51 protein-coding genes (2 of these 51 only partly in view) are annotated in these 57021 nt (G+C 66.0%); 27 read left to right on the top strand and 24 right to left on the bottom strand.

Annotated elements, in window-relative coordinates:
• A protein-coding gene (locus EV560_RS07055; protein ID WP_131855028.1) for a hypothetical protein crosses the window boundary here: on the top strand, positions 1-1236 show its 3' portion. Its footprint begins 747 nt before the window's first position; the window shows 1236 of its 1983 coding nt (coding positions 748-1983); its start codon lies off the left edge, out of view; the stop codon is at positions 1234-1236.
• Positions 1237-1272: 36 nt separating this feature from the next.
• Here the strand turns inward: EV560_RS07055 and EV560_RS07050 are convergent, their stop codons facing one another.
• Entirely contained in the window at positions 1273-1560 is a 288-nt protein-coding gene (locus EV560_RS07050) for an effector-associated domain EAD1-containing protein (protein WP_131855027.1), read from the bottom strand.
• Positions 1561-1785: 225 nt separating this feature from the next.
• Here EV560_RS07050 and EV560_RS07045 point away from each other — a divergent pair, with 225 nt between their 5' ends.
• Entirely contained in the window at positions 1786-2160 is a 375-nt protein-coding gene (locus tag EV560_RS07045; RefSeq protein ID WP_131855026.1) for a hypothetical protein, read from the top strand.
• 54 nt (positions 2161-2214) lie between these two features.
• On the opposite strand, the gene EV560_RS07040 is transcribed toward EV560_RS07045, so the two are convergent.
• The gene (locus tag EV560_RS07040; RefSeq protein ID WP_131855025.1) at positions 2215-2463 is read right to left on the bottom strand and encodes a hypothetical protein; all 249 of its coding nucleotides are present in this window, start codon (positions 2461-2463) and stop codon (positions 2215-2217) included.
• 440 nt (positions 2464-2903) lie between these two features.
• Entirely contained in the window at positions 2904-4229 is a 1326-nt protein-coding gene (locus tag EV560_RS07035; RefSeq protein ID WP_131855024.1) for an MFS transporter, read from the bottom strand.
• A gap of 128 nt (positions 4230-4357) precedes the next feature.
• On the opposite strand from EV560_RS07035, the gene cyoA reads away from it, so the two are divergent.
• The 5 genes from cyoA to EV560_RS07010 are packed head-to-tail and all read left to right on the top strand — an operon-like array spanning position 4358 to position 9323.
• Positions 4358-5497, top strand: a complete 1140-nt coding sequence (cyoA, locus tag EV560_RS07030; protein ID WP_465246993.1) for a ubiquinol oxidase subunit II — start codon at positions 4358-4360, stop codon at positions 5495-5497.
• 20 nt (positions 5498-5517) lie between these two features.
• Positions 5518-7518, top strand: coding sequence for a cytochrome o ubiquinol oxidase subunit I (gene cyoB / locus EV560_RS07025; RefSeq protein ID WP_131855022.1), 2001 nt, complete (start codon positions 5518-5520; stop codon positions 7516-7518).
• Positions 7519-7527: 9 nt separating this feature from the next.
• Entirely contained in the window at positions 7528-8163 is a 636-nt protein-coding gene (cyoC, locus tag EV560_RS07020) for a cytochrome o ubiquinol oxidase subunit III (RefSeq protein ID WP_465246992.1), read from the top strand.
• Positions 8160-8564, top strand: coding sequence for a cytochrome o ubiquinol oxidase subunit IV (cyoD, locus tag EV560_RS07015; RefSeq protein WP_131855020.1), 405 nt, complete (start codon positions 8160-8162; stop codon positions 8562-8564). The genes cyoC and cyoD overlap by 4 nt, the downstream gene beginning before the upstream one ends.
• Positions 8565-8573: 9 nt before the next feature.
• Entirely contained in the window at positions 8574-9323 is a 750-nt protein-coding gene (locus tag EV560_RS07010; protein WP_465246980.1) for an SURF1 family protein, read from the top strand.
• 22 nt (positions 9324-9345) lie between these two features.
• Here the strand turns inward: EV560_RS07010 and EV560_RS07005 are convergent, their stop codons facing one another.
• The 8 genes from EV560_RS07005 to EV560_RS06970 form a co-directional block, all read right to left on the bottom strand.
• A complete protein-coding gene (locus EV560_RS07005; RefSeq protein WP_131855019.1) occupies positions 9346-9558 on the bottom strand; it encodes a hypothetical protein in 213 nt (70 codons plus the stop codon).
• Positions 9559-9714: 156 nt separating this feature from the next.
• Entirely contained in the window at positions 9715-10899 is a 1185-nt protein-coding gene (locus EV560_RS07000; protein ID WP_248311928.1) for an SGNH/GDSL hydrolase family protein, read from the bottom strand.
• The gene (locus EV560_RS06995; protein WP_131855018.1) at positions 10896-11972 is read right to left on the bottom strand and encodes a glycoside hydrolase; all 1077 of its coding nucleotides are present in this window, start codon (positions 11970-11972) and stop codon (positions 10896-10898) included. Before EV560_RS06995 ends, EV560_RS07000 begins: the two co-directional genes overlap by 4 nt.
• 71 nt (positions 11973-12043) lie before the next feature.
• Positions 12044-13219 carry a polysaccharide pyruvyl transferase family protein gene (locus EV560_RS06990; RefSeq protein WP_131855017.1) on the bottom strand — a complete coding sequence of 392 codons (1176 nt, stop codon included), beginning with the start codon at positions 13217-13219 and terminating at the stop codon, positions 12044-12046.
• Positions 13220-13257: 38 nt separating this feature from the next.
• A complete protein-coding gene (locus tag EV560_RS06985; RefSeq protein ID WP_131855016.1) occupies positions 13258-14433 on the bottom strand; it encodes a polysaccharide pyruvyl transferase family protein in 1176 nt (391 codons plus the stop codon).
• Positions 14434-14456: 23 nt separating this feature from the next.
• Positions 14457-17150: a glycosyltransferase gene (locus tag EV560_RS06980; protein WP_131855015.1), complete on the bottom strand. Its 2694-nt coding sequence runs from the start codon at positions 17148-17150 to the stop codon at positions 14457-14459.
• Positions 17143-18648, bottom strand: a complete 1506-nt coding sequence (locus tag EV560_RS06975; RefSeq protein WP_131855014.1) for a DUF6212 domain-containing protein — start codon at positions 18646-18648, stop codon at positions 17143-17145. The genes EV560_RS06980 and EV560_RS06975 overlap by 8 nt, the downstream gene beginning before the upstream one ends.
• A 306-nt stretch (positions 18649-18954) precedes the next feature.
• On the bottom strand, positions 18955-19866 hold the full coding sequence (locus tag EV560_RS06970) for a LysR substrate-binding domain-containing protein (RefSeq protein WP_131855013.1): 912 nt from the start codon (positions 19864-19866) through the stop codon (positions 18955-18957).
• Positions 19867-19960: 94 nt separating this feature from the next.
• On the opposite strand from EV560_RS06970, the gene argH reads away from it, so the two are divergent.
• From argH to EV560_RS06950, 4 genes are read left to right on the top strand one after another with little or no spacing between them, the layout of a single operon-like run.
• Positions 19961-21379: an argininosuccinate lyase gene (argH, locus tag EV560_RS06965; RefSeq protein WP_131855012.1), complete on the top strand. Its 1419-nt coding sequence runs from the start codon at positions 19961-19963 to the stop codon at positions 21377-21379.
• Positions 21376-22269 (top strand): amino acid ABC transporter permease, encoded by an 894-nt coding sequence (locus EV560_RS06960; RefSeq protein ID WP_131855011.1) that lies wholly within the window; start codon positions 21376-21378, stop codon positions 22267-22269. The genes argH and EV560_RS06960 overlap by 4 nt, the downstream gene beginning before the upstream one ends.
• Complete coding sequence (locus EV560_RS06955; RefSeq protein ID WP_131855010.1) at positions 22266-23045, top strand: amino acid ABC transporter ATP-binding protein; 780 nt, start codon at positions 22266-22268, stop codon at positions 23043-23045. The genes EV560_RS06960 and EV560_RS06955 overlap by 4 nt, the downstream gene beginning before the upstream one ends.
• A 27-nt stretch (positions 23046-23072) precedes the next feature.
• Positions 23073-23903 carry an ABC transporter substrate-binding protein gene (locus EV560_RS06950; protein ID WP_131855009.1) on the top strand — a complete coding sequence of 277 codons (831 nt, stop codon included), beginning with the start codon at positions 23073-23075 and terminating at the stop codon, positions 23901-23903.
• Positions 23904-23972: 69 nt separating this feature from the next.
• On the opposite strand, the gene EV560_RS06945 is transcribed toward EV560_RS06950, so the two are convergent.
• Positions 23973-24821: a class I SAM-dependent methyltransferase gene (locus tag EV560_RS06945; protein WP_131855008.1), complete on the bottom strand. Its 849-nt coding sequence runs from the start codon at positions 24819-24821 to the stop codon at positions 23973-23975.
• Between the two features lie 150 nt (positions 24822-24971).
• Between EV560_RS06945 and EV560_RS06940 the strand changes: the two genes are divergently transcribed.
• Entirely contained in the window at positions 24972-26987 is a 2016-nt protein-coding gene (locus EV560_RS06940) for a tetratricopeptide repeat protein (protein WP_131855007.1), read from the top strand.
• A gap of 9 nt (positions 26988-26996) precedes the next feature.
• Here the strand turns inward: EV560_RS06940 and EV560_RS35715 are convergent, their stop codons facing one another.
• Positions 26997-27152: a hypothetical protein gene (locus EV560_RS35715; protein WP_165923357.1), complete on the bottom strand. Its 156-nt coding sequence runs from the start codon at positions 27150-27152 to the stop codon at positions 26997-26999.
• Between the two features lie 108 nt (positions 27153-27260).
• Here EV560_RS35715 and EV560_RS06935 point away from each other — a divergent pair, with 108 nt between their 5' ends.
• The 3 genes from EV560_RS06935 to EV560_RS06925 all read left to right on the top strand — a co-directional run bounded on the left by EV560_RS06935 (position 27261) and on the right by EV560_RS06925 (position 29768).
• Complete coding sequence (locus tag EV560_RS06935; RefSeq protein WP_131855006.1) at positions 27261-28172, top strand: SDR family oxidoreductase; 912 nt, start codon at positions 27261-27263, stop codon at positions 28170-28172.
• Positions 28173-28405: 233 nt separating this feature from the next.
• Complete coding sequence (locus tag EV560_RS06930; RefSeq protein WP_131855005.1) at positions 28406-28807, top strand: DUF983 domain-containing protein; 402 nt, start codon at positions 28406-28408, stop codon at positions 28805-28807.
• Between the two features lie 7 nt (positions 28808-28814).
• Entirely contained in the window at positions 28815-29768 is a 954-nt protein-coding gene (locus EV560_RS06925; protein ID WP_131855004.1) for an SLAC1 family transporter, read from the top strand.
• On the opposite strand, the gene EV560_RS06920 is transcribed toward EV560_RS06925, so the two are convergent.
• Both EV560_RS06920 and EV560_RS06915 read right to left on the bottom strand, forming a co-directional pair.
• On the bottom strand, positions 29753-31132 hold the full coding sequence (locus EV560_RS06920) for an aminotransferase-like domain-containing protein (protein WP_131855003.1): 1380 nt from the start codon (positions 31130-31132) through the stop codon (positions 29753-29755). The genes EV560_RS06925 and EV560_RS06920 overlap by 16 nt on opposite strands.
• A 108-nt stretch (positions 31133-31240) precedes the next feature.
• Positions 31241-32428, bottom strand: coding sequence for an acetyl-CoA C-acyltransferase (locus EV560_RS06915; protein ID WP_131855002.1), 1188 nt, complete (start codon positions 32426-32428; stop codon positions 31241-31243).
• Positions 32429-32514: 86 nt separating this feature from the next.
• Between EV560_RS06915 and EV560_RS06910 the strand changes: the two genes are divergently transcribed.
• The 6 genes from EV560_RS06910 (at position 32515) to EV560_RS06885 (ending at position 40152) form a co-directional block, all read left to right on the top strand.
• Positions 32515-33111: a TetR/AcrR family transcriptional regulator gene (locus EV560_RS06910; RefSeq protein WP_131855001.1), complete on the top strand. Its 597-nt coding sequence runs from the start codon at positions 32515-32517 to the stop codon at positions 33109-33111.
• 219 nt (positions 33112-33330) lie between these two features.
• Positions 33331-33828: a winged helix-turn-helix transcriptional regulator gene (locus EV560_RS06905; RefSeq protein WP_131855000.1), complete on the top strand. Its 498-nt coding sequence runs from the start codon at positions 33331-33333 to the stop codon at positions 33826-33828.
• Positions 33825-35213, top strand: a complete 1389-nt coding sequence (locus tag EV560_RS06900) for an MATE family efflux transporter (RefSeq protein WP_131854999.1) — start codon at positions 33825-33827, stop codon at positions 35211-35213. The genes EV560_RS06905 and EV560_RS06900 overlap by 4 nt, the downstream gene beginning before the upstream one ends.
• Positions 35214-35476: 263 nt before the next feature.
• The gene (acnA, locus tag EV560_RS06895; RefSeq protein WP_131854998.1) at positions 35477-38143 is read left to right on the top strand and encodes an aconitate hydratase AcnA; all 2667 of its coding nucleotides are present in this window, start codon (positions 35477-35479) and stop codon (positions 38141-38143) included.
• 35 nt (positions 38144-38178) lie between these two features.
• Positions 38179-39144 (top strand): Bug family tripartite tricarboxylate transporter substrate binding protein, encoded by a 966-nt coding sequence (locus tag EV560_RS06890; RefSeq protein WP_131854997.1) that lies wholly within the window; start codon positions 38179-38181, stop codon positions 39142-39144.
• A gap of 105 nt (positions 39145-39249) precedes the next feature.
• Positions 39250-40152 carry a GntR family transcriptional regulator gene (locus tag EV560_RS06885; RefSeq protein WP_131854996.1) on the top strand — a complete coding sequence of 301 codons (903 nt, stop codon included), beginning with the start codon at positions 39250-39252 and terminating at the stop codon, positions 40150-40152.
• 48 nt (positions 40153-40200) lie between these two features.
• Here EV560_RS06885 and EV560_RS06880 read toward each other — a convergent pair whose 3' ends face one another.
• A complete protein-coding gene (locus EV560_RS06880) occupies positions 40201-40797 on the bottom strand; it encodes a hypothetical protein (protein WP_131854995.1) in 597 nt (198 codons plus the stop codon).
• A gap of 41 nt (positions 40798-40838) precedes the next feature.
• On the opposite strand from EV560_RS06880, the gene EV560_RS06875 reads away from it, so the two are divergent.
• Positions 40839-41276 carry a hypothetical protein gene (locus EV560_RS06875; protein ID WP_131854994.1) on the top strand — a complete coding sequence of 146 codons (438 nt, stop codon included), beginning with the start codon at positions 40839-40841 and terminating at the stop codon, positions 41274-41276.
• On the opposite strand, the gene EV560_RS06870 is transcribed toward EV560_RS06875, so the two are convergent.
• Positions 41269-41973: a transposase gene (locus EV560_RS06870; RefSeq protein ID WP_131854993.1), complete on the bottom strand. Its 705-nt coding sequence runs from the start codon at positions 41971-41973 to the stop codon at positions 41269-41271. The two genes, EV560_RS06875 and EV560_RS06870, sit on opposite strands and share 8 nt — an antisense overlap.
• Before the next feature lie 606 nt (positions 41974-42579).
• Between EV560_RS06870 and EV560_RS06865 the strand changes: the two genes are divergently transcribed.
• The 5 genes from EV560_RS06865 to EV560_RS06845 all read left to right on the top strand — a co-directional run bounded on the left by EV560_RS06865 (position 42580) and on the right by EV560_RS06845 (position 50527).
• Entirely contained in the window at positions 42580-43413 is an 834-nt protein-coding gene (locus EV560_RS06865) for a hypothetical protein (RefSeq protein ID WP_131854992.1), read from the top strand.
• Positions 43414-43547: 134 nt separating this feature from the next.
• Entirely contained in the window at positions 43548-45560 is a 2013-nt protein-coding gene (locus EV560_RS06860) for a hypothetical protein (protein WP_131854991.1), read from the top strand.
• 24 nt (positions 45561-45584) lie between these two features.
• Positions 45585-47633, top strand: a complete 2049-nt coding sequence (locus EV560_RS06855) for a type I secretion system permease/ATPase (protein WP_131854990.1) — start codon at positions 45585-45587, stop codon at positions 47631-47633.
• 10 nt (positions 47634-47643) lie between these two features.
• Positions 47644-48981 carry an HlyD family type I secretion periplasmic adaptor subunit gene (locus EV560_RS06850; protein WP_131854989.1) on the top strand — a complete coding sequence of 446 codons (1338 nt, stop codon included), beginning with the start codon at positions 47644-47646 and terminating at the stop codon, positions 48979-48981.
• Between the two features lie 151 nt (positions 48982-49132).
• Entirely contained in the window at positions 49133-50527 is a 1395-nt protein-coding gene (locus EV560_RS06845; protein ID WP_131854988.1) for an NAD(P)/FAD-dependent oxidoreductase, read from the top strand.
• A gap of 139 nt (positions 50528-50666) precedes the next feature.
• Here the strand turns inward: EV560_RS06845 and EV560_RS06840 are convergent, their stop codons facing one another.
• The 7 genes from EV560_RS06840 to glpD all read right to left on the bottom strand — a co-directional run.
• Entirely contained in the window at positions 50667-52409 is a 1743-nt protein-coding gene (locus tag EV560_RS06840; RefSeq protein ID WP_131854987.1) for an ABC transporter substrate-binding protein, read from the bottom strand.
• A 105-nt stretch (positions 52410-52514) separates the two neighbouring features.
• Positions 52515-52796, bottom strand: coding sequence for a DUF2160 domain-containing protein (locus EV560_RS06835; RefSeq protein ID WP_131854986.1), 282 nt, complete (start codon positions 52794-52796; stop codon positions 52515-52517).
• Between the two features lie 2 nt (positions 52797-52798).
• Positions 52799-53623 (bottom strand): carbohydrate ABC transporter permease, encoded by an 825-nt coding sequence (locus EV560_RS06830; RefSeq protein WP_131855489.1) that lies wholly within the window; start codon positions 53621-53623, stop codon positions 52799-52801.
• Positions 53624-53684: 61 nt separating this feature from the next.
• Complete coding sequence (locus EV560_RS06825) at positions 53685-54587, bottom strand: carbohydrate ABC transporter permease (RefSeq protein ID WP_131854985.1); 903 nt, start codon at positions 54585-54587, stop codon at positions 53685-53687.
• A 47-nt stretch (positions 54588-54634) separates the two neighbouring features.
• The gene (locus tag EV560_RS06820; RefSeq protein WP_131854984.1) at positions 54635-55750 is read right to left on the bottom strand and encodes an ABC transporter ATP-binding protein; all 1116 of its coding nucleotides are present in this window, start codon (positions 55748-55750) and stop codon (positions 54635-54637) included.
• Positions 55751-55760: 10 nt separating this feature from the next.
• Positions 55761-56861: an ABC transporter ATP-binding protein gene (locus EV560_RS06815; RefSeq protein WP_131854983.1), complete on the bottom strand. Its 1101-nt coding sequence runs from the start codon at positions 56859-56861 to the stop codon at positions 55761-55763.
• A gap of 11 nt (positions 56862-56872) precedes the next feature.
• On the bottom strand, positions 56873-57021 hold the 3' portion of the coding sequence (gene glpD / locus EV560_RS06810) for a glycerol-3-phosphate dehydrogenase (protein WP_248311926.1). It continues 1405 nt past the right edge of the window; only the last 149 of its 1554 coding nucleotides appear in the window; the start codon falls outside the window, past its right edge; its stop codon occupies positions 56873-56875.

Below are 57021 nucleotides of genomic sequence, written 5' to 3'. Positions count from 1 at the left end.
TTCTTCGAGAGCGCGATCCGTTTCGTGCCGGGATCCTTCGAGTGGACTTACAGAGTTTCATTGAATGAGCGCGGCTTTGCGTTCTCGGCAAACCGCCCCTGGGTGGATGCGCTCGCTTTCCTCGCTCTCAGTTACCAGCGCGCAGGAAAAGCAGAGAAAGCCATCCCTCTTTGGAACTCCATTCTGACTATTGGGGGCGAGAATTCGCAAGGCTCGTTCAACGCCGATCCATTTGCGATTGCAGCTGTAGAGGGGGACGCCGAGCAGGTTGAGGTCCTGGCCCTGGCGACGCTCCAATACGCTCATGCGCTGCAAAGCGTGGGGCAAAACGAAGAGGCACTGGCAGCCTACAAGAAATTGCAGGCGGTCCTTTCAAAAAGGGGAACGACCCGGGCGCATCAAGCGATCCTGAATGGCGCGCTGAACGGCTTCGCGGACCTCGCCGATTCCATGATTGCCAAGACATTCGGCAAATCGGTCGACGACGAAATTCAGACGCTGCTTCTCTTCGACGGCATGGCAGTCCCGGCTGAATTGGCCGAAGTCCTTACGGGGCTCAGTGCGTCCGAGAGTGAGCGACTGTTTCATGCCCTTGCCGAGCACGGATTCATGCAGGCCTGGGCAGGTAATGACCCGCTTTTGCGCTTCGACCCTTTTTTCTTGCCGGCACTCAGGCAAACCGATCTGGATCGCGAGGCCGAAATCCTTCGCCGACTAAGCGGATGGTTGGGGCAGAGACAATCGGAAGTGCCTCCCGAAGATCAACTCTGGCCCGCGATCCAATATCTGCTCGACAGCGGCCCAGCCTTCTTCACGATCGAGGAAGCTCAAAAGTCCGGTCTGGAGTTGAGTGGAATTTTGCCCGCTGATCGGTCGGCATGGTGGGTCGAGGCCGTCAGGAACTCCAGCCCGCAAGCTCCATCCGTCCTCACCCTGGTCCTGCTGAATGGGGGATTTAGGTCAGCGCGTGCGCCGGGCCCGGACGTCGTGATAGGCTTTCTCCGGATCGCCATCGAGGCGCGTCGAAACGCAATTCCTCTCGCGCAACAACTGACTGAATTGGGCGTCGTTCCGAGAGCCTGGGACCTTGCTCCGGACTGGCTGCGCCGTCACATGACGCTTCTTGCGACGCCGGGGATCTTCGATCATTCGACCGCGGTGCCCATTGCCTACCTGACCACGGTAGGAAAGGCCTGGATGGCCGTCGCGCAGGAACGGCCCGCAAGTGGCGATTGATCGACTCGGAGAAGCGCGGAAATGCTCCAGCTGACGCTACTCTTCAACTGAGCCGCCGGGCGCTAGAATCAGGCTCGCGGCCTTCTTGATAAGCGGATTGCGCGGACGGCTTTCGGATGCGGCGCGAACCAGGTCCTCGATGATTCCGTATTGTTCCGCATATTTGATGAGGTCGTAGACGACCCTATCAACCGGGCCGTTCGCGACGACCACCGGGAGCATCACGTTCAAGTTGAACCAAGTGAGTCGTTGGAGCTCGTCGTAGGTGAATGCCGAAACAAGAGCCTCGTGGAGCAACTTCGACTGATCGCCGCTCAGGGCCATGGCACGCCTCGCTGGAGGAGATTCGGCCGAACCGGGATTAACGGACATGTCCCGCAAGGCAGGGCACTGTAGCCGAGAAGGCGAGGACGCCAACTGTGCCATCGAAGACTATCGCGTCATGCTTACAATGCTATCATCGGCGCTGCTGGAACTGCACACGCAGCACGTGAGTTTCCTGCCTCGTCCGGCCTGCGATCGGGGGCCGCTGATCCGAAGGGCTGGTTCATGAAAACCCAAGTCGCGATCGCTGTGATGGGATTGATTTGCGTGGGATGCACGACGCAGCCCGCGAGCTACGCCAGTTCTCTCAGTCACTCCGATCGCAAATGGCAAAGCGCTGCTTGTCGAGAGGCTCGGCAGAAGGCCGGCGGCTACGAGGCGGAGGAAACCGAGCGGCTGAAGTCATCCGCCATGATCGGGTTGCTGAGCCCGTCCAGCGCCCTGGCAACCGTCAACGTGACCAATCAGCAGAATGTGCGCCGCAAGCAATTCAATCGGGATCTGCACCTGAAATGCTCGAGCGCGCCTCTGCCCGATGAACTGACGAATATTCCCGAGCTGCAGCCCCCGCCCATGCTCAACACCGAGCGGGGGAGCTGACGGGAGGGGAAGCGGACGGGTTCGGATTCGCGCAGCCCAATATCTACCCGCCGGTCACGGCTTCGGGCCATCCGTGGCAACGGCTGGCGCCGTCGCGATGAACTGCTCGCTGGCGAGCGCGCTCAGGTTCTCGGTGTGCCCGGATGCGCGCAGGCCCAGAATGATCATGGCCAGCCATTCCCGATGAGCCCGCTCGCGCATGGCGCCGAACAATCCGGGTTGCACGGCTCCCCATGCTTCTCGAAACGCCGCTGTGATCCGATCCAGCTCCTCCGGGTCGGCAACCAAACCTCGCTTCGCCATGGCAGTCCTCCACCATCGCGCCACGCCAGCACGCACACGCTGAAGCTGCAATCGGCCGGATGAAGCGTGATGAGCAATTCGCTAACACGGCTACCCAAATTCGGCTTGTTGCGGGACTGTGCCGGGCGCACCGCTCTCGAAAACTGGCGGCGGGCCTGTTGTTTGGAACCAAGCCGTGCCACGCACGTTTTCCGCGCAGCTCTTGCGATTACACCACGATGTCCTTGGCCCCGTCAGTTCCGGCTGACGGGGCTTTTTACGGTCATGTCACCCGGCTTCTTTGGGGCGGCGCGGGATCACGGTCGAGTGACAGCTCCCGCAAATGCCAGAGCGCTTCTGCGATTCTCAGAATCGCGGAAGCGCTTTATCTGTTTGGCTTGACGCATTTTCCGTAGGCGAACCGGTGCCCACTTCGCTTGAAAATGCTCTATGCCCTCGGCTCAGCCGTAGCGTGCCTGTAGCCGCCGATCGATCGCCAGCGCCGCGAGCGTGCAGAGCGCGCCCGAGAGCAGGTAGACGCCGACCCAGGCGAGGCCGAATTTGCTCGAGACGGTCAGCGCCACCAATGGCGCGAAGCCGGCTCCCAGCAGCCAGGCGAGGTCGGATGTCAGCGCCGCGCCGGTATAGCGATATTGCGTGCCGAAGCTCGAGGCCACGGCGCCGGCAGTTTGCCCGTAGGAGAGGCCGAGCAGGCCGAAGCCGATGATGACGTAGATCGTCTGTCCGGCCAGGCTGTCGCCGAAGAGCAGCGGGGCGATGATGCTCGACAGGCTGAACAGGCCGATCATCGCGCCCGAGAGCAGCAATGTGTTGCGACGGCCGATCTGGTCGGCGATCAGGCCGGAGGTGACGATCGCGCCGGCGCCGACCACGCCGCCTGCGGCCTGCACCATCAGGAATTCCGAGACCGAGCGCTCGGTGAAGAGATTGATCCAGCTCACCGGGAAAATCGTGACGAGGTGGAAGAGCGCAAAGCTCGCCAGCGGCACGAAGGCGCCGAGGATGAGCGTGCTGCCATGGGCACGGATCAGCTCGAAGACCGGGCTGGGCATGAGCTCGCGTGTGTCCATCAGCTCGGCGAATTCATGGGTCGCAACCATGCGCAGCCGCGCGAACAGCGCCACGACATTGATCGTCAGCGCCACGAAGAAGGGATAGCGCCAGCCCCAGCTGAGGAAATCCTCCTTCGACAGCGCGCCCTCGAAATAGGCGAAGAGGCCGGCGGCGAGGATGAAGCCGAGCGGCGCCCCGAGCTGCGGCAGCATCGCGAACCAGCCGCGCCGGTTCTCCGGCGCATTGAGCGCGAGCAGGGATGACAGGCCGTCCCAGGCGCCGCCGAGCGCGCCGCCCTGCAAGAGGCGGAAGATGATCAGGATGATCGCCGACCAGATGCCGATCGTCTCATAGCCCGGCAGGAAGGCGATCGCAGCCGTCGAGCCGCCGAGCATGAAGAGCGCGACCGTCAGCTTGGTCGCCCGGCCGTAATGGCGGTCGATCGCCATGAACAGCACGGTGCCGATCGGGCGCGTGACGAAGGCGAGCGCGAAGATGGCGAAGGCGTAGAGCGTCGCGGTCAGCCGGTCGGTGAAGGGAAAGACCAGCTCGGGAAAGACCAGGACGCAGCCGAGGCCGAAGACGAAGAAGTCGAAATATTCCGAGGTGCGCCCGATGATGACGCCGATGGCGATCTCGCCGGGCGAGACATGGTCGCGCCCCTGCTCGTCCGTCAGGTGACCCGATGAATGGCTCGCTGCGTCAGCGCTCATGACCGGGAATTCCTCGTTGGCGGGGTCCCCCGGACAGCACCGGTCTTGCCCGCACCTGATACAAATGGATACGGTGGATAGAAGCCACCCGTCAAACCGCCGCAATGGGACAGATTGTCTTATGTGCGGTGCGAAAGGATGGCGATAGAGAAGGGCGTTCCCGGAGCAGGGAGGTCTCGAGTCTCTTGCGAATTGGTCGATTTCTAGCGGCTCTTCCGCTATTTGCCCTGCTCGGCGGTTGCCAGATGGTGCTATTGTCGCCATCCGGCGATGTTGCATTGCAGCAGAGAAATATCCTGTTTGCCTCCACGGCGCTCATGCTGATCATCATCATCCCGGTGATGGCGCTGACCGTGTTCTTCGCCTGGCGCTACCGCGCCTCGGCCAGGGCGACCTATGATCCCGACTGGCACCATTCCCTGCCGCTCGAGGTGGTGATCTGGTCGGTGCCGCTGCTGATCATCATCGTCATCGGCGCGATCACCTGGATGGGCACTCATTTGCTCGATCCCTACCGGCCATTGGGCCGGATCAGCGCGGCGAAGCCCGCCCTGGTCGTGAAGACGGGCGATGTCGCGCCCCTGCCGAAGCCGCTGGTCATCCAGGTCGTGGCGCTCGATTGGAAATGGCTCTTCATGTATCCCGAGCAGGGCATCGCCTCGCTCAACGAGGTCGTGGCGCCGGTCGACCGGCCCATCGAGTTCCGCATCACCGCCTCCTCGGTGATGAACTCGCTCTTCATCCCCGCGCTCGCTGGCCAGATCTATGCGATGCCAGGCATGCAGACCAAGCTCAACGCCGTGATCAACCATGCCGGCGACTATGAGGGTTTTTCCGCGAATTATAGCGGCGCCGGCTTCTCCGACATGCGCTTCCGCTTCCACGGCGTCGATAGCCAGCGCTTCGAGGACTGGACCCGGGCTGCGCGCGAGAAGGGCGGGCCGCTCCAGCGTGAAGATTATCTCACGCTGGAGAAGCCGAGCGAGCGCGAGCCCATCAGGCAGTTCCGCGATGTGGCGCCGGATCTCTTCGAGGCCGTGCTCAATCGATGCGTCGACCGCGCCAGGATGTGCACGCGCGACATGATGGCGATGGACGCCAAGGGGGGCGGTGGCAAGGAGGGCATCGCGACCGTCATGACGCTGGGCGACGACGGGAACCAGCGCCGGGGCGGCCAGCCGCTGCCGCCGCGCCCCTTCGTGACGGCGATCTGCACGCCGACCGATGTCTACGGCACGGCGGGCGCGACCGCCCGCCTCGCCGACTGAGCTAGCGAGACGAGGACCCCATGACCTCCTATCCCGACTGGTGGAAACTGGTCTTCGGCCGCTTCACGCTCGAGGCGCTGCCGCTGCACGAGCCGATCCTGGTCGTCACCTTCATCGTCGTGGCGCTCGGCGGCATCGCGCTGCTCGCGCTCGTCACCTGGCTGAAGGCCTGGGGCTATCTCTGGCATGAGTGGTTCACGAGCGTCGACCACAAGAAGATCGGGATCATGTACATGATCCTCGGCGTGGTCATGCTGCTGCGCGGTTTCGCCGACGCGCTGATGATGCGTGGCCAGCAGGCGATCGCCTTCGCCGGCAGCGACGGCTATCTGCCGCCGCACCATTACGACCAGATCTTCACCGCCCATGGCGTGATCATGATCTTTTTCGTGGCGATGCCCTTCGTCACCGGGCTGATGAATTTCGTCGTGCCCTTGCAGATCGGCGCGCGCGACGTCTCCTTCCCCTTCCTCAACAATTTCAGCTTCTGGATGACGGTCGGCGGCGCCGTCCTGGTGATGACCTCGCTCTTCGTCGGCGAATTCGCCAGGACGGGCTGGCTCGCCTATCCGCCGCTCTCCGGGGCCGCCTACTCGCCCGGGGTCGGCGTCGACTATTACCTATGGGGGCTGCAGGTCGCGGGCATCGGCACGACCCTGTCCGGCGTCAACCTCGTCGCGACCATCGTCAAGATGCGGGCGCCCGGCATGGACCTGATGAAGATGCCGGTCTTCACCTGGACTGCGCTCTGCACCAACATCCTCATCGTCGCGACCTTCCCGATCCTGGCGGCGACGCTCGCGCTGCTGGCGCTCGACCGTTATGTCGGCATGAACTTCTTCACGAACGATCTCGGCGGCAACCCGATGATGTACGTGAACCTGATCTGGATCTGGGGCCATCCGGAGGTCTACATCCTGATCCTGCCGGCCTTCGGCATCTATTCGGAGGTGGCCTCGACCTTCTGCGGCAAGCGCCTCTTCGGCTACGGCTCGATGGTCTATGCGACGGTGGTCATCACCATCCTGTCCTATCTTGTCTGGCTGCACCATTTCTTCACGATGGGCTCGGGCGCCAGCGTGAATTCCTTCTTCGGCATCACGACGATGATCATCTCGATCCCGACGGGCGCGAAGATCTTCAACTGGCTGTTCACGATGTATCGCGGCCGCATCCGCTTCGAGCTGCCGATGATGTGGCTCGTCGCGTTCATGCTGACCTTCGTCATCGGCGGCATGACCGGCGTCATGCTGGCGGTGCCGCCGGCCGATTTCGTGCTGCATAACAGCCTGTTCCTGGTGGCGCATTTCCACAATGTCATCATCGGCGGCGTGGTCTTCGGCGTCTTCGCCGGCATCGCCTACTGGTTCCCGAAGGCCTTCGGCTTCAAGCTCGATCCGTTCTGGGGCCATCTCTCCTTCTGGTTCTGGGTAGTCGGTTTCTACGTCGCCTTCATGCCGCTCTACGTGCTCGGCCTGATGGGCGTGACGCGCCGGCTCAACCGCTTCGAGGATCCCTCGCTGCAGATCTGGTTCGTCGTCGCCGCGATCGGCGCCGTGCTGATCCTGCTCGGCATCCTCTGCTTCCTCGTGCAGATCGCGGTGAGCATCATGCGCCGGGAGCAGCTGCGCGACACGACCGGCGACCCCTGGGACGGGCGCACGCTGGAATGGTCGACCTCCTCGCCGCCGCCGGATTATAATTTCGCCTTCACGCCCGTGATCCACGATCATGATTCCTGGGCGGACATGAAGAAGCGCGGCTATCAGCGGCCCCTGACCGGGTTCAGGCCGATCCATATGCCCCGGAACACCGGCGCCGGCGTGATCATCGCCGGGTTCGCCACGCTCTGCGGCTTCGCGCTGATCTGGTACATCTGGTGGCTCGCGGCCCTGTCCTTCGTCGCCGCCGTGGCCAGCGTGATCATCCATAGCTTCAACTACGACCGCGATTTTCACATCTCGGCCGACACCGTCCTGCGCGAAGAGGATGCGCGCAGCGACCTTCTCGGGCGGGCTTGAGGCATGACGATGGAGACCGCGACAGCACAGGCCCAGGCCGCCAACGGCGCTCCGGTGTTCTACGTCAAGGAAGACGAGCACGAGCACTCCGGCGGCTCGACCATGCTCGGCTTCTGGATCTACCTGATGAGCGACTGCCTCGTCTTCGCGGTGCTGTTCGCGACATTCGGGGTGCTCGGCCGCAACTACGCCGCCGGCCCGTCCGGCGCCGACCTCTTCGATCTCAGGCTGGTGGCGGTCAATACCACCATGTTGCTGATTTCCTCGATCACCTATGGCTTCGCCATGCTGGCGATGGACAAGGGTCGCCAGGCGGCGGTGCAGGGCTGGCTCGTGGTCACCGGCCTGTTCGGCCTCGCCTTCATCGGGATCGAGCTCTACGAGTTCTCGCACCTGATCCACGAGGGCGCGACGCCGCAGCGCAGCGCCTTCCTCTCCTCCTTCTTCACCCTGGTCGGCACCCACGGGCTGCATGTCAGCTTCGGCCTGCTCTGGCTGACCGTGCTGATGGTCCAGGTCTCCCGGCGCGGGCTGATCGAGGCCAACCGCCGCCGGCTGATGTGCCTGAGCATGTTCTGGCACTTCCTCGACGTCGTCTGGATCGGCGTCTTCACCTTCGTCTACCTGATGGGCGTGCTGAAATGAGCGGAAGCCAGGATCACGCCCAAGGCCATCACGCCCAGGGCCATCACGGCGAGAGCCACGCCACGGACCATGACGCCCACGAGGCGCCCCATGGCAGCCTGCGCGGCTATGTCACCGGCTTCGTGCTCTCGGTCATCCTGACCGCGATCCCGTTCTGGCTGGTGATGGCCGATGTGCTCGGCAACTCGACGCTGACGGCGCTCGTCATCATGGGGTTCGCCGCCGTCCAGATCGTCGTGCACATGATCTATTTCCTGCACATGAACGGCCGCGCCGAGGGCGGCTGGTCGATGATGGCGCTGATCTTCACCATCATCATCGTGGTGATCGCGCTCTCCGGTTCGCTCTGGGTGATGTACCACCTCAACGCCAACATGATGCCGGACATGCATCGGATGTGAGGGCAGGCCGTGACGCTGCCGCAGGCGCCGGCGCGGCGCCGCTCGGGCGCGGGGCGATACGCCTTCCTCGCGCTGACCTGCCTGCTCGTCCTGGTCTTCACCAGCCTCGGCCTCTGGCAGGTTCAGCGACGGGCCTGGAAGCTCGATCTGATCGCGCGGGTCGACGCGCGCATTCATGCGCCGCCCGCCGCCGCGCCGGGGCCGGCCGACTGGCAGGGCGTCAGTGCCGGCGACGACGAATATCGTCGCGTCGCCATGCAGGGACGCTATCTCGACGCGCCGGAGACGCTGGCCATGGCGGTGACCGAGCGCGGCCCGGGCTTCTGGGTGTTGGCGCCGTTCCGGACCGAGGCGGGCTTCACGGTCCTCGTCAATCGCGGTTTCGTGCCGGACGTGCGCCGCGGTCCCGATGAGCGGCGCAAGGCGGCTGGCGACGAGACGCGCGTGGTCGGGCTGCTGCGGCTGAGTAAGCCGGGCGGCGGCTTCCTGCGCGCCAACGATCCCGCGGCGGGGCGCTGGTACTCACGCGACGTCGCCGCGATCGCGCAGGAGCGCGGCCTCGGCGAGGTCGCGCCCTATTTCGTCGATGCCGATGCTGCCTCCGAGCCCGGCCCGCTGCCGCAGGGCGGGATGACCCAGGTCATCTTCCGCAACACGCATCTCGTCTATGCGCTGACCTGGTTCTGCCTCGCTCTGATGAGCGCCGCGGCGGCTGCGTATCTGGTCCGAGCCAGACCAGACGAGCCGCCGGCGGCTTGATCATTGTATTTTTATGAGGGTGTCAGCTCAGGCTGATCTGCTGAGGCTGGACCTGAATATGGCCGATCGTATGAACGATTGGCCTGCCCTCGCTGATGACGATGCGCTCCTTCCTTCCATCCGGAAGGACACGCAGAACGCCGTCGAACTCATCGAGGAAATAGGCCGGAATGCCCGCCTCGCGCGCTTTCTCGACCGATTGGCAGTGGAACTGTCTTAGTCTCCCGTGGAGCATGTGGACCTCCGCGAAACGACCCCTTCGACCCAGACATAGTCCGCCGGTCGGCTTTCGCAAGCGTGGCGCACCGAGGTTTCTCGGCCGGGGGGCGGCTATCGGGCGTGGATCGGCGCACGTTTCCGTGAACCGATCGGCGCATGGGCTGAAAGCGGATCAGGCGCTCTGCGCGATGAGTGCGGGCGCGGCTTCGGCAGGCAGCTCTGCCGGCAGGGCAGGGGGCTCGGCCGCCTTCTCGATGGCGCAGGTCTTGAGATTGCCGGTAAAGAGAATGCCGGCGATCGGCAGCACCGGCTCGGCCGGCAAGCTCTCATGCCGGATGCTGTCTTTCGGCACGTGCTGCTTGTGCTCGGCCGCGGAGATCCCGCTCGACAGGGTCAGCGCCCGGGTCTGCTGCATGTCGAGCAGGGTTGGTCCGTACAGGAACTCGAAGCTGAGCATCGAGACCAGGAACTTGTAGATGCCGTCGCGCACCCCGCCCTTGAGCAGCGCCGCACGCTGCATGTCGTCCCCGAGCTGGATATCGAGCGGCGGCGTGCGCGGCTCGCAGACATAGTTCAGCGCGAGCAGCATGCCCTTCTCGACGTCGAAGCGCAGCCGGTCCCGGCCGAGATCGACGGCCGCGATGGAAAAGCGACGGTTGGCATAGTCCACGATGGGGCGCCCGAGGCGCTTGGCCAGCCAGGTGCCGTCGAGCGCGCGGGCGCCGGCAAAGTGTTCCGGGTCGATGGCCGGCGGCAGCGCCGCGGGACGCGGCGGCGTGGCGAGCGCCGGCTCCAGCTCGTCAGCGATCATGTTGGCGACGATCGTTGTCGTCACCGGCCGGGCATAATGGCCCTGGTCGGAATAGAAGGTTGGGTGGCCGACGACATCGCGCCCGAGCCGCTGCATCAGCATTCGCGAGACATCGACGCAGATCGTGCCGTAGCAATGCGAGATGTAGTTGATGCCGGCGTCGATCGAGGGGACCGAGGTCAGGAACGGGCCGTTGCGCTGGCCGAAGATGATCGTGGCGATGCGCAGCTTCGGATTGCGCTCGCGGGCGAAGCGGATGATGCCCTCATAGAACCTCGCCCAATGCCGGAACGGCCGGCGCTCGTCGCCATAGACGAAGAAATCGTTCAGCGCATATTCGATCAGAAGCAGGTCGCATTCGGCGAGCTCCTGCTCGCGGATCTTGAGCTGGTAGAGGCCGAAGGCGCTGGTCGTGCCACCGACGGCGAGATCCGCGACGATATCGAGCTCAATGCCGCGCCGCGCCATGCTCGCGAGCAGCGCGGAGAGATAGCCGGGCTGCATCACGGTGTTGGAGCCGCCGATGATCAGGGTCTTCAGCTTCATGGCGTCACCGCCGCGCGGCCGGCGGGAGAGAGCTCGCCACAGCGCCAGACGCCATAGGTCGAGGCATCCCAGTCGAAATAGAAGGCGGCCCCGATCCGACCGGCCCGCATCAGCTCGGCGAAGCGCTCGCGCGTCGCCTTGACCAGGCGTTCGCGCCGGCTGTCATCGGCCGGGCAGGTCTTGGCGGTATTGGCGAAGCCCCATTCGGTGATCCAGCACGGCTTGCCCTCGTCCGGCCGCGCCTGACAGATCGAGAGCGCCTGGTCGACATGCTCAGCGCGTGCCGTCGGCGAGCCGTCGCCGCCCGGATAGATATGGATGCCATAGGCATCCGCCGCCTTGTCGAGTCCGTGCTTGCGCAGCAGCGCGGTGAAGCTTGCCGGGTCGATGCTGTCGACGCCGCGCCGGTCGGCATGCTCCGGCGGAATGTCGGAGAGCCCGGCCGAGACGAGCTTGGCGTGGCTGCTCAGCTTCGTCTTCGCCAGCTCCTGCCGCGTCACCTGAAGCAACTGCACATATTTCGCCGCACCGCGCTCGACGGCAGCGACATCGCCGATATCGGCCAACGAGCGGGCTGTGCGGGTCTTTTCCTGCGCCTTGATGTCGAGATCGCCGTTATAGGGACCCCAGTTGATCTCGTTGCCGGGTTCGACGGCGACGAGCGGGACGCCGAGCCGGTCGATCCGCTGCAGGACATCGCCGATCACCGTCCGATATTGATCCGGCGAGACGTCGGAGAGCCGGTACGTGTCCCAGATCCGGCCGCGGCCGGAGCGCTTCTCGGTTCCCTCAGGGTAGAAGGCCGGGTTGTTGAGCGAGACCTCGAGCAGGATGGCGAGGCCCTTCTGATGCGCGACCTTGACCGCATCGATGCTGGCATCGATCGGAACGCTGATCGAGAGCCGCACCAGCTTGGTGCCGCTCTGCGCGATCTGGTCCAGAACCTTTTCGCGGGCTCCGGCATCGAGCCAGGCGAGATTGACCCGGTTGACGCCGAACTGCGCCTGCGCCGTCGCAACGGAGGTCGCCGCGAAGGCGCCGGCTGCGAGAAACGACGCCGCGACGAGCGGCATCAGGCGGCGCAAAAAAGCCGGCCGCCTGAAACGCCATCTCCATCCCGAGGCCCTGCTCGCGAAGCCTCCCATCATCGGATCCCGATATCCTTGAGCGCGGCGTTGAAATTCTCCTCGCAGGCGGAATAGCGATGGATCGCCGCCGGGACGTCGATCTTGGAGAGATAGTCCTGGAGATAGGCCTTCTTCTTGGCCTCGCGGTTCCAGATCGAGGCCTCGATATAGGGGAAGCCGACGAAGTCGAGCATCTCGCGCATGCGATCATCGACCGCGATCATCAGCGCCGGCACGCCGGCCTGCATGCCGATGATCGAGCCGTGGAAGCGGCGGCCGAAGCAGAAATCCTGTCCGGAGACCCAGCTGCGCCATTTATGCGTGTCGAAGAAGGCGAGGAAATCGCAGTTCCGCTGCCATTTCTCCGCGTGCTTGTACTCCATCTTCGCCGTGATCTTGCTGGAGGCCTGGTCATAGGCCTCCTCGCCCTCATCGGTGGTGATGTTCATGTTGTAGACGGTGATCTCGTCCTGGATCACATAGCTCGCGACGCTGTCCTGCCGCAGCAGGGCATGGGCATCGACGATCGTGTCCGGCACGCTGCCGAGATAGCCGCCGAAGGCGATCTTCTGGGAATCGGCGAGATCGGGATCGGCGAGGTGGCTGAGCGAGCGCTTCATCCCCGTCGGCTCGTAATAGAGCGAGGGACAGCCGGTCGGGCGGACATATTTCAGGCCTTCGGCCTTGAGGAAATCGGCCGTGAAATGACCGCGCGTCAGGAAGAAGCTCTCCTTCTTCTTGAGCACGTTGAGGAAGCGGCGCGTGCCCTCCGGCAGCGTGTCCTTGAGGTTCTCTTTCTTCTGGATGCCGATGCCCATGACCACGACCGGCATGTCGAGCCGCTCGAAGACGAAGGACTCGGTCACAGCCGCATAGCCCGGACGCAGCAGGTTGGCCGAGGCGAACAGGCAGAGATCGAAGCTCTGGTTCAGCTTCTCGTAGGTTTCCGGCGAGTTGAGGGCGTTCGCCAGATGCCAGAACGGGACATAGGTGACGTCATGGCCGCGCACGCTGTTGGCCGCGCCCTCGCCGATCAGGTAATTCCCGGTATTGGCTATCTTCTTGACCTGGTCGATCAGGTCTTTCTTCGTCCGCACCGGCTCGAAATAGGGGCGATGCTTCACCGTCGCCCCGGTTACGCTTTCGACAGTCCGCATCAGATAGGATGGGATGCCCGTGACCATAACCCGCATGTCAGTCTGCCCTTAGCCCTGGTTCGTCAAACACGGCATCAGGCGATGCCGATTTCGTTCAGCACCGACCGGAAATTGCGCTCGCGGTCGGAATAGGTCTCGATGACCTGCGGGATATTCATCGCCGCCAGGTGATCGGCGACGAAGGCCGCGCGATCATTGGCGCTGTTGAAGTCGGCGGCTTCGACCTTGGGCAGTCCCGAGAAATTCAGCATCTCGCGCATGCGGTCGTCGACGGCGACGATCAGGCTCGGCACGCCGGCCTGGAGCGCAATGATGTTGCCGTGAAAGCGCCGGCCGAAGGCGAAGTCCATCGAGGCGGTCCAGGCCCGCCACTGGTTGGTGTCGAAGAAGGTATGGACCTTGACCTTCTTCTTCAGCTCCTCCGAGCCCTTGAAGGCGAGATCGCCGATCACTTCGCCTGAAGCGGAATCGTAGACCCGGCCGTCGCCATCCGGCTCGACCTGCATGTCGAAATGCAGGAGCTCGTCCTGGATGACATAGGAGGAGCGCCCGTCATCGGAGGAGAGCGCGTTCATGTCGCCGATCGTGTCGAGCGCCGCCCCCATATAGCCGGTGAAGACGGTGCGGCCCTCGCCGACCTTGACGTCCGGCAGCCGGCGAAGCGCGCGCCGGACATTGGCCGGCATGAAATAGATCGACGGGCAGCCGACCGGCCTGACGAAGGAGAAGCCCTGGTCGCGCAGATAGGAGGCCGTCTCTTCGCCGCGCGTCAGGAAATAATGCTCCTTCTGCTTCAGCACCTGCAGCAGGCGCTGCGTGCCTTCCGGCAGCGACTGCTCGAGATCGGGCCGGTTCTGGATGCCGATACCCAGCATCACCACTGGCATGTCGAGCTTGGACAGGACGAGCGCCTCGGCATCGGCCGAGAGGCCCTTGCGCAGCAGGTTGGCGCAGGTGAAGACGCAGATGTCGAAGCGGTCGTTGATCGTGTCGAGGCCGGTGCCGTTGTTGACGGCGTTCCAGAGGTGCCAGAACGGGATATGGGTCGCGTTCGGCGAGAGCGCCCGCAGCGCGCCTTCGCCGATCAGGTAGTTGCCGGTATTGCTGATATTCTTGAGCTCGCGGAGGAAGGCCTCCTTGCTCTCGGGTTGCTGCGGGGTCTCCGAATAGAAGACATTGGCGCCCTCCGCCCGCTGGATCAGGCGGGTGAAATGGCTGGGTATGCCGGTTAGCAGGATTCTGGGGGCCATGGTTCAGGACCTTCCGATGATCGTCACGCGACGGCGCGGACGGAGAGCCCGGCCTCGGCCGTGGTCCCATCCCGTTCTGGAGCGGCCGTAGCCGCGTTGCTCAGGATCGCGGCTGCCGGTGCGACGCCACGGTTCCAGGCGATGAAATCGGCGAAGGAGGCGCTCCAGGAGCGCTGTGCCGCCGTTGCCAGCGAGCCCTCGGCGAGCCGGGTCAGTGCGGCGCGATCGCGCGCCAGCGCAGCGATCGCCCGTACCATCTCGGCGACGATCTGAGCGTCGGTGGCGTTGCCGATCAGGATGCCGTCCTGGCTGGGGATGACCAGTTCGTCGACCGCGCCGACCGCAGTCGCCATCGGCACGCAGCCGAGCTGCTGCGCCTCGGCGATCATCAGCGGCGCCCCTTCCCAGCGCGACGGCATCACCAGGATATCGGCCCAGGCGAGATGGGCGGCGATGTCCTTGGCGGCGAAGACCGGCGGCGAGACCTGGACGCCGATATTGCGCAGTCGCGCCATCCAGGACGAGCTTGGATCGTCGGACAGGATTTCGCCACCGACGGCCCGCGCCTCATAGGCGATGCCGCGCTCCTTGAGCTGGCCGAGCGTGGAATGCAGCCGGTCGATGCCCTTTTGCCGGTCGAGCCGGCCCATATAGAGCAGGCGCAGCGGCCCTTCCGCGCGCCCGGCCTTGCGGGCCTCGGTGACCTGCGCCTGCATCTTGGCATCGATCGAGAAGCCCGGGCCGTTGGGCACGGCGAAGATCTTGCCGAAGGGGACGCCGAAACTGTGCAGATAGCTCTTGAGCTGCTCCGAGCAGGTCAGGAAGGCGTCGTAGGAATGCTCGAAGGCGATCGCGGCATAGGGCTGCCCGGCCGGCCTCCTCAGCGCCGTCTCATCGACGACATGAAGATAGCAGGCGGTGCGCGTGCCTTCCGAGCGGAACTTCGCCATCAGCGGATGCGCCGCCATGACATGGTTGTTGACGATCAGGTCGAAGCCCGAGAGCAGCCCCCTGAGGCCGGCCCAGTCGAGCGGATGCTCCTCGGTGATGAAATCCTGCCCGAGGAAATGATTGGTTTCGCCCCAGGCCGGGATGCCGTCCTTCCAGAAATGCACGTAGTCGAAGGACTGATCGAACTCGTCGAGCACATCCATGCGGCCGGCGCCAAGCACGAAGAGATGGGTCTCGAACCCGTCCCGCTTGAGCTCGCGCCCGGCCGCATAGGCGACCTTCTCGGCCCCGCCGAAGGAGGCGTTCGGAACCAGCACGGCAGCCGTTCGGCGCTTCGCGGCGTTATGCGCGAGCGGCAGCACCGGCGCGCCGCCAAGCTCGGTCCGCAGCACCTTGTAGAGCTCGGACAGGCTCGGCAGCCGGCGCGGCCGCCAGGTCCAGCGCGTCGCGGCCGTCTTTCTCAGCGGGCTCGTCGCGATCGCGCTGACCAGGTTGAGCAGCGCCTGCTCGGGCCTGACCAGCGAGCGGCGTTGGCGCGCCTTCGGGAACGGGAAGCGGACCTTGAGGCGCGCCGTCGTCGGCCAGGCCTGCTCGCCGCCGATCGAGGAGAACCAGTCGATGGCGCTGTTCTCGATGACGTTGCGGATCAGCCCGGTCGAGACGAAGGCGAGATCGGCCGCGCCCGGCCGGGCGCCGGAGGGCAGGACTTCCCAGTCGATGCGCCGCTCGGATTCGACGTTGCCGAGTTCGACGAAGACGACATTGGCTTTCTCCGCCAGCTTCTCGAGATGGCAGAGGATATTCGGCAGCAGGCGCGAGCGGGCGAGCAGCTTCAGCGTCTCGCTGTTGCAGGCCGCGAGGAAGGGCGGAAAATGGAAATTGTCCGGCTCGCCGACGCTGCCCCAGAAGGCGCGGACCGCATCGTCGATCGCCATCGCGCCGGCCGGCTGCGTCGGGTCGGTGAAGATGTCGAGCGCGCCTTCGCCGGTGCGGATCAGTGCGTAGCGCGGCGCCTCCTGATGCTCGAAGCCGACCAGGGTCGGCCGGCGGAACAGCGCCTTGTGCTGCCGGCGCAGGAAGCTGACCGAGGTCGAGCGCTCGCGATTGGCTTCCTTGAAGCGCCCCTCGGCGCGCAGGCGGTACTCGAAGGCGGCGTCATGGCAGGGCTCGCCGACGAAGCCGGCCTCGATGGCCGAGAGCCAGAATTCCCAATCCTCGAAGCCGTTCTGGCGATCGTCGTCGAACCGCACCCCGCGCCGGAAGACGTCGATCGAGATCATCGAGCCGGTGTCGCAGATATTGTCGCTGATGCAGTGGATCAGCCGGGAATAGCGGTTGCCGTAATGCGCACGCCAGTTCACCGAGAACGTGTCGATATTGGTGTAGACCCAGCCCGCGCCGCTGGTCTGGAGCCGGCGGTAGAGCGTCTCGATCGTATGCGGCAGGACGCGATTATCGGCGTCGAGGAAATAGACCGCCTTGGCCTCGGGCAATTCCTCGAGGATGTAGTCGATGGCGCGGTTGCGGGCGCCGCCCGGACCGGCATTCTCGGCGAAGATCACGCGGATTTCGGGATGCGCCGCCGCCTGGAACACGAGCTGGTCGAAGACCTCGTGGCGCGGGTCGCCATCGACCGAGACCACGATCGCCAGCCGGCAATCCGTCACCGAGGCCAGCGCGGATTCGAGCGCCTCGAGCACCAGCGCCGCATGGCCGTAGAGCGGCATGGCGATGGCGATCAGGTCCTGCTGCGGCGCCTCACGCATCGGCGCGCTCCCGGGCCGGGCGGGTTTCCAGATATTTGACCAGCCGGAAATTGAAGACCTTGAGCCAGGCGAAATCGACCGAATTGCTGGTCGCCTTGCTCAGCACGACGAGATCCATGGTGCGCGCCGCCGGCGTCTCCAGCATGAAGTTGATATCCACCGGATGCGCGGCGGTGATCTCCGTCCACCCACTGAAGAACGCGGTGCTCGGCGCTGCGCCGCCGCCGGCGAGGGCCGCGATCTCGCCTTTGATGTTGGACGAGAGCGGGGCGAGCATCAGCCCGACTGCGCCGGGCTTGCCTTCGGGATGGTCGATCACGGCGCGCGCCGAGATCCGAGCCGTGCCCGGCGCCACCACCCGGCGGACGGCGCCGGCGGTGATGCCCTCGCTGAGCGGATGGCAGACGATCGCGTCCTCGAGCTCCAGGAAGCGGACCGTCGGAAAGCCCGGCTCGATCGTGCTCAGGGAGACATTGGCGACGGAGCGCAGCAACTCGACCGGCAGCCGGTAATCCTCGACCTTGCGCCCGGAGATCAGCGCCGACGGCACGAAGACGTTCGGCAGGGCCGTCGGGCGCACCCCCGGAAGCCCGGTGAAGACCCGGAAGGCCAGCGGCCGCATGTCGAGATCGGCATGCTGGACCCGGGCCCGGGCGGCGTAGCGCTCATTGGCGATGACATGGCCGAGCGAAAGTTCCGGCGGCATGCCGCCGCTGGCGGAAATCTTCAGCCGCAGCGTGCGGTGGCTGCCGTCGCAGGCCTTGGGCAGTGAGAAGAAATTCCAGCCCGGGGTGACGCTGCCATAGGGAACGAGCCATTCCGCGATTCCCTCGCCACTCTCGACATAGTCGAGCGTGACGATGATCTGCCCGGCCTCCCCCACAGGCGGATCGCGAAAATGCAGGGCGAATCCGGATACGGCATAGCTCGAGACCGGGAAAAGCTGCTCGATCTCCGACTGGCGCAGCAGGGCGCCGAGCCCCTGGTCCTTCGGATCGATCGACGGCTCGTGGCAGAACACCTCCGAGACCGTGTCCCAATTGCGTGCATGGAAGGCGTTTTCGAGCGCACGATAGTTCTCGAAGAGCGTCTCCCGCTCGCGCCGCAGCATCGCCAGCTCGGTGCTGACATTCGCCATATGGCGCGACAGCCGGCCGAGACCGCCCTCGACCACCTGCGCCACGAGCGCGGCCTCCGTGGCGAGCGCCGCATCCTGCAGTCGGATGATCGGAATATCCGGCAGCGACTTGACCTTGCCGAGCCGCTTGAGCGCGGCCCGCAGGTCATCGCCGCCCGCTTCGGAAGCGGCGACGCCGACGAGCGGAAACGTACTGCGCAGCCAGCTCACGTCCGACGCCGGATCGACGAATACGAGCAGGTCGCCAAGTGGCGAGCCTTCGAGAGCGCCCCGGTCGCGGGTCGAGGCGACCACGTAGCGATTGCGCCGCGGGAGCCGATGAATCGTCGCGGAGGGGGACTCTTTCAAGATGGCTTCCATTTGTACGCCAGATAATCACAAAATTGAATTCGACAGGCGTGCCAATTTAAAGAATCTACTCGCTTCGATGTCAACAATTCAATTATGGATCATGCAAGAAGATTAAGTTCTATATTGTCGAACACGTGCGTGTTAATTATTTCAAAATTGGAAGTAAGTCCGATTTATGCCACATTGAGGGGCGCAATCTATAAACGGGGCGCGGGATTTCGAGATATATTTTGCCGGCACGCAACGGGCCGCACGCAACGGGCCGACGGGCGGCGCCGATAGCGCCGCTTCGCTTTCCGGCCGATGCCGGGCGCCTCAGCCGCGCGTCGTCGCCTCGAACAGCCCTGCTTCCTCGCGCAGCCAGGCGACCAGCTCGTCGAAGCCGGGCTGGCTCTCCCTTGCCGCCTTCAGTGTCAGCCAGCAGCCGGCCGCGCTCTCGAAGCCGAGGCCGAGCGGATTGACCAGCGCGCCCGAGGCGAGTTCCTCCGCCACGAAGCAGCGCGGCGCCAGGGCGACGCCGAGCCCCGCCACCGCGGCGCGAATGATCACCGAGTAATAGCCGTAGCGCACCGTATGGGCCGGCACTGCGCCACGCAGCCCATGCGTCTCGGTGAATTCGGCCCAATAGGCCGGCATCTGGAAATGCTGGAGCAGCGTCATCTTCTGGATATCAGCGGGACGCGCGAACCCGCCCATGCGGTCCAGCAGCGAAGGCGCGGCGACGAGCGCCACCTGCCGCCCGAACAGGTAATGCGCCTCGCGCTCCGGCCAGGGGCCGGTGCCGTGAACGATGTCGATATCAGGATCCTCGGTCTCGTTCTCCGAGACGAAATTGGTGAACTGCACGTCGATCCCGGGATGCGCCTGGGCGAAGACCGGGAAGCGCTCCATCAGCCAGCGCTCGCCGACGATGGCGAGCATATGCAGGCGGATCGGCCGGCCCAGCGCCGCCCGCTCGGCCAGGCGCCGCGCGCCACGCTCCATCTGCTCGATCGCCGCGTCGGCATAGGGCCGGTAGATGAGCCCGGCCTCGGTCAGCCTCAGGCCCGAGGGCCCGCGCTCGAACAGGGCCGTCGCCAGATGCTCCTCCAGCGTCTGGATCTGCTTGGAGACCGCGCTCTGCGTCAGGTTCACTGCGATCGCCGCCCGTGCCGTCGAGCCGTACTCGGCGACGGCGAGGAAGACCCTGAGCGCCGTGGTCGATGGCGGGAGGCGGCTGCCGGCCAAATAGCTATTCCTTTTTCGACTACCCTGCGGAGATCGTTTCGTTTGCTGGCTCGCCGGTCAAGAGGCAGTAGTTTCCGTCAAGAGGGACAGGCCAATGAACAATCACAGCACCAGGCTTTGGGGCGGCCGCTTCCGCAAGCCGCCGGATCCGCGGATGATGCGCCTTTCCAGCGCGGCCGGCGCCCATGCCCGCCTCGCGCCGCAGGACATTGCCGGCGGCAAGGCCCATGCCGCAGAGCTTCGGCGCACCGGGCTGCTCTCCGAGGCGGAGATGAACACGATCGTCGCCGCGCTCGATGCTATCGCGGCCGAGGTCGCCGCCGGCACGCTCCTGCCCAGCGCCGATGACGAGGACATCCACACTTTCGTCGAGCGCGTGCTGACTGCACGCATCGGCGCGACCGGCGCCAAGCTCCGGGCCGGGCGCTCGCGTAACGACCAGGCCGCCAACAATCTCAAACTCTACCTGCGCCAGCAAGCGCGCGAGCTCGGCGCCATGCTCGCCGAACTGCTGGACGCGATCGCGGCGCAGTCGCAGGCGCATGCTGGCTCGGTCTGCCCCGGCTTCACCCATTTGCAGAGCGCTCAGCCGGTGACCTTCGGGCATTGGCTGATGGCCCATGGCCAGGTGCTCGCGCGCGATGCCAGCCGTTTGCAGGACTGGGAGAAGCGCTCGGGCCAGTCGCCGCTCGGCGCGGCCGCGCTCGCAGGCTCGGCCATCGCGCTGACGCCGGAGCAGAGCGCCGCGGCGCTCGGCTATGACGGTCCCTTCGAGAACTCGGTCGATGCCGTCGGCGCCCGCGACCATGTCGCCGAATTCCTCTTCGTTGCCGCGATGCTGCTGACTGACTTGTCGCGGCTCGCCGAGGAGGTCACGCTCTGGACGTCGCGGCAGTTCGGTTGGGTCACGCTCGACGACGGCTTCGCCACCGGCTCGTCGATCATGCCGCAGAAGAAGAACCCCGACATTGCCGAGATCTCGCGCGGCCGCGCGGCGCGGCTGACCGGCGATCTCGTCACCATGCTCGGCGCGCTCAAGGGCTTGCCGCTCGCCTATAACCGCGACCTCGCCGAGGACAAGCGCGCCGCTTTCGATGCGGTCGATGTCCTGTCCGAGGTGCTGCCCGCCTTCGCCGGGCTGATCGCCACGATGGAAGCCCATCCCGCGGTGATGCGGGCCCAGGCCGGCTCGGGCTTTGCGCTCGCGACCGAAGTCGCCGACTATCTCGCCCGCAAGGGCGTGCCCTTCGCCGAGGCGCACGAGATCACCGGTGCGCTCGTTCGCTATTGCGAGGAGATGGGGCGCGACTTGGAGACGATCGATCCTGTCGAGCTGCGTGCGGTCGATCCGCGCCTGGACGAGGGCGTCAAGACGTGCCTCACGCTCGATGCCGCGGTGGCCGCCCGTAGCGGCTTTGGCGGTACCGCACCGAAGCGCGTCGCCGAGCAGATCGAGCGCTTCAACCTCTGGCTCGCCGGCTTCAAGGCCTGGACCGGGGAGGGGCGGCCATGAGCGCCGTGACCGGGGCTCCCGTCGGCCGCGATCTCGCCGGCATCGCCGGCCTGCGCATCGTGCCCAAGCGCTTCTACGGGCGCTGGGTCGCGGCTGCGCTGATCCTGCTTGCGCTCGCCTGGGTGGTGAAGGCCTTCGCGCAGGGCCAGATCGCCTGGCCGGTCGTGGCGCAGTTCTTCACCGCGCCGGCCATTCTGAGCGGCCTTGTCAACACGGTGATCATGACCGTCTGCGCCATGGCGCTCGGCATCATCCTCGGTGTCGTCTTCGCCATCATGTACATGTCGCCGAACCCGGTGCTGCGCGGCGTCGCGCTGTTCTACATCTGGTTCTTCCGCGGCACTCCGCTGCTGCTGCAATTGCTGCTCTGGTTCAATCTGGCGCTGGTCTTCCCGACCATCGGCATCCCCGGCATCGTCGAATGGCGCACGATCGACGTCATCGGCCCGTTCATGGCGACCTTGCTCGGCCTCGGCATGAATCAAGGCGCCTACACCGCCGAAGTCGTCCGTGGCGGCATCCTCTCGGTCGATATCGGCCAGACCGAAGCCGCCAAGTCGATCGGCATGACACGTCTGACGACGCTGCGCCGGATCGTGCTGCCGCAGGCGATGCGGGTCATCATCCCGCCGGTGGGCAACGAGGTGATCAGCATGGTCAAGCTGACCTCCATCGCCAGCGTGATCCAGTATTCCGAGATCCTGCGCAACGCGCAGACGATCTACTACGCCAATGCCCGTGTCATCGAATTGCTGATCGTCGCGGCCGGCTGGTACCTGATCGTCGTCACCCTGCTCCAGATCGGCCAGTTCTTCCTCGAGCGCTTCTTCTCGAAGGGCAGGGGCGAGCGCCGCTCGAAGCCCAAGATCGCCGAGGAGACCGGCGCATGAGCACCGTTTCCCAGGCCTGCATCGTCGTCGCGGTCGACGTCACCAAGCAGTTCGGCAGCCTGAAGGCACTGAACAATGTCTCGCTGACCATCCCCGCCGGCGCCGTGCAATGCATCATCGGCCCCTCCGGCTCCGGCAAGTCGACGCTGCTGCGCTGCATCAACCAGCTCGAGAAGATCGACAAGGGCGCGATCTGGGTCGATGGCGAGCTGATCGGCTATCGCCGCGTCGGCGACGAACTGCACGAGCTGAGCGATGCCGAGGTCGCGCGCCAGCGCCTGACCACCGGCATGGTCTTCCAGCGTTTCAACCTGTTCAGCCACATGACCGTGCTGCAGAACATCATCGAGGGCCCGCTGACGGTGCTGAAGCGGCCGCGGCGCGAGATCGTCGCCGAAGGCATGGCCCTGTTGGAACGGGTCGGCCTTGCCGAGAAGCGCGATTCCTATCCGATCGAGCTCTCCGGCGGCCAGCAGCAGCGCATCGCCATCGCCCGCGCCCTGGCGATGAAGCCGAAGCTGATGCTTTTCGACGAGCCGACCTCGGCGCTCGACCCGGAGCTGGTCGGCGAGGTGCTCAATGTCATGCGCGATCTCGCCGCCACCGGCATGACGATGATCGTCGTCACCCATGAGCTCGGTTTCGCCCGCGAGGTCGCGAGCGACGTCGTCTTCATGGACAAGGGCGAGATCGTCGAGCGCGGCGCGCCGGGCGAGGTCCTGGTCAAGCCGAGCCAGGCCCGCACGCGTGATTTCATCGCCGCCGTTCTGAAGTAATCCAGTGAGTTGAAGAGGAGAAAACTCATGATCCGCACCATTCTCGCGACCGCGCTGCTCGCCGGCACGGCGCTCGCCGCCAACGCCCAGGCGCTGCCCGAGCGCATCAAGACCGCCGGCAAGATCGTCGTCGCGACCCAGCCGAACTATGCGCCGATCGTCTACAAGGACCCGGCCACCAACACGATGATGGGCTTCGACGTGGAGCTCGGCGAGGCGATCGCCAAGGAGCTCGGCGTCAAGGTCGAGTGGCAGGAGACCGCCTTCGCCCAGATGCTGCCCTCGCTCCAGACCGGCCGCGTCGATATGGTCATGGCCGGCATGAGCGACCTGCCGGCCCGGCGCGAGACCGTCGATTTCGTCGACTACATGGTCTCGGGCGCGCAGTTCTACACGGTCACCGCCTTTGCCGGCCAGGTGAAGACGCCGGAGGATCTCTGCGGCAAGAGCGTCGGCGCCAGCCGCTCGACCAACTGGCCGCAGCAGATCGGCGAGTGGAGCCAGGCCAATTGCGTCGCCAAGGGCAAGCCCGCGATCAATGTCGTCGGCACCGAGGGCTCGGTCGACGCCCGCACCCAGCTCAAGACGCAGCGCCTCCAGGGCGGCGTCCAGGGCAGCGAGACCATGACCCATTTCCAGAAGCTCGAGCCGAACACCTATATCCCGCTCGGCGAGCCCTTCACCCGCTCGCTGACCGGCATCCCGTTCGCGAAGACGCCCGAGGGCAACCAGCTCCGCGATGCGGTCAAGGGCGCGCTGGAGCGCCTGCAGGCCAATGGCACCTATGACGCGATCGTCGCCAAATACGTCCAGCCGAGCAATGTTCTGAAGCCGATCTCGGTCAACAAGGGCGAGTGAGCCCAACTTCCCGATACATGACGAGGGCCGCAGCATCGCTGCGGCCCTTTTGCGTGATAGAAGGCTGCGTCACCGCTTGGTGACGACCACTTCGAGATAATCGCTTGGCACCACCAGCGTGCCGTCTCCCGAGCGGTTGAAGCGGGTCATCAGCTTGATGAGATCGCCCTCGAGCACCTCCTGCGCCTGGGGCTGGAGCGCCGCGAAGGCCTTCAGCACCGGGCCGTAATAGGTCCTGAAGATCTCGAGCCAATGCTCGGACGAGCGGTAGCGGAAGACGAACTGGCGCATCGTCGTCTCGATAGCGCCCTGCCCGCGGAAGAATTCCTCCAGCCGCGCTCGCGTCCCCCAGAGCGCCGGCGAGCGCGCCCCGGCCGGCGGCGGAACATGGCTGCCGATCGTCTTGAAGAGCTGGCCGATGAAGCCCTCGGGCGTCCAGTTGGCAAGCCCGATCTTGCCGCCGCGTCGGCAGACGCGCATCAGCTCGGCCGCGGCCTTGTCCTGGTCGGGCGTGAACATCACGCCGAAGGTCGAGAGCACGACATCGAAGCTGCCATCGGCAAAGGGCAGGTTCTCGGCATCGGCCTCGCGGAAGCCAATCGTCAGCCGCTCGGCCTCGGCGCGCTCGCGCCCGCGTTCGAGCAGCGCGCCGACATAATCCGTCGAGGTGACGTCGGCCCAGCGCCGTGCCGCGGCAAGGCTGGCATTGCCGTTGCCGGCGGCCACATCGAGCACCTTTTGCCCGGAGCGGAGATCGAGGGCCTCGCACAGGTTTTCACCGACGATTTGCAGGGTGGTGCCGACCACGGCATAGTCGCCGGACGACCAGGCGCCCTGCTGGCGCATCTTGAGGGCGCCGAGGTCGATCGGCTGAATGGGCGGGTTCTGGACGGCAGTAGCCGCGGCGGATGGCGTCATGGTCGCTCTCCTTCGTGCATGTCTGCTATGCTGACAGCCTGCCGTACAGCCCAGCGGCGACGACAGTGCGTTAGGTCACACAAGTGACCTTGATTTCGATGCTAGCGGTCACTCGTGGAGACGCGCGTGGGAGCAGGCGTGGAAACGCTCATGGAAACGCATCGGCAGCGTGCCGTCGGCGACGCGCCGCCACGCTGCCTGCGCATGCTCGGCCCGCTGGCATTGGCGAGGCGGAGCGATGCGCTGGCCCTGCCGGCGTCGCGCAAGGTGCGCGCGCTGCTGGCCTATCTCGCGCTCTCCCCGCAGCCGGTTCAGCGTAGCCGGCTCTGCGAGCTGCTTTGGGATGTTCCCAATGATCCGCGTGGCGAGTTGCGCTGGTGCCTCAGCAAGCTGAGAGGCCTGCTGGACGACCCGGATCGGCCGCGGGTCGTGACGGAGGCTGATACGGTCCGGCTCGATCTCGCCGATTGCACGGTCGATGCCGTCGAGGTCTCCGCCGCCAGTCGCGATGGCATCGCGGCGCTGCCGCCGAGGCGCCTGAAGCACCTCGCGGCCCTCTTTGCCGGCGATTTCCTCGAAGGGCTGGAGATTGAGCGCTGCCCGGTCTTCAGCGCCTGGCTTGCCGCGCAGCGCCGGCATTTCCGCGGCTGCCATGTCGCCTTGCTGGAGCATCTGGCGCGGAGCGCGGAGGATGGCGGCCTCGTTCATCTCGAGCAATGGCTGAAAGCCGCGCCGTTCGATCTCGCCGCTCATGAGCTGCTGCTGACGGCGCTCGCCCGGCAGGGCCGGTTCCGCGAAGGTGACGAGCATCTCGCCGCAGCGGCCAGATTGTTCGAAACAGAGGAGCTGGACGCCCGGCCGCTCCATGCGTTCTGGCGTCAGGCCAGGATGCGAAGCGAAGCTGAGCTGATCCAGCCGGCTCCGGCCATGCCAGCGCCGGACGCTGCCCCCGCTCATGTCGAGGCCGCTCTGGCCCCGACCCGCCGTGCCTCGATCGCGGTTATGCCCTTTGCCGATCTGTCGGGCCCGCTCGCCGGGCGCCGCGGCCTCGGCGCAGCCCTGGTCCATGACGTCATCACCCGTCTCGCCAAGCTGCGCAGCCTGTTCATCATCGCGCAGGGCACGGTGCTGACCTTGCACGACCGCCAGATCGGCGCCGAGCAGGCCGGCCGCCTGCTCAATGTCGACTTTGTCGTCAGCGGCTCGGTCCGGCGCCATGGTCGCGGCCTTGCCGTCGCGGTCGAGCTGTCGGAGACGCGCAATGCCCGGATCCTCTGGGCCGAAACCTTCGACCGGCCGCTCGACGACGCCTTCGAGGTTCTCGATGAGATCGGCAATCATATCGTCGCCGCCATCGCCAGCGAGATCGAGACGAGCGAGCGCAACCGCGCCATCCTCAAGCCGCCGAACTCGCTCGATGCCTGGGAGGCCTATCATCGCGGCCTCTGGCACATGTATCGGTTCACCGAGGCCGATAACGGCGAGGCCCGGCATTTCTTCGAGCGGGCGATCGGGCTCGATCCGACCTTCGCGCGCGCCCATGCCGGCCTGTCATTCACGCATTTCCAGAGCGCGTTCCAAGGCTGGGCGGAGCGCAGGCAGGAGATCGACCGCGCCTTCGCTGCGGCCGGGCAGAGCCTCCTGGTCGATGACCGCGACCCTGCCGCCCATTGGGCCATGGGCCGGGCGCTCTGGCTGCGCAACCAGCACGACCAGTCCATCGCCGAGCTGGAACAGGCGATCGCGCTCAGCCCGAATTTCGCCCAGGGCCATTATGCGCTCGCCTTCGTGCATTCGCAGGGCGGCGATCCCTCGGTCGCGATCTCCTCCTCCGACCATTCGCGCCAGCTCAGCCCGTTCGACCCGATGCTCTTCGCCATGTTCGGTGCGCGCGCCATGGCGCTGGCGCGGCTTGGCCGCTTCGACGAGGCCGCCGACTGGAGCCTCAAGGCCGCGGCGCGCCCGAACGCCCACGCGCAGATCATGGCGATTGCCGCCTATTGCCTCGCGCTCGCCGGCCGGACGGAGCAGGCCCGTGGCTATCTCGCGGCGATCCACCGGACACTCCCGCATTACGGCATCGACGACTTCTTCAGGGCGATGCATTTCGCGCCGGATGGCGAGCATCTGTTCCGCCAGGCCGCAAAGCGCATCGGCGCGGCCTGAGCGGCCCGCTCAGAACCTGATCGCGCCATACACGTTGCAGCGCCATTCGTCCGGCTGCCTGACGCCATCATGGAAGCGGCGGGCGGCTTCGAGATTGATGTCGAGCGCCCTGGCGTTGTTGCCCGTCACGTCGACCGGGCGATCGGGCGCGATATCCTGAGACAATGATTGTTCTAGAAATTCGGATTGTATTGCTGAAGATGCGGCGATTATCCGGGTACTGCGATGGGGCAACCTCCTCCTGTCGACAACGGGTCGACAAGGAGAACGAACATGACCCAGCACAGCAGCAAGATCATCGTCGTCACCGGCGCGTCGAGCGGCTTCGGGCTGATGACCGCGCGCGCCCTCGCTCATGCCGGCCACAGCGTCTATGCCAGCATGCGCGAGACCGAAGGGCGCAACGCGCCGCAGGTCGCCGAGATCGCCGCCTACGCACAGAAGCACGGCATCGACCTGCGCAGCATCGAGCTCGATGTCGCCTCGCAGGCTTCTGTCGATGTCGCGATTGCCAGGATCGTCGCCGATAACGGCCGGCTCGACGTCATCGTCCATAATGCCGGCCATATGTCCTACGGCCCGGCCGAGGCCTTCACGCCCGAGCAATTCGCTGAGCTCTACGACATCAATGTGCTGAGCACGCAGCGGGTCAACCGCGCGGCGCTGCCGCAGCTGCGCAAGCAGGGCAATGGCCTCGTCGTCTGGGTCTCGTCGAGCAGCGCGCGCGGCGGCACGCCGCCCTATCTCGCGCCCTATTTCGCCGCCAAGGCTGGCATGGATGCGCTCGCGGTCAGCTATGCCGGCGAGCTGGCGCGCTGGGGCATCGAGACCTCGATCATCGTGCCCGGCGCCTTCACCAAGGGCACCAACCATTTCGCCCATTCCGGCTCGCCGGCCGACAAGGCGCGGGCGGATGAATATGCCGCGGGCCCGACCGCCGATTTCGGCGAGGTCGCCTTCAAGGGCCTCGCCGCGCTCGAGCCTGCCGATGCCGATCCGCAGGCCGTGGCCGATGCAACCGTCGCGGTGGTCGGCCTGCCTTTCGGCAGGCGCCCCTTCCGGGTCCATATCGATCCGTCGGAAGACGGAGCCGAGATCGTCAATGGCGTCGCCGATCGCGTCCGCGCCGAGTTGCTGCGCCGGATCGGGCTCGACGACATCCTGAAGCCGCGGGTGCGCGCCTAGGCGTGGAACCACGCCGTCGTTCCGGGCAAGCCGCGAAGCGCGCAGCTCCGGGATCCATCAAAGGCTCCGCCGCTCTACGATGGATCCCGGAGCTCCCGTCGTTCCGGCCGGCATGATGTCGGTGCATGCGTCATTCTGTCCTGATGTATGCATACAATATTGACATTGTCTGCATCGAGGATCATGTGGAGTGCACGCCGGTTGGACCGGCGTGCTTTCGTAGGAGTTCCGTCATGCCCTCCGACCAATGGCCACCGCTTTCGCCGATGCAGACCGGTCTGCGCGGTCGCTGCCCGCGCTGCGGTCAGGGGCATCTGTTCGACGGCTTCCTCAAGCTGCGGCCGAAATGCGAGGTCTGTGGCCTGGACTATTCCTTCGCCGATCCGGCCGATGGCCCGGCCTTCTTCGTGATGATGTTCGTTTGCGTCCCGGCTGTCGCCTTCGCGCTTTGGCTCGAGGTCACCTATCAGCCGCCGCTCTGGGTCCATCTGGTCACGACGCTGCCCTTTGTCCTGTTGACCTGCATTCCGCCCTTGCAGCCGCTGAAGGGCTGGCTCGTCGCGTCGCAATTCTTCTACAAGGCCGAGGAGGGGCGTCTCGCCCGCCCGAAGGCGAGCGGCACGCCCTCCGCCTGAACCTGTCGTGCTGACATTCAAGCCCGTCTTCTTCGGTGCCGTTCTCGGCGTTGGCGGGCTTGCAAATGACTGGCGGGCTGCGTCCCGTCTCTGGGGTGTCCCGGCCGGGATCGGTGAGGCCCTGGCCTGCACCGCCTTCGCACTCTGGACCGTGCTGATCACGCTCTATGCGCTGAAATGGCTACGCCATCCCGTGGCCGCTCGCGAGGAGGTGCAGCATCCCGTCCAGGCGCTCGTCGCGGCGCTGATCCCGGTCACGACCATGATCGCGAGCCTCGCCATCGCGCCGCATGCGTCGGTGCTCGGCTGGTGGCTTTATCTCGCCGGCTCCCTCGGCATGCTTGCCTTTGCCGCCTGGAGCATTGGCGGCCTCTGGCTGGGCGGGCGCGACCCTGCGGCGATCACGCCGATCCTCTACCTGCCGGTTGTCGGCGGCGGCTTCGTCGCAGCGCTCGCCTCCGCCAGTTTCGGCGCGCCGGACGCCGCCTGGATGTTCTTCGGCATCGGGCTTTTGTCCTGGCTCGGCCTGGAATCAGTGATGCTCACCCGCCTGTTCACCCTCAAATTGCCGGTCGAATTGCGGGCGACGCTCGGCATCCACCTTGCTCCGGCCGCAGTCGGTTCGGTCGCCTTTTCGAGCGTGAGCCCCATGGTCGGTGGCACGAACCATGTCGCGCTGCTCCTGCTCGGCTACGGTCTCTTCCTGGCGCTGATCATGCTGCGGCTCCTGCCCTTCCTGCGCGAGCAGGGCTTCGGGCCGGGCGCCTGGAGCTATACATTCGGTGTCTCGGCGCTTCCGCTCGCCGCCATGCGCCTGGTCGAGCAAGGCACCGGCGCGCCGGTCGTCCAGCTCGCGCTGCCGCTCTTCGTCGCCGCCAACCTGATCATCGGCTGGATCGCCGTGAGGAGCCTCATGCTCCTGGCTCAATTCGCCTTCGCCCGGCCTCAGACCACCGCGTGAGCCCGGCTGCGCTGGTCGCCGAGCGTCGCGGCCAGCGTCCTCAGGGCCTCGACGAGCCGGGCCCGCTCCGGCACGCCGCCCAACGAGATCCGCACCGCATCCGGTGCCCGGCCCTCGACACTGAACGCATCCGAGGGCGTCACGCCGAGGCCCTGCTGGCGCACGGCCTCGATCAGCCTGTAGCGGTCCCAATGCTCCGGCAGGGGCTGCCAGACATGCAGGCCGTTCGGATGCGCCTGCGCCGAGCCCGGAAGGATCGTGCGGGCCAGGACCTGCCGCGCGGCGGCTTCCTCGCGCACGCCCTTCAGCAGATCGGAGGCTGCGCCGACCCTGATCCAATGCGTCGCCAGCGCAGTCATCAGCGGCGCGGGCATCAGCGTGAGCGCCCGCAGCGCCGCGGCCAGCGCATCCGGCTCCGTTCCGGCGGGAATCACGACGAAGGCCGTGCGCAGTCCCGGGGTCAACCCCTTCGACAGGGTCGAGACATGGTAGGTCCGCTCCGGCGCCAGCGCAGCGAGGGGCGGTGGCGCATTGCCCGCCAGCAGGCTGTAGGGATCGTCCTCGACAATGACGAGCTCATGCGCCCTGGCGATGCGCGCGATCTCGCGCCGGCGTCGTTCCGGCATGGTGATCGCGGTCGGGTTCTGAATCGTCGGCGTCAGGCAAAGCAGCCTTGCGCGATGCTCGCGTGCCGCGCGCTCGAGGGCCTCGGGCTGGATGCCGTCGCCATCGGCTGCGACCGGCACCGTGCGCAGGCCGTGCTGCCGCGCCGCCGCCAGCAGGCCGGGATAGGTCAGCGGCTCCGTCAGGATCGCGCTGCCAGGCGCGGCAAGCGTGCCGAGCAGCGCCACCAGCGCCGGCTGCGCGCCGGGCGAGATCACGAGCCGCTGCGGCTCGACCCGCCCCAGGATCGGCTCGAGCCAGGCGCAGCCCGCCGCGCGGTCGGCGAGCGAGCCTGAGCCGACATGATAGGTCATCAGCAGATCGGCGCTGGCACGGGCCAGCACCTCGGCGATGCCACGCTGCATCAGCTCCGCGAGCCGCACGCCCTTCGGCGCCGGCGGAATGTTCATGCTGAGGTCGACCGGCGGCCCAAACTGCTCCTTGCGCGCCGAGACGAAGGAGCCGCGTCCGGTCACGGCGTCCAACAGGTTGCGGTGGCGGGCCTCGGCATAGGCGCGGGTCACGGTAGTGAGGTCGACATCGAGCAGATCGGCCAGGCTGCGCTGCGGCGGCAGTCGGTCACCCGGCCGCAGGCTGCCGCTCTCGACCGCACTCTCGATCAGGTTGACGATCTGGAGATAGCGCGGCCCAGCCGCCGGATCGAGCGGCTTGAGCCATTGCGGTGTCCGGTCGCCGGCCATGGCGCGCACCCTCTCAGCATATCCATGCAATCTACAAAAATGTAGGCATGCAATAGCGGAAAGAGAAGGTGCGCGCCAGTGACAAGCGCCGTCACTCGGCAAGCGCGATTACTGCACCCGCTCCACGGCAATCGCCGTCGCCTCGCCGCCGCCGATGCAGAGCGCGGCGACGCCGCGCTTCAGGCCGTGATGCTGCAGCGCGTGCAGCAAGGTCACGATCAGCCGTGCGCCCGTCGCGCCGATCGGGTGGCCGAGCGCGCAGGCGCCGCCGTTGACGTTGAGCTTCTCGCGGGGGATGGCGAGGTCGCGCTGCGCCGCCATGGCGACGACGGCGAAGGCTTCGTTGATCTCGAACAGGTCGACATCGCCGACGCTCCAGCCCGTCTTGTCGAGCAGCTTGCGGATCGCCGGGATCGGTGCGGTCGTGTACCAGGCCGGCTCCTGGCTATGGGCGGCATGGGCCTTGATCTCGGCCAGGATCGGCAGCCCGTCCCGCTCGGCGAGCGACCGCCGGGTCAGGATCAGCGCCGCCGCGCCGTCGGCATTGGCCGAGGCGCTCGCGGCGGTGATGGTGCCGTCCGGCCGGAAGGCCGGTTTCAGCGCCGGGATCTTCTCCGGCGAGACCTTGAGCGGGTGCTCGTCATTCTCGACCAGCGCCTCGCCGCCCTTCACCTTCACCGATACAGGCGCGATCTCGGCCTTGAAGGCGCCGCTCTCGACCGCATTGCGCGCTCGCGTCAGCGTCTCCACGGCATAGGCATCCTGGTCGTCGCGCGTGAACTGGTAAGCCTGCGCCGCCGCCTCGCCGAAATCGCCCATCGAGCGTCCCCGCTCATAGGCGTCCTCAAGCCCGTCCAGCATCATGTGGTCGAAGATACGGTCATGGCCGACGCGATAGCCACCGCGCGCCTTGGCCAGCAGATAGGGCGCGTTCGACATCGACTCCATGCCGCCGGAGACGATGATATCGGCCGAGCCGGCGCGGATCAGGTCATGGGCCAGCATGGTCGCCTTCATGCCCGAGCCGCAGACCTTGTTGACTGTGGTCGCGCCGGTCGCATCAGGCAGCCCGGCGCCGCGCGCCGCCTGTCGTGCCGGGGCCTGGCCCTGGCCGGCAGGTAGGACGCACCCGATCAACGCCTCGTCGACACGCTCTGGCGCGAGCCCGGCCCGGTCCAGCGCGGCGCGAATGACATGCGCCCCGAGCGCCGGCGCCTCGACGCCGGCAAGCTCGCCCTGGAAGCGCCCGAGCGGGGTGCGGACGGCGGAGACGATGACGATGGGATCCTGGGACATGGCTCTCTCCAGTTCATATGTCGATCGACATATAATATGATGGGTATAATGACATCGGCAAGTCAGCGAGTCGGGGAGGGGCGCCCATGCGTTACGAGAAGGGTCACAAGGACGAGACGCGTCGGCGCATCGTCGAGACCGCCGCGCGCCGCTTCAGGAAGGACGGCATCGAGGCGACCGGCATCGCTGGGCTGATGGCCGAAGCCGGCCTGACCCATGGCGGCTTCTACGCGCATTTCCCCTCGAAGGAGGATCTGGTGCGCAGCGCCGTCGATGTTGCGCTGACGGGCGCGACCGCCGAGCACGCCAGTGCTGTGGCTGGCGTGCGCGCCGAAGGCGGCGACGGCCTGGAGACCATCGTCCGGCGCTACCTGAGCAGGACCCATCGCGATCATCCCGAGACGGGCTGCGCCATCGCCACGCTCGCCGCCGAGCTGGCGCGCAGCTCGGATGAGACGCGAGCGATCTTCGCTCGGGATACCGGCGAGCTGATCGAGCTGATCGCCGGCGAATTGCCCGACCCCGCCTCGGCGGATGCCCGCACGCGGGCCGCGATGGTGCTCGCCCTGATGGTCGGCACGCTGCAACTCGCCCGCGCCGCGCCCGATGCCGCGGCTTCCGACTCATTGCTGGCCGCCGGTCGCAAGGCCGCGCTCGCGTTGGCGAGGCAGGCCACGGGCTAGGACACACTTTCGTCATTGCGAGCACCCGGGTCTTGCCTTCGGCAAGCCCGAGTACAGGCTCCGCGAAGCAATCCAGGAAGACGTTGAGCGCTGCCGCCCTGGATTGCTTCGCTGCGCTCGCAATGACGCAGAACTCGTCTCATTCGCACGATATGACTTGCATGATGAAAGTCGCTCGATTAATGACGACCGTCATCTTCACGGGAGGATCGGACGGCGATGAAGCGGACCAGCTTCGATTCCCAATGCCCCATCGCCCGCAGCCTCGAGCGCGTCGGCGAATGGTGGAGCATCCTGATCCTGCGCGACGCGCTCGGCGGCCTGACGCGCTTCGACGAATTCCAGCAGAGCCTGGGCATCGCCACCAATATGCTGACGCGCCGGCTGAACGCGCTGGTCGAGGCCGGGCTGCTGGAGCGCCGGCCCTATAGCGAGCGCCCGCTGCGCCACGAGTACATCCTGACCGAGCGCGGCCGCGACTTCCGCGAGGTGAGCCAGGCCCTGCTCGCCTTCGGCAACCGCCATTTCGCGCCGGAAGGGCCGAGCGTCCTCATCGTCAATGCCGAGACCGGCGAGCCGGCCGAGCCGATCCTCGTAGACAGGGTCAGCGGCCGTCCGCTCAGCGATCCGGTGTTCCGCACTGTCGCCGGCCCTGCGGCCAGCGCGCGCACCCACGCCAGGCACAGCCGCGCCGCCGCGGCCGGAGATCAGCCATGAGCCTCGCCACGCCGACCGTAGCGCCACCCCCCGTCGCCACCGAGCTCAGCCCGCATACGCGCCGTCTGCTGCATGATCCGGTCGTGCCGACCCTGCTGCGCATGGCCTGGCCCAATATCCTGATCATGCTGGCCCAGGCTTCGACCGGGCTGATCGAGACCTGGTGGGTCGCGCATCTCGGCAATGATGCGCTTGCCGGCATGGCGCTCGTCTTTCCGCCGGTCATGCTGATGCAGATGATCTCGGCCGGCGCCATCGGCGGCGGCATCTCGTCCGCGGTCGCCCGCGCGCTCGGAGCGGGCCGCCGCGACGATGCCGATGCGCTCGTCCTGCATGCGGTGGTAATCAATATCGTGCTCGGCATTGTCTTCGCCGTGCTCGTGCTCAGCTTCGGCAGGCCGCTCTATCGCGCCATGGGCGGCGAGGGCGCAGCGCTCGAAGCGGCGCTCGCCTATTCCAACGTCGTCTTCGCCGGCAATATCCTGCTCTGGCTGATGAACGGCCTCGCCAGCGTCATTCGCGGCACGGGCAACATGCTCGTCCCCGCGCTGGTGATCTGTGCCGGCATCGTCTTTCTGGTGCCGCTCTCGCCGCTGCTGATCTTCGGCTTCGGGCCGATCCCCGCGCTCGGCATCGCCGGCGGCGGCGTCGCCCTGGTGCTCTACTATGCAGGCGGCGCGCTCGTGCTCGGGTGGTACATCCTGTCCGGCCGCAATCTCGCGCACTTCCGCCGCGTTCCGCTGCGCTGGCCGCTGTTCCACGATATCCTGCGCATCGGCGCGGTTGGCGCGATCGGCTCGGTCATCACCAATGTCACGATCGGCGGCGCCACCTCCCTGGTCGGCGCGGCGGCCGGCACCGATGCGGTCGCCGGCTTCGGCACGGCGGCGCGGCTCGAATACCTGATGATCCCGCTGGTCTTCGGCCTCGGGGCGCCGCTGGTCGCGCTTGTCGGCACCAATATCGGTGCAGGCCATCAGGAGCGTGCGCTTCGCATCGCCCTGATCGGCGGCAGCATGGCCTTCGCGCTGACGGAGGCGATCGGCCTCGTCGCCGCGCTCTGGCCGCAAGCCTGGCTGGTGCTGTTCAGCGCCGACCCCGCCACGATCGCGACCGGCAGCGCCTATCTGCGGATCGTCGGGCCGGCCTATGGCTTCCTGGGCCTCGGCCTGTCGCTCTACTTCGCCTCACAGGGCGCCGGCCGGCTGTTCTGGCCAGTCGCCAGCGGCTTCGTCCGCCTCGTCATCGCGCTCGGACTGGGCTGGCCTGTGCTGTGGCTCACCGGCTCGCTGAACGGGCTCTTCGCCGCGCTCGCGCTCGGCCTTGTCGCCTATGGCCTGATCATGCTCTGCGCCGTCAGATCCGGGACATGGTTCCGGAACTAGAGCATTTTCAAGCGAACCGGGCGCAGGCTCGCGTGACGAAAATGCGATAAATCAAACGCTTGATGCTCGCGGCGCGACCCTCGGCGGTATCATCCCGTCATCGACTTCGCCAGGTCGAAACGACTGAACCTGCGGCCTCGATCCGGGTAGCTGCCGGCCGGCAACTGCCCACCGACAGCGTCCGTGCAGCGGTTTCGTTCGCGACCAATATTGCATTTTAAATTCCTAATATGCAATATAGGCTCCTATCTAGCGAGCCTGCGATGACCAGAACCGGCAATCTCCTCGTTCCGCCCGCCTATTTGCCCAGAGGCTTGCGTATCGCGCCGGTCGCCGCCGCCTTTGGCGACGACTTCGCGCGGCTGCCCTATCTGCTGCGCATCCTGATCGAAAATCAGATTCGGCTCTGTGAGGATGAAGACGAGCTGAGGGAAGCGCTCGCCGCGTTTCACGCCTGGCTCGCCTCCGGCACCAGCACGGCCGAGATCGCGTTCCGTCCCGGCCGCGTGCTGATGCACGACACGACCTGCACTCCGGCCCTGGTCGACGTCGCCGCGATGCGCGACGCCATTGCCGAGGCGGGCGGTGATCCCGCCTCGCTCGGCCCGGTCCTGCCGGTCGATGTCTCCATCGATCATTCGACCGCCGTCGATCATTTCGCCGAGGCCGATGCGCTCGGGTACAACATCGCCCGCGAATACCAGCGCAATGGCGAGCGCTATCGCTTCCTGAAATGGGCGACCCGCGTCCTGAAGGGCGTGCGCGTCCATCCGCCAGGCAGCGGTATCATGCACACGATCAATCTCGAGCGGTTGGCGACGGTGGTCACCACGGTCGAGCGCGACGGAGAGACCTGGGCCGCGCCGGACACGCTGATCGGCACCGACAGCCATACGCCGATGATCAACGGCATCGGCGTTCTCGCCTGGGGCGTCGGTGGGCTCGAAGCCGAGAGCGTCATGTTCGGCATGCCGGTGATGATGCGCATTCCCGACGTGATCGGCGTGCGTCTCACCAACGCCTTGCGCGACGGCGTGCTGGCGACCGATCTCGCGCTCGCCGTCACCCAGCGCCTGCGCCAGCGTGGCATTGCCGGAGAGTTCGTCGAGTTCTTCGGTCCCGGCGTCGGCACGCTCGCCGCCGGCGAGCGCGCGGTCGTCGCCAATATGGCGCCGGAATACGGCGCCTCCTCCGGCTATTTCCCCATTGACGGGCAGGTTCTTGCCTATCTCGCGGCGACAGGCCGCGGGCCTGAACATGTTGCGCTAGTCGAGGCCTATGCCAGGGCACAGCGGCTCTGGTTCGAGCCGCAGGCCGAGCCGCGCTATACCGATGTGATCGAGATCGATCTCGCGCAGATTGAGCTCAGCCTGGCCGGCCCGCGCCGGCCGCAGGATCGCGTCTCGCCGGCCGAGGTTCCCGCAAAGCTTGCCGCCTGCCCGCAGCCGGAGCAGCCCTCAGCGATGTTGCCGCGCTATCCCGTCGCCATCGCCGCGATCACGAGCTGCACCAACACCTCCGATCCGCGCCTCACGATCGCGGCCGGATTGCTTGCCCGCAAGGCGCGCACGCTCGGGCTGAAGCCGCCGCCCTGGGTCAAGACCTCGCTCGCGCCCGGTTCGCCGGCAGCCGAGCGCTATTTGCGCCGCGCCGGACTGCTCGACGATCTCGAGGCGCTCGGCTTCGGCATTGTCGGCTATGGCTGCACCACCTGCATCGGCAATGCCGGACCGCTGGTTGCGGAGATGGCCGAGGCTGCCGGGAAATCCGCGTTGCCGGTGGCGGTGCTCTCGGGCAATCGCAATTTCCCTGGCCGCGTCCATGCGCAGATCGATGCCGGCTTCCTCGCGTCGCCGCCATTGGTCGTCGCCTATGCACTGGCTGGCGATGCCGACCGCGATATCACCCGCGAGCCGATCGCGACCCTCGCCGATGGGCGCGCGGTCAGGCTCGCGGAGCTCTGGCCGAGCGGCGCCGAGATCGACGCCGCGCTGGCGCTGGGTTCGGACGCTGCCGATTATGACGCGGCCTATGCCGAGGCCGCCGCCAGCGCGATCTGGGCCAAGCTCGATGCGCCCGCGACCGCGCAATTCCCCTGGAACCCGGCCTCGACCTATTTGCGCCGCCCACCCTTCGCCGCGGCGAAGCAGGAGACACGGCTCGGGCATTATCTCGCCCATCCCTTGCTTGTGCTCGGCGACGACATCACCACCGATCACATCTCCCCCGCCGGCCAGACGCCCTTGCGTAGCGAAGCCGGCGAATGGCTCGTCGCGCATGGCGAGGACCCGGGCGATCTCAATGTCTATGCCTCCCGCCGCGGCAATTGGGAGGTGATGCTGCGCGGCCTCTTCACCAACCGCACGGTGGTGAACGGGCTGGGCGAGGCGATCCCGCCAGGCCGCACCATCCATGCACCGAGCGGCGAGACGCTGCCGCTCTGGCAGGCGGCCGAAAGCTACCGGCACGACGGGCTCTCGACCGTCGTCGTCGCCGGCGAGCGCTATGGCACCGGCTCCTCGCGTGACTGGGCGGCGAAGGGGCTCGGCCTGCTCGGCGTGCGCGCCGTGCTGGCGGCAAGCTTCGAGCGTATCCATCGCTCCAACCTGGTGGGCATGGGCATCCTGCCGCTGCAATTCGGTCCGGGCATCGTGCCGGCCACGTTGCAGCTTCGACCTGGAGACCGGATCGAGGTCGAGGCCGAGGCGGCGGAACTCCACCCACGCGGCTCCATCGCGGTCACGATCCTGCGCCGCTCCGGCGAGCGCCAGCGCATCGAGGCCCGCGCCGCCGTCGAGACCGCACTGGAATGCGAGACCCTGGCGAAGGGCGGCATAATCCCACTGATCCTCGCGCGCCATCTCGCGGCGACGACTCGAACTCTCGCCCCAGGCGATGAAGGCAGCACGCGCAAAGAGGGGCGCGGCTGAAACGAACCACAAGCAATCACTCACGGGAGGATTTGATGAAGCTGAAACAATGTCTCTTGGCCGCCTTGGCCGTGGTCGGTCTCGCCGGCCCGGCCCTGGCGCAGCCGGCGAGCCCGCCGGATCTCAAGATCATGGCGCCGGCCGGTCCGGGCGGCGGCTGGGATACGGCGGCGCGCAGCATCCAGCAGGTGCTGACCGCGACGGGCCTCGCCAAGAGCGTCCAGGTCTTCAACGTCACCGGCGCCGGCGGCATGGTCGGGCTCGCGCAATTCGTCACCGGCGCCAAGGGCGATCCGAGCCAGCTCATGGTCAACGGCATCACCATGGTCGGCGCGATCCTGACCAACAAGTCGCCGGTCACACTTGCCGATGTCACGCCGCTGGCGCGCCTGACCGGCGATCCTCTGGTCATCGTCGTGCCCGACAATTCACCGCATAAGTCGGTGAAGGACCTGATCGGCGCGATCAAGACGGATGCGAGCCGCGTCATCTGGGCCGGTGGCTCGGCCGGCGGCGCCGATCACATCCTTGCCGCGCTGGTCACCAAGACGGCCGGCGTCGATGCCGGCAAGGTCAATTATGTGCCCTTCTCCGGCGGCGGCGAGGCCCTGGCCGCGATGCTCGGCGGCCGCGTCACCGCCGGCGTCTCCGGCTATGGCGAGTTCGAGGGCCAGATCAAGGCCGGCAAGCTGCGCGCGCTCGCCATCTCCTCCGGCAAGCGGCTGGAGGGCGCCGACGTGCCGACGCTGAAGGAGCTCGGCTATGATGTCGAGGTGGTGAACTGGCGCGCCATCATGGCGCCTCCCGGTATCACCGCCGACCAGCGCACCGCATTGCTCAAGACCGTCGACGGCCTCGTGAAGTCGAAGGAATGGGCCGAGGTTCTGAAGGCGCGCGGCTGGGACGATTACTATCTTGCCGGCGATCCTTTCGTCGCCTTCCTCAAGGAGGAGCAGGGTCGCGTCGGCGATGTGCTGCGCTCGATCGGCCTGGTGAAATGAAACGAGCGGCCGGGCCTCCTGTGTAGGGGCCCGGCCGTTTGACCATTCCGGAGTACCTCCCGTACACGACAGGGCGTCTGATCGCTCTAAGGAGGTAGGCGGATCATGGCCGGCAGCGAGAGACGCGATATCGCCGAAGCGCTGGCCGTGCGCATCCTCGACCATGTTCACGCCAGTGGACTGCAGGGCGGCGCGCATATCCGCTCGCAGGATCTCGCCACCCGCTTCGGCGTCTCGCGTTTTCCGGTTGGGCAGGCGCTCCAGCTCCTCGCCGACAGGGGCGCGTTGCGGCACGAGCGCAACCGCGGCTATTTCGTCGCCGAGGGCAAGCTCCCCGATGCCGGGGCGCTCGGCCTGTCCGCCCGGGACTCGATCGCCGAGAGCTATTTCCGCATTGCCGACGACCATTTGCGCGGCCGCTTGCCGGATCAGGTCTCGGAAACCTATTTGCGCGAGGCCTATGGCCTGACCCGGGCCGAGCTCGCCGCGGTGCTGGGCCGGATCGCCCAGGAGGGCTGGGCCGAGCGCCGTGCCGGCTATGGCTGGAGTTTCACGCCGGTTCTGACCACGCCGGAAAGCCTGGCCCAGACCTATCGGCTGCGCCTCGCGGTCGAGCCCGCCGCCCTTCTCGAACCCGGCTACCGACTGGCGCCGGAGGTCGCGGCGCAATGCCGGGCGGCGGAGCAGCGCCTGCTGGCAGGCGCGATCGAGACCGATAGCGCCGATGAGCTGCACGAGCGCGGCGTGCGCTTCCATGAGGCGATCGTCGGCGCCTCCGGCAACCCGTTCTTCCTCGACACGGTCAGACGGATCAACCGCATCCGCCGGCTGCTGTCCTATCGCTCGATGCTCGACCGCTCGCGCTATCGCCGGCAATGCGAGGAGCATCTTCTGATCCTCGATCGCCTGGAGGCCGGCCGGCCGGAAGACGCCGCGACCTTGCTGCGCGCCCATCTCCAGCACACGATCCGCAATCTCGACGAAATCCGGGCGCTGCTCGAGCCCTGATCGGAGCGGGGTTGGCGCCGGGCCCTGCGAGACGCCGTTCGCGCCTGTTCAGGGCGGGGGCTGCGGATCCGAAACCATCCTGATGCTGCGTTCGAGCTGCGGCAGGAAATCCCAGATCCGCCGGTTGAGCGCGTAGAGGCTGCGCACCGCCATCGCGATCTCGTCGAGCCGCTGCTGGTCGATCGCGCGCCGGACGCCGAAGCGCAAATGGCCCTTGCTCTCCTCGAGCTTCATGCTCTGGGTGTGAGTGATCTCGCCGCCCTGGTCGATGACGAAGGTCGCGTGACTGAGGTCGTTTCGCAGCCGCGTGCTGGCGCTGAAGGCACTGATGATCTCGTCCAGCTCGGCCTTCAGCTGCCTGTCGCGCAGGCTGATCTTGGCAAGTCGCTGGACCAGGTCGAGCCGGGCCCGCGTCGTGTTCAGCGTGGAGAATACGATCGCGGCCGCCGGCTCGTTGGTGTCGAGCAGAAGCCTCAGCACATAGATGAACAGGCTCTCATTGTTGGACCAGGCGAAATTGAGATCGCCTATCAAGGCGAGAAAGACTAGTCTCTTCTCGCCTGAACGCTGCGCCGCCAGTTCCAGCGCGTCGAAATCAGGACGGGGCGGCAGTGCGGATTGTCCGGCTCGGTTGCGTCTACGCATCTCACCCAGCTCCCGCAGGTTCCCGGCACCGCTGACACACCATGTTCGATCTTCTCAAAGTCAGGCCGGCCCGCCGCGCAGCCTATTCCGTTCTCGAGCCCTTCGTTCAAAAGAGCGCCGGCAGCGAGTCCCAGGCAGGCGACTGGCTCCAGCCGCAGATCCTCGGCTTCCTGGCGACGCTCGTCACCTTGATCGCGGAACGGACCTGCGGGCAGCTGCGTACGCATGCGCTCGCCGCGGTCCAGGCCTCCGTCCTCAACGCGCTGACCGGGATCGGCCCGGAGCTCATCGGCGAGGAGATCTGTCTCCTGAGCAGCCGGCGCGATCCAGCCTTCACCGCAGGTTCGCTGGGCGCGATCGCCTTCCTCGAAGCCCTGGACGCCGCTCCCGATCCGCAGGACGGCGATTGGAAGGCGCTGGAGGACCTGTGGGGCGAGCATGTCGAGCGGTACATCCGGCCAAACCAGCCCTTCATCTGATGATGCGGAGGGCTTGGGCCGACGCCGGAGCGATCGCTGTCCGCGGCTCTGGCTCCTCGCTGGCAAGCAGGCCCAGTTCGAGCTGCACCTCGATCGTGCCGTCATCCTCGCCTTCCGCGGCGTCCCGCCGGGCGGCGAGAAGCTGATGCAGGGCCTGGATGAAGCGTAGATCGGTTTCGCTATTCGCGTCGCCGTCGACGGCCGCGAGAAAGCGCTCATAGCGCGCTTCGCTGATCGCGCTGCCTGGCCGGTTCTCGGATTGGCAGGCAAGGGAGGCGCAGCGCATCACGATATCGCCGTCATGCCAGCCCGCGGCGGGAACTGCCTTGGACGGTGCGGCTTCCAGGCCGGCCACGATCTTCTGCTTCAGATGCCATGCGGTGCGCACCGACACGCCGAGCACCTGGGCTAACCGTTGCGACCCCACTTTCAGCTTGGTTCCCGTCAGAAGATACAGCGCCTGAAGCCAGACATGCAGCGGCACATGACTGTTGTGGAAGATCGTGCCGTTACGGATCGTGAAGGGCTTGCGACAGGCATAGCACTTCCACGTGCCGACGGGCGTGCTCAGTCCGTTGAGCCGGCCGAGCCGCGTGAGTTCTCCGCAATGCGGGCAGGTCGGCCCCGAAGGCCAGACCAGCCGCTCCAGCGAGAAATGCGCAGCGTGCTCGTTATGCAGCCGGATCGTGTTTGGCATGGCTGGCCCCCCGATCAGGTTGGATAGTTCCAGCTGGGTCGATGAAAGTCAATGGATGATTAATTTTGGGTATAAATTCGACACGTTGACGGGGACGCAGCGTCGCGAGATGTTCCGCTTCTATTAATAACACATTGAGTGAGAAAATTGTCACACAATTTCAAAAAGGATATTTAGAAATATAGTAAAATGCGATTGTGACTAAAGTACTACCTCAAAAGAGTACGATAGATGCTATCGCAGTGAATAGTAAAATATGGTATTTATTAAGGTATATTGGCATTCTAAGGTAGTTTGATAATTTGGACTTGAGTTAAACTTTATATTGGATGTTTACAGAGTTGAGTGAAATTAATTACTTGAAGATTTGTGCGAACAGAAAGGGGGTGAAGCAATGGTGTAGCTTATATATATGTTTTCGCTCCGATTTGAGCGCGAAATCGTTAAGGGGATCCCCTGCGTTACGTAGCAGGAATTCGCCTCGTTAGACTTTCATGAAAGTTATATTCGATCGGCGTCCGTCGTAAATGAATTGCCGCAGCACAGAAGAGATGCGTCATTCGTGAGCGACGGGATGCCTCCTAATTTCATCATCAGGAGAGCGTCATGTCCGGAGATCGTCATAACGACCACGATGACCCGACCCAGGCCCAGCTGCAAGGTCAGGCCGAGCTGCAGGCGCAGCTCCAGGCCCAGGCCGAAGCGCAGGGCCAGGGGCAGGGACAAGGCCAGGGACAAGGTCAGGGCCAGCATCAAGGTCAGTCGCAATATGCCGGCCAATATGCCGGTCAAGCCGTCGATACCTCGGTGTGGAACACCTCGGTCAATGAGAACGGCAACGCCAACGACAGTCTCAATGTCAGTGGCAACCTGAACGCCAATGGCAATCTTAACTATAACGAGAACGTCAATCACATCGAGAACACGGTCGACAATACCGTCAACGTGAAGGTGGATCTGGATCTCAGCGGTGCGCTGCAGACTCCTTCAGACAACGAGGCGATCGACATCGACAGGATCGAAGATATCGAAGAATCGATCATCATGCCGGACGTCGTTACGCAGGGCCTGACGACGGGTAACAATTTCAACCTCGATCAGGTCAGCAACCTGACCGACAATGACAAGCTCTACAATCCGAGCGTGAGCTACAGTGCAAGCGGCCTCGATGGCGCCTCCTGTGATCCGTGCCATGACGGCGCGGATGGTCATTCGGTCGGTGACTTCTCGATGACTGCCAAGGCCTGGGGCGGCGATGTCAGTTCGACCCTCGGCGCCGTGAGCGGCGACGACGGCGATTTCGGCGGCCTCGGCTCGGCGGCTGCGAATGCCGCGATCACCCAGGAGGCCTTCACCCAGTCGATCGTGATGGGTGCCAACATCCAGTTCAACTCGCTCGAGCTGACGGTTGCCGGCAACGACATCAGCGACGCGCTGTAAGCGAACGAAGGCCAACGGACGCGCGGGGGGTGGCCCCCCGCGCGGCTTTCCGGCTCCGGCTCCATCCCAGTGGGCGGCGAAGAGCCCGAACCTTTCAACGACTGGCGCTTGCCGGACGATGAAGAGGCCGTGCCATGAATAGCGGCGGTATCACCGAGACCATCTGGCACTTTGCTGGCTACCTGCACATCGCCGACGAGGTTGCGCGCGCTTCGACGCTCTATTCCGGCGAGCCGCAAAAGCTGCCTTCCGAGGATGATGCCAATCCGTTGCGGGAGTCCGCCAAGGAGCTGAGCTTTGACGAGACCTCCTCGCAGCCGGTCTTTGTCCGCGAGCCCGCGCCGCCGGTGACCCATCTCGACGCTCCGCACTACCTGATAACCTTGCCCCATGTTCCGGTGACGGCGAAGCTCGTCATCTCCGCACCCACGCTGCCGCGCCTGGAACTGATCGAGGAGCCGGGCTTCCAGCGCCTCGTCTCCATCCCGAGCGCGCATGTCATCAAGGTCGAATACCAACCCGGAGGCAGCGAGACCCTGGCCGACCTGCGCCAGCTCAACCATGCCGAAGACCGCGACCTCGTCACCTCGAACGCCATCCGCGGTAGCGATGGCGCGCCGGTCATCCCGGCCGAGCTCCATCTCGACGATGTGCGCGACGCCATGGTCGCACAGGCCGAGGCGGCCGTGCCGGCCGAGCTTCAACCGGCCTCTGCAGCCAGCACCGAGATTTTGATCGAGACCTTCAAGGCGCGGGCCGAGACATGGGTCGCGACCGGCAGCCCGAATTCCGATGGCAGCCCGGCTCAGACCGCGCCCGAGGGCCGCATCGTCGACGGCGTGGCCAGCGATGCCGATCTTCCGGTACCGAGCTTGCTTGAGATCACGCCCTGGCGGCCGGACGAGTCCGCGAAGGCGGAGGATGCCGGCGAGGCCTCGCCTGCGCCCGCGCAAGTCGAGCAAACCCACGATGCGCCCGGGCCCACGGACGGCGTCGCGACGATCGCCGAGACCGGCATGAACACGCAGATCAACGCGGCCATCATCATCGATCTCGACGAGGCGGTCGGTTCTCTGATGATCGGCGGCGATCATTTCTTCAGCCGCGGCATCGTCCAGGTCAACATCCTCACCGATAGCGACCATGTCGACATCGCCGTGGAAGGCACGCTGGCGCCGACGGTGGTCACGCAGGAGAACGCGGCCTACAACGTCGCGGAATTCGTCACCCATGTCATGACCGCGTCGGTTCATGGCGCTGCGGCAACGCCGCTCTGGTCGATCGACCTCATGCCGGGCGACTTCTATGACATCAAGTCGATCAGGCAGATCAACGATCTCAACGACAATGATCGCACCGTACAGGCCGAGAACGGAACCTATTTCGACCTGAAGACCGGCGGCAACGCGCAGGTCAATCTGACCGAGGTCCATGGCGTCGACAGCTACGACATGATCGTCGTCATGGGGAACTACTATCGAGCCGACTGGATCTATCAGTACAACATCGTGCTCGACCCCGACAGCGCCAAGATCTTCGCCACCGGGGACGCCGATGGCGAGACGGACGTCACGACGGGCTTCAACCAGCTGGTCAATCTGGCGACGATCGAGACCTACGACAGCGCCGAATTCAAGGAGCTGAACCACGCGCGGCGCGAGCTCATGGAGGCGATTGGCGCGGGCCACACCATCGTGATCCCGCATTCCGACTGGAACCTCTACGGCCCGGGCGGCACGCTCAAGGTCCTCTACATTCCCGGCGACTACTACGACATCAACGTCATCACGCAGGTCAATCTGCTGGTTGATGCCGACCAGAGCATCCAGGCCAGCGCCAGCGGCGGCACCACCCAGGGCATCGCGGCCGGCGGCAACACCGCGATCAACGAAGCACACATCATCGATCCCGGCACGCTCTCGACCTCCAAATATCTCGGCGGCGACGCCTATGAGGAAAGCGTGCTGATCCAGGTCAACATGATCACCGACACCGACACGGTGACGATCCATGACACGCAGACATTGGTCTCCGAACTCGTCGCCTTCGCTCAGCTGAACGAACACGACCGCGGACCGCCTCCCGATCTGCCGTTGCCGGTCGACCCGGCGCAGCACGACCACCTGATGTCGAACATGCTGAGCTGAGGCAATGATGGAGCAAGGGGCAGCATGAGCGACGATGCCAAGCCGGCCATACCTTTGCGCAAGACGCGCACCGGCGCCCTCTCCGGGCACGCCGCGCTGCCGCGCGCCATCGGCTTGACCGGGCTCGACATGTCCGGCGCTGCCAATTCCAACGACAAGCCGCGTGTCGTTCCGGGCAGCCCCGCCCGGGCGGAGGCGAAGCAGCCGGCGCCCGCCGAGCCGGATGTCGCGACCTCGCGTCCGCAGGCCCCGCAGCCCGAACCCGAGGCCAGGCCACGCCCCGGCGGTGGCAGTGGCGGAGGCGGCCATGGCGGCAAGGGCGGTGGCGGCGGTGGCTCCGGCCGCTCGCCGATCGAGCAGCGTCTCGGCGATCGCGATTTCAAGCAGGTCCTCGGCCGCGGCCTGGGCGATGCCCGCCGCAATCTCGTGATCGTCGCGATCTTCTCGATCGTGGTGAACACCCTGGTGCTCGCCGTCCCGATCTATCTCTTCCAGATGTCGGACCGGGTTCTGACCAGCCGCAGCATCGATACGCTGGTCATGCTCTCGATCATCGTGATGGCCGCGATTGCCGCCCATGTCCTGCTCGACATGATGCGCCGATTCATCCTGATGCGCGTCGCCGTCGATGTCGAAAGCCGGCTCGGCGGCCCGGTGCTCGCCGCCGCCGCCAAGGCCGCGCAGAACGGCTCCAACCGCGAGTTCCAGACCCTGGCCGATCTCCAGCAGATCCGCAGCTTCCTGACCGGGCCGGTCATCCTGACCATGCTGGATGCGCCGACCGCGCCGATCTACCTGCTGGCGGTCTACCTGATCCATCCGCATCTCGGCTACATCGTCACGGTCGCCGCGCTGGTCCTGGTCCTCATCGCCTATCTCAACCAGCAGCTGACGGCCGTGCCCTTCGCCCGTGCCAGCGCCTTCTCGACCCGCGCCAACCTGCAATCGGAGGCGATGTCGCGCAATTCCCAGGTCATCAATGCCATGGGCATGATCCCCGAGGGCGTGCTGATCTGGGGCCGCGAGACCGCGGAATCCCTTAAGGCGCAGGTCAGCGCCCAGGACCGCAACATCATCATGACCGCGCTGTCGAAATTCTTCCGTCTCGGCACCCAGATCGCCATGCTCGGCTGGGGCGCCTGGCTCTCGCTCGAAGGCTCGCTGACCGGCGGCATGGTCATCGCCTCCTCGGTCGTGGCCGGGCGGGCGCTCGCCCCGCTGGAAGGAACGATCGAGGGTTGGCGCAGCTTCATCCATGCCCGCGCCGCCTTTTCCCGCATTCAGGCGCTGCTGCAGGCATCGCCGCTCAATCTCGACCGGCTGCGCCTGCCGAGTCCGAAGGGCCGGCTCGATGTCGAGCGCATCCTCTACGTGCCGCCGCCGAACAAGAAGGTCATCCTCAACGGCATCAGCTTCAGCCTCGAGCCCGGCGACTCGCTCGCCATCGTCGGCGCCTCCGGCAGCGGCAAGTCGACGCTAGCGCGCATGCTGGTCGGCTCGATCAGCCCGACCGCGGGCACGGTCCGGCTCGACATGATGGAGCAGCGCAACTGGGATCCGCGCCAGTTCGGCGAGAATGTCGGCTATCTGCCGCAGGACATGCAGCTCTTCCCGGCCTCGATCAAGGCGAACATCGCCCGCATGCGCGAGGACGCCAGCGATGAAGCGGTGTTCGAGGCCGCCGAGATCGCCGATATCCACGAGATGGTCGCGCAATTCGCGCATGGCTACGAGACGCAGATCGCCATCGACGGCGCCCCGCTCTCGGGCGGTCAGAAGCAGCGGCTCGGCCTTGCCCGCGCCTTCTTCGGCAATCCGCGCCTCGTCGTGCTCGACGAGCCCAATTCCAATCTCGATTCAGTCGGCGAGGCCGCGCTGGCGCGTGCCTTCGAACGCGCCAAGGCACGCGGCATGACCGTGATCGCGGTGACCCAGCGCCCGGCGCTGCTGCGCAGCGTCGACAAGATCATGATGATCAAGGACGGCGCCGTGCAGGCGATCGGCACCAGGGACGAGATCCTGCCGCTGATCATCGGTCAGCGCAGCATCGACAACGCGCCGCGGCCGAATTGAGGGGGATCCCATGACGCCCATGGTCGAGGCTCAGCCCTGGTATTCCGACGTTCCGCGCAGCTCGCGCGCCGCGACGATCGGCGGCGTCGTCATCGTCGCCCTGACGGTGATGGGCTTTGGCGTCTGGGGCAACACGGCGCCGATCTCGGGCGCCGTTATCGCCACCGGCGTCTTCGTCACCACCGGGCAAAACAAGACGATCCAGCATCTCGAAGGCGGCGTCATCCGCCAGATCCTGGTGCGCGAGGGCGATGTCGTCACGCCCGGCCAGCTCCTGGTGCAGCTCGACGATACCTCCTCCAAGGCGGAGCTGCGCCGCCACCTCCTGAAGCAGATGCGGCTCGAGGCGATCGAGGCCAGGCTCAGCGCCGAGGCAGCCGGGCAGTCGCAATTCGAGTTTCCCCCGCAATTGCTGGCGTACCAGTCCGATCCCGACATCCGCGCCCTGATGCAGACCCAGAGGGCTGCCTTCACCGCGCGCCGGAACAACATCGCCAGCGAGATCGCGACCTATCAGAAGGGCATCGATGGGCTCGAAGAGAAGATCGCCGGCAGCAAGGTCCAGCTCGCGGCGATCCAGCATCAAGGCCAACTGATCACGGAGGAGCTCGCCGGCAAGCAGGCCCTGCTCGACCGCGGCTATATCCGCAAGCCCGAGGTGCTGTCGCTCCAGCGCCTCGCCGCCAATCTCCAGGGCGAGGCCGGGCGCATCACCGGCGATATCGGCGACGCCCGCGAGCGCATCGCCCGCTCGGTCGAGCAGATCGACGGTGTGCGCAAGAGCGCGATCAAGCTCGCGTCGGAGCAGCTCCAGGACATCGGCGCCGATCTCAATGACGTGCGCGAGCGCATCCACACCGCCCGCGGCGTTCTCGAACGCTCCCGCATCACGACGCCGGTGAAGGGCACGGTGGTCAAGCTGCGCTACCACACCTCCGGCGGCGTCATCGAGCCCGGCAAGAATATCATGGAGATCGTCTCGCTGCAGGAGGAACTGATCATCGAGTCCCGGGTGCGCCCGCAGGATATCGACAAGATCAAGCACAGCCAGATCGCCGCCGTGCGCCTGACCGCGCTCAACCAGCGCACCACGCCGATGATCAATGGCAAGGTGATCTACATCTCCGCCGACGCGCTACCGGACGAGAGGCAGCGCACGCCCACCGCCATCGATCTCTATATCGTGCGCGTACGCCTCGAGCCCAACAGCGTCGCGGCCGTGCCGGGCTTCGAGCCGACACCCGGCATGCCGGCCGAGGTCTATATCCAGACCGCCGAGCGCACCTTCTTCGAATACCTGATGCAGCCCATCAAGGACAGCATGGCGCGGGCATTCAGGGAGACGTGAGGACGCTCCGAGGGCGTATTGGTCGCCAACGCATGGCAATGCCCCGGGCCTTGCATTCGACATCTGCGTCTTGGCAACCCACCTAGGAGGCAGGGGCGCTCGCCGGCGCACGTCCGATCATCCGGGCGCCCAACCCGGAGAGCATGCCGCCATGACGCTGCCGGCCGAAGACCAAGCCCAGGATCGACAGTCTGCCAAGCCTCCTCGCCATCGCGTCGTCATCGTCGGCGCCGGCTTCGGCGGGCTCGAAGCCGTGCATCGCCTCGCCGGAGCCGATGTCGACATCACCATCATCGACCGGCGCAACCACCATCTCTTCCAGCCGCTGCTCTATCAGGTCGCGACCGCCTCCCTGGCGACCTCCGAGATCGCCTGGCCGATCCGCTACCTGTTGCGCAACCGGCCGGAGGTCACGACCCTTCTCGCCACCGTGACCGGTGTCGATGCCGCGGACCGGAAGGTCCTGCTCGATGACGGCAGCTCCGTGCCCTACGACACGCTGGTCCTCGCCACCGGCGCCCGCCATGCCTATTTCGGCCATGACGAATGGGAGCCCTTCGCCCCCGGCCTGAAGACGCTGGAAGATGCCACGACCGTGCGCCGTCGCATCCTGCTCGCCTTCGAATGGGCCGAGCGCGAGCCCGATCCCGAGCGCCGTGCCGCGCTCCTGACTTTCGTCATCGTCGGCGCAGGGCCGACCGGCGTCGAGCTCGCCGGTACCATCGCCGAGCTGGCGCGCGACACGCTCCCGCCCGACTTCCGCAACATCGACACCGACAAGGCCCGTGTCGTCCTGATCGAGGCTGGGCCGCGCGTGCTGGCAGGCTATGCCGAGGACCTCTCGGCCTATGCCCAGCGCTCGCTCGAAGGGCTCGGCGTCGAGGTCGAGCTGGGCCAGCCGGTCTCCGAATGCTCGGCCGCTGGCGTGATCTATGGCGACCGTCGCCTGGAGGCCGCGACGATCATCTGGGCAGCCGGCGTGCGCGCTTCGCCTGCGGCGGAATGGCTGGGTGTCGAGGCCGATCGCGCCGGACGCCTGCTCATCGGGCCGGACCTGACCGTGCCCGGCCGCCCCGAGATCTTCGCGGCCGGCGATACCGTGATGATCGCTGCTCCTGACGGCAAGCCGGTGCCGGGCATCGCGCCCGCGGCCAAGCAGCAGGGCCGCCATGTCGCCGATACCATCAAGGCGCGGCTGCGCGGCGAGACCGCCCCGCGGCCGTTCCGCTACAAGCACGATGGCAGTCTCGCGACGATCGGCAAGCGGCTGGCGGTGATCGATTTCGGCTGGATCAAGCTGCGCGGCGCCATCGCCTGGTGGATCTGGGGTCTGGCGCACATCTATTTCCTGATCGGCCTGCGCAACCGGCTCAGCGTGGCCTTGAGCTGGCTCTGGATCCATGCCCGCAATCAACGCGCCGCGCGCCTGATCACGCAGGGACAGGTCGCTCGCGCCGTAGGCGGGGCGGGCTTTGCCGAACAGACCAAGGCCGGCGACAACAAGGCCGGCGCAGAAACCCTCTCCCAGAGGGAGAGGGCAGGGTGAGGAATAGGCCCTACGGCGGATGGAATGCCACGGTCGCCGCCGGGAGGAAGCGGTCCCCGCGTCCGGCGGCCTACACCTCACCCCTACCCCTCTCCTTGCGGGAAAGGGGATTCCGGGTTTTCGCGCGTCCGGCGCCCGCTCAGTTGCTCCGCTTCGGCGGGGTGGCCGGCCAGGACTTGATCAGCGTGTCGTAATCGACCGTCTCGCCCTTCGGCTTCTCATTGGCGAGCTTCGGCTGCGGCGCGATATTGCCGTCGGCCTTCGACTTCTGGAACCAGGCATCGGCTGAGGTCTTCGGGTTCAGCTTCGGCCCGCAATCGCCCTGGACGCCCGAGCGTTCCAGCCGCTCCAGCACCGAGTCCTGCGCCGCCGCCAGCGAATCCATCGCCGCCTGAGCGGTCTTGGCGCCCGAGGAGGCGTCGCCGATATTCTGCCACCAAAGCTGGGCGAGGCGCGGATAATCCGGCACGTTGTTGCCGGTCGGCGTCCACTGCACGCGCGCCGGCGAGCGGTAGAACTCGATGAGGCCGCCGAGCTTCGGCGCCCGCTCGGTGAAGCTCTTGTCCCAGATGTCGCTCTCGCGAATGAAGGTCAGCCCGACATGGCTCTTCTTCAGGCTGACTGTCTTCGAGACGATGAACTGCAGATAGAGCCAGGCCGCCTTGCGCTTCTCGATCGGGGTCGATTCGAGCAGCGTGGCCGAGCCCGCATCCTGGTAGCCGAGCTTCATGCCCTCCTTCCAGTAGGAGCCCTTGGGCGAGGGCGCCATCCGCCATTTCGGCGTGCCGTCGGCATTCACCACCGGCAGCCCGGGCTTGACCATGTCGGCGGTGAAGGCGGTGTACCAGAAGATCTGCTGGGCGATGGCGCCTTGCGCCGGCACCGGCCCCGATTCCGAGAAGGTCATGCCGCGCGCCTGCGGCGGCGCGTATTTATTGAGCCAGTCGACATATTTCTGCACGGCATAGACCGAGGCAGGTCCGTTTGTGTCGCCGCCGCGATCGACGGATGAGCCGACCGGTCGGCAGCCCTCCATGCGGATGCCCCATTCATCGACCGGCAGCCCGTTGGGAATGCCCTTGTCGCCGTTGCCAGCCATCGAGAGCCAGGCATCGGTGAAGCGCCAGCCGAGCGACGGGTCCTTCTTGCCATAGTCCATATGGCCATAGACCCGGGTGCCGTCGATTTCCTTGACGTCATTGGTGAAGAACTCGGCGATATCCTCATAGGCCGACCAGTTCACGGGCACGCCGAGCTCGTAGCCGTATTTGGCCTTGAACTTCTCCTTCAGGTCCGGCCGCGTGAACCAGTCGTAGCGGAACCAATAGAGGTTCGCGAACTGCTGGTCGGGGAGCTGGTAGAGCTTCTTGTCCGGGGCGGTGCCGAAGGACTTGCCGATGAAGTCGTCGACATCGAGCAGCGGATTGGTGACGTCCTTGCCCGGTCCCGCCATCCAGTCGGTCAGGTTGGTCGTCTGCTTGTAGCGGAAATGCGTGCCGATCAGGTCGGAATCGTTGATCCAGCCGTCGTAGACGTTGCGGCCCGACTGCATCTGCGTCTGCAGCTTCTCGACCACGTCGCCTTCCTGGATCAGGTCATGCTTCAGCTTGATCCCGGTGATCTCGCTGAAGGCGCGCGCCAGCGTGCGGGCCTCGTATTCATGGGTGGTGATGGTCTCGGAGACGACGTTGATCTCCATGCCGGCGAAGGGCTTCGCCGCATTGACGAACCATTCCATCTCCTTGAGCTGCTGGTCCTTGGGGAGGGTCGAGGGCTGGAATTCGCTGTCGACCCAGCGTCGCGCCGCGTCCATGTCGGCGAAGGCGGGTGCGCTGCCGAGCACGAGGCAAAGCGCGGTGGCGGCTAAAAGATGCTTCTTCATCGTTTCCTCCACATGTTGATTGTTGTCGTTGGAAACTTCCGAGCAGGGCCTTGGCGGCCTCTTCTTGCGAAGGCGGGGTCTATCGTGGTCAGCCTCCGTGGTTGGTCAGACGAAGCGGAAAACCGCTGCGGCATAAGCAAGGGAGAGAAGCGAGGCCCACCACAGCTCGCCGCTGGCGAGCCCGAGCCAGGCGAGATGGATGAAGGCGGCCCCCAACAGGCTCAGGAAGAGCCGGTCGCCGCGCGTGGTGGGGATACCGAGCACGCCGATGCGCTCGATCTCCGGCCGCCAGATCGCCAGCGCCGTCATCAGCAGGAGCAGGCAAAGCAGCGTGACGAAAAACAGGCCGGTCTGCGGCGTCCAAGCCATCCATGCGAGATCGGGCATGGCTATACCCTCCCCAGGGCGAAGCCCTTGGCGATGTAGTTGCGGACGAACCAGATCACGAGCGCTCCGGGGATCAGTGTCAGCACGCCGGCTGCTGCCAGGAGCCCCCAGTCCATGCCGGCGGCCGAGACCGTGCGCGTCATCGTGGCCGCGATCGGCTTGGCGTTGACCGTGGTCAGCGTGCGCGCCAGCAGCAGCTCGACCCAGGAGAACATGAAGCAGAAAAAGGCGGTGACGCCGATGCCGTTGGCGATGATCGGCGTGAAGATCTTCGCGAAGAAGCGCGGGAAGGAATAGCCGTCGAGATAGGCGGTCTCGTCGATCTCGCGCGGCACGCCCGACATGAAGCCCTCGAGGATCCAGACCGCGAGCGGCACGTTGAACAGGCAATGGGCGAGGGCCACCGCTAGCGGCGTGTCGAACAGCCCGATCGCCGAATAGAGGTTGAAGAAGGGCAGGGCGAAGATCGCCGGCGGCGCCATCCGGTTCGAGAGCAGCCAGAAGAACAGGTGCTTGTCGCCGAGGAAACGGTAGCGCGAGAAGGCATAGGCCGCCGGCAACGCCAGCGAGATCGACAGCACCGTGTTCATGACCACATAGGTCAGCGAGTTGATATATCCGGAATACCAGGACGGGTCGGTGAAGATCGTCCGGTAGTTCTCGAACGTGATCTCGCGCGGCCAGAGTGTCATGCCGGAATTGATCTCGGCATTGGTCTTCAGGCTCATCACGATCAGCCAGTAGATCGGCAGCAGCAGGAAAATCAGGTAGAGCCCGAGCGTTAGCGCCCCGCCATTGAAGCGGAAGGCCGAGCGCGCCGCCGGCATCGCCTTGGCGGCGGGAAGCGAGGAGGTCGAGGCGAGGCTGTCCGTCGTCATCGGCGGCCCCTCACGCATCCGCCGGCGGGCGCCGGCGCTCGACATCGAGATTGGTCATCACCGTGTAGAAGACCCAGCACACGGCGAGGATGATCAGGTTGTAGACGATCGACATGGCGGCCGCCTTGCCGAGGTCGAACTGCCCGAGTGCGAGCTTGACCAGCTCGATCGAGAGGAAGGTCGTCGAATTGCCGGGACCGCCGCCGGTGACGACGAAGGGCTCGGTATAGATCATGAAGGAGTCCATGAAGCGCAGCAGCACGGCGATGATCAGCACGCGCCGCATCTTCGGCAGCTGGATGAAGCGGAACACCGCCCAGCGGCTGGCGCCGTCGATGCGGGCCGCCTGGTAATAGGCGTCGGGGATGGATTTCAGCCCGGCATAGCAGAGCAGCGCCACCAGCGAGGTCCAGTGCCAGACATCCATCACGATGATGGTGATCCAGGCGTCGAGCGGGTCGGCGACGTAATTATAGTCGATGCCGAGCCGGTTGATCGCGTAGCCGAGCAGCCCGATATCGGGCCGCGCGAAGACCTGCCAGATCGTGCCGACGACGTTCCAGGGCACGAGCAGCGGCATCGCCATCAGCACCAGCGTCGCCGCCACTTTCCAGCCCTGGCGCGGCATGGCGAGCGCGACCGCGATGCCGAGCGGCACCTCGATGGCGAGGATGATCGCGGAGAAGGCGAGGTTGCGCCAGAACGAGTCGAAGACGCGCGAGCCGAGATCGGTCGACGGGTCGAGCAGCTCCTTGAACCAGCCGGTGCCGTTCCAGAAGAACTGGTTGTTCCCGAACGTGTCCTGCACCGAATAGTTCACCACCGTCATCAGCGGGATCACCGCCGAGAAGGCGACGATGGCGAGCACCGGCAGGACGAGCAGCCAGGCGCGGTTGTCGTAAGGCTTGTCCATCAGGCTCTCCCCGACCTCATGCTCCTACGCTTTATTGAGAGACGGATTCAGGCCCCGGATGGCGGCGGTTTGCGCCTCCATTCGGAGTCATCCGGCTCAAGTAGTTCGCCATCGGCATAGACATGGACATGGCCGGGCCGGAGGATGACGCCAGCCGTCGCGCCGATGCCGCTCAGCGCATCCGGTACGCCGGCGGCGAAGGCATGCCCGCCGAGCCTGACTCGGGCGAGCCGCGTGCGGCCGAGATCGTCGATGCGCTCGACCGTGACCGGCAGCCCTTCGCCGGCAGGGGTGAGGCTGGCGAATTCCGGCCGGATGCCGATCTCGATGCGCTTGCCCGCGGGGATGTCGTAGCGCCGGCTGAGCGCGATCGCGGCGCCGTCGACATGGGCGCTGGCGCCTTCGACCCTTGCGGGTAGCACGTTCATGCCGGGCGAGCCGATGAAATAGCCGACGAATGTATGCGCCGGCCGCTCGAACAGCTCGTCCGGCCGCCCGGCCTGCACGACCTTGCCGTCATGCATCACGACGACCGTGTCGGCGAAGGTCAGCGCCTCCGTCTGATCATGCGTCACATAGATCATGGTGACGTCGAGTGCCCGGTGCAGGGCCTTGAGCTTCGAGCGCAGCTCCCATTTCAGCTGCGGGTCGATCACGGTCAGCGGCTCGTCGAACAGGATCGCCGCCACATCCGGCCTGACCAGCCCGCGCCCGAGCGAGATCTTCTGCTTGGCGTCGGCGGTCAGCCCGCGCGCCTTGCGGCCGAGCTCGCCGCTCATCTCGAGCAGCCCGGCGATCTCGCGCACGCGCGCATCGACCGCCTTGCCCGCCATGCCGCGATTGCGCAGCGGGAAGGCGAGGTTCTCGTACACGCTCATCGTGTCGTAGACGACCGGGAACTGGAAGACCTGCGCGATATTGCGCTTCTCGGTCGGCAGCCCCGTGACGTCGCGCCCGTCGAACAGCACCTGGCCGTGCGAGGGCGTCAGCAGCCCGGAAATGATGTTGAGCAGGGTGGTCTTGCCGCAGCCGGAGGGGCCGAGCAGCGCATAGGCGCCGCCCTGGCGCCAGGTCAGGTTCATTGGCTTCAGCGCGAAATCGCGCGCATCCTTCGCGTCCGGCTTGTAGGAATGGGCGAGATCCGAAAGTTCGATACGCGCCATTGCCGTGCCCTCATGCCGCCGAGAGGAAGGCGGGAGCATGCGCAAGCTCCCCGTCGGGCCCGAAGACGAAGACCGCAGCCGGGTCGACATGGACCCTCACCGCCGCACCCGGCTCCAGCTCCTGCACGCCCGGCACCAGCGCCACCCAGCGCGAGCCGGCGACCTCGACATGAACATAGCTTTCCGAGCCGGTGATCTCGGCCACCGTGACCGTGCCGTCGAAACCGAGGCTCGCTCCTGCGCCGGGACGCAGCGCCAGCTGATGCGCACGGAAGCCGAGCCGGTATTCGCCATCCGCCAGCCCGGCGAGCGCCCCCGTCGCAGGCGCGCTCGCATCGCCCGGCAGCAGGATCGTGGCGCCGCGCTTCGTCACCGGCATCAGGTTGAGCGGAGGATCCGAGAAGATCTGCGCCGTGGTCAGGTCCTGCGGCCGGCGATAGACCTCGGCGCTGCCACCATATTGCGTCACGCGGCCCTGCCAGAGCGTCGCGGTGTAGTCGCCGAGCAGCAGCGCTTCCTGCGGCTCGGTCGTGGCGTAGACCACGGTCGCCTTCGAGCTGCGCACGATCTTCGGCAGCTCCTCGCGCAATTCCTCGCGCAGCTTGTAGTCGAGATTGGCGAGCGGCTCGTCGAGCAACACGAGATCGGCGCCCTTGATCAGCGCCCGCGCCATCGCGGTGCGCTGCTGCTGGCCACCGGAGAGGTTGAGCGGCATGCGCTCCAGATAGGGCTCGAGCTGCATCAGCCGCGCCATCGCCCGCACCTTGCTCTCGACCTCGGCCTTGGGCAGGCCCTTCACCCTGAGCGGCGAGGCGATATTCTCGAAGACCGAGAAGTTCGGGTAATTGATGAACTGCTGGTAGACCATCGCGACCGAGCGTTGGCGCACCGGTATCCCGGTCACGTCGGTCTCCTTGACGCCGTCATCGGTGAGGATGCGCCCCGCGCTCGGCCGGTCGAGCCCGGCCATCAGCCGCATCAGCGAGGTCTTGCCGGACAGCGTCGCGCCGAGAAGCACGGTCATCGTGCCGGGCTTCAGGCGCAGGCTCGTCTCATGGATATGCGTTTCAGCCCCGACCTCGCGCCGGACCTTGTCGAGAACCAGACCCAAGCCAGCCTCCCTCACGCAGTTTTTCTGATCGCCGTCGCTATCTCCGTTGGCGTTGCCGCCGTCCGCATGAATTCATCCAGCGCCTCGCGCTGAGCCTCCGAAAGCCGCAGGCCGAGCTTGCTCCGGCGCCACAGCACATCCGCTGCCCGGCGCGCGAACT

The organism is Allobosea sp. BK604, assembly GCF_004341515.1.
Classification (GTDB): Bacteria; Pseudomonadota; Alphaproteobacteria; order Rhizobiales; family Beijerinckiaceae; genus Allobosea.
Note: the sequence above shows the minus strand (reverse complement) of the source record. Positions and strands in the feature narration are given on the sequence as shown.

Excerpts from the sequence above, each read along its gene's own strand:
- EV560_RS07050 (WP_131855027.1), bottom strand. The coding sequence starts at position 1,560 with ATGGCCCTGAGCGGCGATCAGTCGAAGTTGCTCCACGAGGCTCTTGTT.
- EV560_RS07045 (WP_131855026.1), top strand. The coding sequence starts at position 1,786 with ATGAAAACCCAAGTCGCGATCGCTGTGATGGGATTGATTTGCGTGGGA.
- EV560_RS07040 (WP_131855025.1), bottom strand. The coding sequence starts at position 2,463 with ATGGCGAAGCGAGGTTTGGTTGCCGACCCGGAGGAGCTGGATCGGATC.
- EV560_RS07035 (WP_131855024.1), bottom strand. The coding sequence starts at position 4,229 with ATGAGCGCTGACGCAGCGAGCCATTCATCGGGTCACCTGACGGACGAG.
- cyoB (WP_131855022.1), top strand. The coding sequence starts at position 5,518 with ATGACCTCCTATCCCGACTGGTGGAAACTGGTCTTCGGCCGCTTCACG.
- cyoC (WP_465246992.1), top strand. The coding sequence starts at position 7,528 with ATGGAGACCGCGACAGCACAGGCCCAGGCCGCCAACGGCGCTCCGGTG.
- cyoD (WP_131855020.1), top strand. The coding sequence starts at position 8,160 with ATGAGCGGAAGCCAGGATCACGCCCAAGGCCATCACGCCCAGGGCCAT.
- EV560_RS07005 (WP_131855019.1), bottom strand. The coding sequence starts at position 9,558 with ATGCTCCACGGGAGACTAAGACAGTTCCACTGCCAATCGGTCGAGAAA.
- EV560_RS07000 (WP_248311928.1), bottom strand. The coding sequence starts at position 10,899 with ATGAAGCTGAAGACCCTGATCATCGGCGGCTCCAACACCGTGATGCAG.
- EV560_RS06995 (WP_131855018.1), bottom strand. The coding sequence starts at position 11,972 with ATGCCGCTCGTCGCGGCGTCGTTTCTCGCAGCCGGCGCCTTCGCGGCG.
- EV560_RS06990 (WP_131855017.1), bottom strand. The coding sequence starts at position 13,219 with ATGCGGGTTATGGTCACGGGCATCCCATCCTATCTGATGCGGACTGTC.
- EV560_RS06985 (WP_131855016.1), bottom strand. The coding sequence starts at position 14,433 with ATGGCCCCCAGAATCCTGCTAACCGGCATACCCAGCCATTTCACCCGC.
- EV560_RS06980 (WP_131855015.1), bottom strand. The coding sequence starts at position 17,150 with ATGCGTGAGGCGCCGCAGCAGGACCTGATCGCCATCGCCATGCCGCTC.
- EV560_RS06975 (WP_131855014.1), bottom strand. The coding sequence starts at position 18,648 with ATGGAAGCCATCTTGAAAGAGTCCCCCTCCGCGACGATTCATCGGCTC.
- argH (WP_131855012.1), top strand. The coding sequence starts at position 19,961 with ATGAACAATCACAGCACCAGGCTTTGGGGCGGCCGCTTCCGCAAGCCG.
- EV560_RS06960 (WP_131855011.1), top strand. The coding sequence starts at position 21,376 with ATGAGCGCCGTGACCGGGGCTCCCGTCGGCCGCGATCTCGCCGGCATC.
- EV560_RS06955 (WP_131855010.1), top strand. The coding sequence starts at position 22,266 with ATGAGCACCGTTTCCCAGGCCTGCATCGTCGTCGCGGTCGACGTCACC.
- EV560_RS06950 (WP_131855009.1), top strand. The coding sequence starts at position 23,073 with ATGATCCGCACCATTCTCGCGACCGCGCTGCTCGCCGGCACGGCGCTC.
- EV560_RS06945 (WP_131855008.1), bottom strand. The coding sequence starts at position 24,821 with ATGACGCCATCCGCCGCGGCTACTGCCGTCCAGAACCCGCCCATTCAG.
- EV560_RS06940 (WP_131855007.1), top strand. The coding sequence starts at position 24,972 with ATGGAAACGCATCGGCAGCGTGCCGTCGGCGACGCGCCGCCACGCTGC.
- EV560_RS06935 (WP_131855006.1), top strand. The coding sequence starts at position 27,261 with ATGACCCAGCACAGCAGCAAGATCATCGTCGTCACCGGCGCGTCGAGC.
- EV560_RS06930 (WP_131855005.1), top strand. The coding sequence starts at position 28,406 with ATGCCCTCCGACCAATGGCCACCGCTTTCGCCGATGCAGACCGGTCTG.
- EV560_RS06920 (WP_131855003.1), bottom strand. The coding sequence starts at position 31,132 with ATGGCCGGCGACCGGACACCGCAATGGCTCAAGCCGCTCGATCCGGCG.
- EV560_RS06915 (WP_131855002.1), bottom strand. The coding sequence starts at position 32,428 with ATGTCCCAGGATCCCATCGTCATCGTCTCCGCCGTCCGCACCCCGCTC.
- EV560_RS06910 (WP_131855001.1), top strand. The coding sequence starts at position 32,515 with ATGCGTTACGAGAAGGGTCACAAGGACGAGACGCGTCGGCGCATCGTC.
- EV560_RS06905 (WP_131855000.1), top strand. The coding sequence starts at position 33,331 with ATGAAGCGGACCAGCTTCGATTCCCAATGCCCCATCGCCCGCAGCCTC.
- EV560_RS06900 (WP_131854999.1), top strand. The coding sequence starts at position 33,825 with ATGAGCCTCGCCACGCCGACCGTAGCGCCACCCCCCGTCGCCACCGAG.
- acnA (WP_131854998.1), top strand. The coding sequence starts at position 35,477 with ATGACCAGAACCGGCAATCTCCTCGTTCCGCCCGCCTATTTGCCCAGA.
- EV560_RS06890 (WP_131854997.1), top strand. The coding sequence starts at position 38,179 with ATGAAGCTGAAACAATGTCTCTTGGCCGCCTTGGCCGTGGTCGGTCTC.
- EV560_RS06885 (WP_131854996.1), top strand. The coding sequence starts at position 39,250 with ATGGCCGGCAGCGAGAGACGCGATATCGCCGAAGCGCTGGCCGTGCGC.
- EV560_RS06880 (WP_131854995.1), bottom strand. The coding sequence starts at position 40,797 with ATGCGTAGACGCAACCGAGCCGGACAATCCGCACTGCCGCCCCGTCCT.
- EV560_RS06875 (WP_131854994.1), top strand. The coding sequence starts at position 40,839 with ATGTTCGATCTTCTCAAAGTCAGGCCGGCCCGCCGCGCAGCCTATTCC.
- EV560_RS06870 (WP_131854993.1), bottom strand. The coding sequence starts at position 41,973 with ATGCCAAACACGATCCGGCTGCATAACGAGCACGCTGCGCATTTCTCG.
- EV560_RS06865 (WP_131854992.1), top strand. The coding sequence starts at position 42,580 with ATGTCCGGAGATCGTCATAACGACCACGATGACCCGACCCAGGCCCAG.
- EV560_RS06860 (WP_131854991.1), top strand. The coding sequence starts at position 43,548 with ATGAATAGCGGCGGTATCACCGAGACCATCTGGCACTTTGCTGGCTAC.
- EV560_RS06855 (WP_131854990.1), top strand. The coding sequence starts at position 45,585 with ATGAGCGACGATGCCAAGCCGGCCATACCTTTGCGCAAGACGCGCACC.
- EV560_RS06850 (WP_131854989.1), top strand. The coding sequence starts at position 47,644 with ATGACGCCCATGGTCGAGGCTCAGCCCTGGTATTCCGACGTTCCGCGC.
- EV560_RS06845 (WP_131854988.1), top strand. The coding sequence starts at position 49,133 with ATGACGCTGCCGGCCGAAGACCAAGCCCAGGATCGACAGTCTGCCAAG.
- EV560_RS06840 (WP_131854987.1), bottom strand. The coding sequence starts at position 52,409 with ATGAAGAAGCATCTTTTAGCCGCCACCGCGCTTTGCCTCGTGCTCGGC.
- EV560_RS06835 (WP_131854986.1), bottom strand. The coding sequence starts at position 52,796 with ATGCCCGATCTCGCATGGATGGCTTGGACGCCGCAGACCGGCCTGTTT.
- EV560_RS06830 (WP_131855489.1), bottom strand. The coding sequence starts at position 53,623 with ATGCCGGCGGCGCGCTCGGCCTTCCGCTTCAATGGCGGGGCGCTAACG.
- EV560_RS06825 (WP_131854985.1), bottom strand. The coding sequence starts at position 54,587 with ATGGACAAGCCTTACGACAACCGCGCCTGGCTGCTCGTCCTGCCGGTG.
- EV560_RS06820 (WP_131854984.1), bottom strand. The coding sequence starts at position 55,750 with ATGGCGCGTATCGAACTTTCGGATCTCGCCCATTCCTACAAGCCGGAC.